General features: G+C 73.9%; 48 protein-coding genes (2 of these 48 only partly in view). 23 read left to right on the top strand and 25 right to left on the bottom strand.

What is annotated here, in order from left to right; all coding sequences use genetic code 11:
- The 4 genes from ACIG3E_RS07365 to ACIG3E_RS07350 form a co-directional block, all read right to left on the bottom strand.
- On the bottom strand, positions 1-290 hold the 5' portion of the coding sequence (locus ACIG3E_RS07365) for a transcriptional repressor (RefSeq protein ID WP_172386325.1). Its footprint begins 124 nt before the window's first position; the window shows 290 of its 414 coding nt (coding positions 1-290); it begins with the start codon at positions 288-290; its stop codon lies beyond the left edge, outside the window.
- A 159-nt stretch (positions 291-449) separates the two neighbouring features.
- Entirely contained in the window at positions 450-1,343 is an 894-nt protein-coding gene (locus ACIG3E_RS07360; protein ID WP_399612411.1) for a metal ABC transporter permease, read from the bottom strand.
- Between the two features lie 10 nt (positions 1,344-1,353).
- Complete coding sequence (locus ACIG3E_RS07355; protein WP_399612409.1) at positions 1,354-2,139, bottom strand: metal ABC transporter ATP-binding protein; 786 nt, start codon at positions 2,137-2,139, stop codon at positions 1,354-1,356.
- A gap of 41 nt (positions 2,140-2,180) precedes the next feature.
- The gene (locus ACIG3E_RS07350; protein ID WP_399612407.1) at positions 2,181-3,179 is read right to left on the bottom strand and encodes a metal ABC transporter substrate-binding protein; all 999 of its coding nucleotides are present in this window, start codon (positions 3,177-3,179) and stop codon (positions 2,181-2,183) included.
- A 480-nt stretch (positions 3,180-3,659) separates the two neighbouring features.
- On the opposite strand from ACIG3E_RS07350, the gene ACIG3E_RS07345 reads away from it, so the two are divergent.
- Together ACIG3E_RS07345 and ACIG3E_RS07340 are read left to right on the top strand one after the other, a co-directional pair.
- Entirely contained in the window at positions 3,660-5,042 is a 1,383-nt protein-coding gene (locus tag ACIG3E_RS07345) for a glycine--tRNA ligase (protein WP_399612404.1), read from the top strand.
- 75 nt (positions 5,043-5,117) lie between these two features.
- Positions 5,118-5,327 carry a hypothetical protein gene (locus ACIG3E_RS07340; RefSeq protein ID WP_399612401.1) on the top strand — a complete coding sequence of 70 codons (210 nt, stop codon included), beginning with the start codon at positions 5,118-5,120 and terminating at the stop codon, positions 5,325-5,327.
- Between the two features lie 268 nt (positions 5,328-5,595).
- Here ACIG3E_RS07340 and ACIG3E_RS07335 read toward each other — a convergent pair whose 3' ends face one another.
- The 5 genes from ACIG3E_RS07335 to ACIG3E_RS07315 form a co-directional block, all read right to left on the bottom strand.
- Positions 5,596-7,134, bottom strand: a complete 1,539-nt coding sequence (locus ACIG3E_RS07335; RefSeq protein WP_399612399.1) for a GMC family oxidoreductase — start codon at positions 7,132-7,134, stop codon at positions 5,596-5,598.
- Positions 7,135-7,225: 91 nt separating this feature from the next.
- The gene (locus ACIG3E_RS07330; protein WP_399612396.1) at positions 7,226-7,819 is read right to left on the bottom strand and encodes a TetR family transcriptional regulator; all 594 of its coding nucleotides are present in this window, start codon (positions 7,817-7,819) and stop codon (positions 7,226-7,228) included.
- Between the two features lie 35 nt (positions 7,820-7,854).
- Positions 7,855-8,871 (bottom strand): aldo/keto reductase, encoded by a 1,017-nt coding sequence (locus ACIG3E_RS07325; protein ID WP_399612392.1) that lies wholly within the window; start codon positions 8,869-8,871, stop codon positions 7,855-7,857.
- A 114-nt stretch (positions 8,872-8,985) separates the two neighbouring features.
- Positions 8,986-10,440 (bottom strand): MFS transporter, encoded by a 1,455-nt coding sequence (locus tag ACIG3E_RS07320; RefSeq protein ID WP_399612390.1) that lies wholly within the window; start codon positions 10,438-10,440, stop codon positions 8,986-8,988.
- Between the two features lie 68 nt (positions 10,441-10,508).
- Positions 10,509-11,969, bottom strand: a complete 1,461-nt coding sequence (locus tag ACIG3E_RS07315; protein ID WP_399612387.1) for an MFS transporter — start codon at positions 11,967-11,969, stop codon at positions 10,509-10,511.
- A gap of 107 nt (positions 11,970-12,076) precedes the next feature.
- Between ACIG3E_RS07315 and ACIG3E_RS07310 the strand changes: the two genes are divergently transcribed.
- The gene (locus tag ACIG3E_RS07310; protein ID WP_399612385.1) at positions 12,077-12,967 is read left to right on the top strand and encodes a helix-turn-helix transcriptional regulator; all 891 of its coding nucleotides are present in this window, start codon (positions 12,077-12,079) and stop codon (positions 12,965-12,967) included.
- Positions 12,968-13,029: 62 nt separating this feature from the next.
- Positions 13,030-14,181 carry a tRNA dihydrouridine synthase DusB gene (dusB, locus tag ACIG3E_RS07305; protein WP_399612382.1) on the top strand — a complete coding sequence of 384 codons (1,152 nt, stop codon included), beginning with the start codon at positions 13,030-13,032 and terminating at the stop codon, positions 14,179-14,181.
- Positions 14,182-14,420: 239 nt separating this feature from the next.
- On the opposite strand, the gene ACIG3E_RS07300 is transcribed toward dusB, so the two are convergent.
- Together ACIG3E_RS07300 and ACIG3E_RS07295 are read right to left on the bottom strand one after the other, a co-directional pair.
- Positions 14,421-16,448, bottom strand: a complete 2,028-nt coding sequence (locus tag ACIG3E_RS07300) for a glycogen debranching N-terminal domain-containing protein (RefSeq protein ID WP_399612381.1) — start codon at positions 16,446-16,448, stop codon at positions 14,421-14,423.
- Positions 16,441-17,949: an MGH1-like glycoside hydrolase domain-containing protein gene (locus tag ACIG3E_RS07295; protein ID WP_399612379.1), complete on the bottom strand. Its 1,509-nt coding sequence runs from the start codon at positions 17,947-17,949 to the stop codon at positions 16,441-16,443. Before ACIG3E_RS07295 ends, ACIG3E_RS07300 begins: the two co-directional genes overlap by 8 nt.
- Positions 17,950-18,121: 172 nt before the next feature.
- On the opposite strand from ACIG3E_RS07295, the gene ACIG3E_RS07290 reads away from it, so the two are divergent.
- From ACIG3E_RS07290 to ACIG3E_RS07250, 9 genes are all read left to right on the top strand, one after another.
- Positions 18,122-19,372, top strand: coding sequence for an ROK family protein (locus ACIG3E_RS07290; protein ID WP_399612376.1), 1,251 nt, complete (start codon positions 18,122-18,124; stop codon positions 19,370-19,372).
- Between the two features lie 440 nt (positions 19,373-19,812).
- Complete coding sequence (gene ppdK, locus ACIG3E_RS07285) at positions 19,813-22,539, top strand: pyruvate, phosphate dikinase (protein ID WP_399612373.1); 2,727 nt, start codon at positions 19,813-19,815, stop codon at positions 22,537-22,539.
- Positions 22,540-22,813: 274 nt separating this feature from the next.
- Positions 22,814-24,043, top strand: a complete 1,230-nt coding sequence (locus ACIG3E_RS07280; protein ID WP_399612371.1) for a helix-turn-helix domain-containing protein — start codon at positions 22,814-22,816, stop codon at positions 24,041-24,043.
- A 56-nt stretch (positions 24,044-24,099) separates the two neighbouring features.
- Positions 24,100-24,540: a hypothetical protein gene (locus ACIG3E_RS07275; RefSeq protein WP_399612368.1), complete on the top strand. Its 441-nt coding sequence runs from the start codon at positions 24,100-24,102 to the stop codon at positions 24,538-24,540.
- Between the two features lie 148 nt (positions 24,541-24,688).
- Positions 24,689-25,159, top strand: coding sequence for a glycine-rich domain-containing protein (locus tag ACIG3E_RS07270; protein WP_399612366.1), 471 nt, complete (start codon positions 24,689-24,691; stop codon positions 25,157-25,159).
- Positions 25,160-25,254: 95 nt separating this feature from the next.
- Positions 25,255-26,061, top strand: coding sequence for a phosphotransferase (locus tag ACIG3E_RS07265; RefSeq protein ID WP_399612364.1), 807 nt, complete (start codon positions 25,255-25,257; stop codon positions 26,059-26,061).
- Between the two features lie 112 nt (positions 26,062-26,173).
- Positions 26,174-27,433: an ABC transporter substrate-binding protein gene (locus ACIG3E_RS07260; protein WP_399612363.1), complete on the top strand. Its 1,260-nt coding sequence runs from the start codon at positions 26,174-26,176 to the stop codon at positions 27,431-27,433.
- Complete coding sequence (locus tag ACIG3E_RS07255; RefSeq protein WP_399612360.1) at positions 27,430-28,374, top strand: carbohydrate ABC transporter permease; 945 nt, start codon at positions 27,430-27,432, stop codon at positions 28,372-28,374. Before ACIG3E_RS07260 ends, ACIG3E_RS07255 begins: the two co-directional genes overlap by 4 nt.
- A 3-nt stretch (positions 28,375-28,377) precedes the next feature.
- Positions 28,378-29,214, top strand: coding sequence for a carbohydrate ABC transporter permease (locus tag ACIG3E_RS07250; protein ID WP_399612357.1), 837 nt, complete (start codon positions 28,378-28,380; stop codon positions 29,212-29,214).
- Between the two features lie 171 nt (positions 29,215-29,385).
- Here the strand turns inward: ACIG3E_RS07250 and ACIG3E_RS07245 are convergent, their stop codons facing one another.
- Positions 29,386-30,882 carry an alpha/beta hydrolase gene (locus ACIG3E_RS07245; protein ID WP_399613487.1) on the bottom strand — a complete coding sequence of 499 codons (1,497 nt, stop codon included), beginning with the start codon at positions 30,880-30,882 and terminating at the stop codon, positions 29,386-29,388.
- 237 nt (positions 30,883-31,119) lie between these two features.
- Here ACIG3E_RS07245 and ACIG3E_RS07240 point away from each other — a divergent pair, with 237 nt between their 5' ends.
- Both ACIG3E_RS07240 and ACIG3E_RS07235 read left to right on the top strand, forming a co-directional pair.
- Entirely contained in the window at positions 31,120-33,927 is a 2,808-nt protein-coding gene (locus ACIG3E_RS07240) for a BTAD domain-containing putative transcriptional regulator (RefSeq protein WP_399612356.1), read from the top strand.
- Between the two features lie 149 nt (positions 33,928-34,076).
- Entirely contained in the window at positions 34,077-34,826 is a 750-nt protein-coding gene (locus ACIG3E_RS07235; protein ID WP_399612354.1) for a DUF4232 domain-containing protein, read from the top strand.
- A gap of 67 nt (positions 34,827-34,893) precedes the next feature.
- Here the strand turns inward: ACIG3E_RS07235 and ACIG3E_RS07230 are convergent, their stop codons facing one another.
- Positions 34,894-36,753: an APC family permease gene (locus ACIG3E_RS07230; protein WP_399612351.1), complete on the bottom strand. Its 1,860-nt coding sequence runs from the start codon at positions 36,751-36,753 to the stop codon at positions 34,894-34,896.
- Positions 36,754-36,977: 224 nt separating this feature from the next.
- Here ACIG3E_RS07230 and ACIG3E_RS07225 point away from each other — a divergent pair, with 224 nt between their 5' ends.
- Positions 36,978-37,562, top strand: a complete 585-nt coding sequence (locus ACIG3E_RS07225; protein ID WP_399612349.1) for a hypothetical protein — start codon at positions 36,978-36,980, stop codon at positions 37,560-37,562.
- Positions 37,563-37,643: 81 nt separating this feature from the next.
- Here the strand turns inward: ACIG3E_RS07225 and ACIG3E_RS07220 are convergent, their stop codons facing one another.
- The 9 genes from ACIG3E_RS07220 to soxR all read right to left on the bottom strand — a co-directional run bounded on the left by ACIG3E_RS07220 (position 37,644) and on the right by soxR (position 46,773).
- Complete coding sequence (locus ACIG3E_RS07220; protein ID WP_399612346.1) at positions 37,644-38,573, bottom strand: oxidoreductase; 930 nt, start codon at positions 38,571-38,573, stop codon at positions 37,644-37,646.
- Between the two features lie 105 nt (positions 38,574-38,678).
- Complete coding sequence (locus tag ACIG3E_RS07215) at positions 38,679-39,455, bottom strand: SDR family NAD(P)-dependent oxidoreductase (protein WP_399612342.1); 777 nt, start codon at positions 39,453-39,455, stop codon at positions 38,679-38,681.
- 65 nt (positions 39,456-39,520) lie between these two features.
- Complete coding sequence (gene nirD, locus ACIG3E_RS07210; protein WP_399612341.1) at positions 39,521-39,868, bottom strand: nitrite reductase small subunit NirD; 348 nt, start codon at positions 39,866-39,868, stop codon at positions 39,521-39,523.
- Entirely contained in the window at positions 39,865-42,411 is a 2,547-nt protein-coding gene (nirB, locus tag ACIG3E_RS07205) for a nitrite reductase large subunit NirB (protein WP_399612339.1), read from the bottom strand. The genes nirD and nirB overlap by 4 nt, the downstream gene beginning before the upstream one ends.
- A 1-nt stretch (position 42,412) precedes the next feature.
- Entirely contained in the window at positions 42,413-43,636 is a 1,224-nt protein-coding gene (locus ACIG3E_RS07200) for an NAD(P)/FAD-dependent oxidoreductase (protein WP_399612337.1), read from the bottom strand.
- Between the two features lie 205 nt (positions 43,637-43,841).
- Positions 43,842-44,489 carry a class F sortase gene (locus ACIG3E_RS07195; RefSeq protein ID WP_399612335.1) on the bottom strand — a complete coding sequence of 216 codons (648 nt, stop codon included), beginning with the start codon at positions 44,487-44,489 and terminating at the stop codon, positions 43,842-43,844.
- 110 nt (positions 44,490-44,599) lie between these two features.
- Positions 44,600-45,145, bottom strand: coding sequence for a hypothetical protein (locus ACIG3E_RS07190; RefSeq protein ID WP_399612333.1), 546 nt, complete (start codon positions 45,143-45,145; stop codon positions 44,600-44,602).
- Positions 45,146-45,349: 204 nt separating this feature from the next.
- A complete protein-coding gene (locus tag ACIG3E_RS07185) occupies positions 45,350-46,234 on the bottom strand; it encodes an aminotransferase class IV (RefSeq protein WP_399612331.1) in 885 nt (294 codons plus the stop codon).
- A gap of 80 nt (positions 46,235-46,314) precedes the next feature.
- A complete protein-coding gene (soxR, locus tag ACIG3E_RS07180) occupies positions 46,315-46,773 on the bottom strand; it encodes a redox-sensitive transcriptional activator SoxR (RefSeq protein ID WP_399612329.1) in 459 nt (152 codons plus the stop codon).
- A gap of 63 nt (positions 46,774-46,836) precedes the next feature.
- On the opposite strand from soxR, the gene ACIG3E_RS07175 reads away from it, so the two are divergent.
- Positions 46,837-47,472, top strand: a complete 636-nt coding sequence (locus tag ACIG3E_RS07175) for an NADPH-dependent FMN reductase (protein ID WP_399612327.1) — start codon at positions 46,837-46,839, stop codon at positions 47,470-47,472.
- A 13-nt stretch (positions 47,473-47,485) separates the two neighbouring features.
- Here ACIG3E_RS07175 and ACIG3E_RS07170 read toward each other — a convergent pair whose 3' ends face one another.
- Complete coding sequence (locus tag ACIG3E_RS07170) at positions 47,486-48,868, bottom strand: sensor histidine kinase (protein WP_399612325.1); 1,383 nt, start codon at positions 48,866-48,868, stop codon at positions 47,486-47,488.
- The gene (locus ACIG3E_RS07165; RefSeq protein WP_399612323.1) at positions 48,865-49,629 is read right to left on the bottom strand and encodes a hypothetical protein; all 765 of its coding nucleotides are present in this window, start codon (positions 49,627-49,629) and stop codon (positions 48,865-48,867) included. Before ACIG3E_RS07165 ends, ACIG3E_RS07170 begins: the two co-directional genes overlap by 4 nt.
- A gap of 249 nt (positions 49,630-49,878) precedes the next feature.
- Here ACIG3E_RS07165 and cutA point away from each other — a divergent pair, with 249 nt between their 5' ends.
- Both cutA and ACIG3E_RS07155 read left to right on the top strand, forming a co-directional pair.
- Entirely contained in the window at positions 49,879-50,214 is a 336-nt protein-coding gene (cutA, locus tag ACIG3E_RS07160; RefSeq protein WP_399612321.1) for a divalent-cation tolerance protein CutA, read from the top strand.
- Entirely contained in the window at positions 50,211-50,669 is a 459-nt protein-coding gene (locus ACIG3E_RS07155) for a gamma-glutamylcyclotransferase family protein (protein WP_399612319.1), read from the top strand. The genes cutA and ACIG3E_RS07155 overlap by 4 nt, the downstream gene beginning before the upstream one ends.
- On the opposite strand, the gene ACIG3E_RS07150 is transcribed toward ACIG3E_RS07155, so the two are convergent.
- Positions 50,614-52,752 carry a molybdopterin oxidoreductase family protein gene (locus ACIG3E_RS07150; protein WP_399612316.1) on the bottom strand — a complete coding sequence of 713 codons (2,139 nt, stop codon included), beginning with the start codon at positions 52,750-52,752 and terminating at the stop codon, positions 50,614-50,616. The genes ACIG3E_RS07155 and ACIG3E_RS07150 overlap by 56 nt on opposite strands.
- Positions 52,753-53,074: 322 nt before the next feature.
- On the opposite strand from ACIG3E_RS07150, the gene ACIG3E_RS07145 reads away from it, so the two are divergent.
- From ACIG3E_RS07145 to dnaG, 4 genes are all read left to right on the top strand, one after another.
- Positions 53,075-53,845 (top strand): sirohydrochlorin chelatase, encoded by a 771-nt coding sequence (locus tag ACIG3E_RS07145; protein ID WP_399612313.1) that lies wholly within the window; start codon positions 53,075-53,077, stop codon positions 53,843-53,845.
- A gap of 46 nt (positions 53,846-53,891) precedes the next feature.
- Positions 53,892-55,268, top strand: a complete 1,377-nt coding sequence (locus ACIG3E_RS07140; protein WP_399612310.1) for a deoxyguanosinetriphosphate triphosphohydrolase — start codon at positions 53,892-53,894, stop codon at positions 55,266-55,268.
- Between the two features lie 118 nt (positions 55,269-55,386).
- A complete protein-coding gene (locus tag ACIG3E_RS07135) occupies positions 55,387-56,649 on the top strand; it encodes an NAD(P)/FAD-dependent oxidoreductase (RefSeq protein ID WP_399612305.1) in 1,263 nt (420 codons plus the stop codon).
- Between the two features lie 143 nt (positions 56,650-56,792).
- A protein-coding gene (gene dnaG / locus ACIG3E_RS07130) for a DNA primase (RefSeq protein WP_399612302.1) crosses the window boundary here: on the top strand, positions 56,793-57,553 show its 5' portion. 1,138 nt of this gene lie beyond the right edge of the window; the window shows 761 of its 1,899 coding nt (coding positions 1-761); it begins with the start codon at positions 56,793-56,795; its stop codon lies off the right edge, out of view.

Raw genomic sequence — 57,553 nt, 5'->3', positions numbered from 1 at the left:
ACGGCCTTGCCGCAGACGCGGCACACCAGGTGGTGGTGGTGCTCGCCGGTCGAGCAGCGGCGGTAGACCGCCTCGCCGTCGTTGGTCCGCAGGACGTCGACCTCGCCCGCGTCGGCGAGGGACTGGAGCGTGCGGTAGACCGTGGTCAGGCCGACCGAGTCGCCGCGGTGCTTGAGCATGTCGTGGAGGTCCTGCGCGCTGCGGAACTCGTCCACCTCGTCGAGAGCCGCAGCCACCGCGGCTCGTTGCCGTGTGGCCCGGCCTCGCACGGGGGGTCCCGCCGTCGTCACAGATGCCTCCTCAGCGCTCGTCCGCACAGCTGTCCCAGGTCGTCTCTCGCCCCGCCATTGTGCCAGGTCGATACACCACCGTGACCAGAGTGCTCTCGGACAGTGATCCGGCGCGGTCTGGACCATGCCTCCTCGATCACTGCCCCGACGGAAGCCGCCTCAGACCTTGACGCCGTCCGACGTGCCTCGCGCGCCCGGCACGTCCGCCGTGCACGCCGCGTCGCCCCTGGCTGCGGACCGCGCCCTGCTGCGGGCGAGCGGCGCGGCCAGGATCGTCAGGGCGATGAACACCCCGATCGTCAGGAGCACGATCGTCGCGCCGGGCGGCACGTCCTGGTAGTACGAGGTGACCGTGCCGCTGATCGTCACGGTGACGCCGATCGCCACCGCGATCGCGAACGTGGCCGCGAAGCTGCGGGTGAGCTGCTGCGCCGCCGCCACCGGGACCACCATCAGGGCCGACACGAGCAGCAGGCCCACCACGCGCATGGCGACGGTGACGGTGACCGCCGCGGTGACCGCGGTCAGGAGGTTGAGCGCGCGCACCGGCAGGCCCGTGACCCGCGCGAACTCCTCGTCCTGGCTCACCGCGAACAGCTGGCGGCGCAGCCCGACGGTCACCAGGACCACGAACGCGGCGAGCAGGCAGATCGCCGTCACGTCGTCCTGCGAGACGGTGGAGAGCGAGCCGAAGAGATACGAGCTGAGGTTCGCGTTTGAACCGCCCGGCGCGAGGTTGATGAACATGACGCCGCCCGCCATGCCGCCGTAGAACAGCATCGCGAGGGCGATGTCGCCGCGCGTGCGGCCGTACCAGCGGATCAGCTCCATGATCACGGCGCCGACGACGGCGACGGCCGTCGCCATCCACACCGGAGACGTGGAGAGCAGGAAGCCGAGGCCCACGCCCGTCATCGCCACATGGCCGATTCCGTCGCCCATCAGGGCCTGGCGGCGCTGCACCAGATAGATGCCGACGGCCGGGGCCGTGATGCCGACGAGGACGGCCGCGAGCAGCGCCCGCTGCATGAACGCGTAGTTCAGGATTTCCATCGCCGGGTCCTCAGGTCAGCAGGCCGGTGCGGACGGGGGCCGCGTCGGCTTCGTGCGGATGTACGTGGTCGTGGCCGGGCAGCGCGTGCTGGCCCACGGCCTTCGGGGGCGGCCCGTCGTGCAGCACGCAGCCGTCGCGCAGGACCACCGCGCGGTCGATCAGCGGCTCCAGGGGGCCCAGCTCGTGCAGCACGAGCAGGACGGACGTGCCGCGCTCCACCTGGCGGCGCAGGGTGGCCGCGAGGACCTCCTGGCTGGCGAGGTCCACGCCCGCCATCGGCTCGTCCATGATCAGCAGGTCGGGCTCGGAGACCAGGGCGCGGGCGATGAGCACCCGCTGGTGCTGGCCGCCCGACAGGGCGTTCACGGAGTCCTTGGCCCGGTCGGCCATGCCGACCTGCTCCAGGGCGTCGCGCACGGCCTCCCGGTCGGCCCTGCGCAGCACGCCGAAGCGGGCGCGCGAGAGGCGGCCGGAGGCCACGACTTCCGTGACGGTCGCGGGCACGCCGCCCGCGGCCGTGGTGCGCTGCGGTACGTAGCCCACGCGCGACCAGGCGCGGAAGCGGCGGCGCTCCGTGCCGAACAGCTCGATCGCGCCGCCCGTCACCGGCACCTGGCCGATGACCGCGCGCACCGCGGTGGACTTGCCCGAGCCGTTCGCGCCGAGCAGCGCGACGACCTCGCCCGCGCCGACCGTCAGGTCGATGCCGCGCAGGACCGGGCGCGCGCCGAGCTCGGCGGTCACCCGGCGCAGGGATATGACGGGCTCGCCGCCGCCGTTCCCGGCCTCACTCATGTCGTGCCCCTTTCCGGAGGGGGTCCGCCCTCGGCCGGTGGTCACTTGGCGCCCAGCGCCGTGCGCAGGGACTTCAGGTTCGACCGCATCACCTGGACGTAGTCGTCACCCCGGGACTTCTCCGTGATGCCCTCGATCGGGTCGAGTACGTCGGTCTTGAGCCCGGTGTCGTCCGCGAGGGTCTTCGCGGTCTTGTCGCTGACGAGCGTCTCGTAGAACACCGTCGTCACGCCGTCGGCCTTCGCCATCTTCTGGAGCGCCCGCACGCGGTTCGCGCTCGGCTCGCCCTCGGGGTCGAGGCCCGAGATGGCCTCCTCGGTGAGGCCGTAGCGCTCGGCGAGGTAGCCGAAGGCCGCGTGCGTGGTGATGAAGACCTTGGTCTTGGTGTCCTTCAGGCCGTTCTTGAACTCCGTGTCGAGGCCCTTGAGCTTCTTCACCAGGGCCTCGGTGTTCTTCTCGTACGTGGCCCTGTGCTTGGGGTCGGCCTTCGCGAAGGCCTTGCCGACGCCCTCGGCGACCTCGCCGTACCTGACCGGATCCAGCCAGATGTGGGGGTCCGTGCCGCCGTGGTCATGACCGTGGTCGTGGCCCTCGTGGCCGTCCTCGCCCTCTTCGCCCTCTTCGTCGTGCGCCTCGGCGTGGCCGCCCACCTCGTTGCCGTGCTTCTCCAGGCTGGTGAGGGCCGCCGCGTCGATCTTCGTCTTGATGGCGGACTGGCTGATCGCCTCGTCCACGTTCGGCTGGAGGCCCTTCAGATAGAGGGCCGCGTCGGACTCCTCCAGCTGGGCGCGCTGCTTGGCGCTGATCTCCAGGTCGTGCGGCTCCTGGCCGGGCTCGGTGAGGCTGGTGACCTCGACGTGCTTCCCGCCGATCTGCTCCGCGAGGTACTGCATGGGGTAGAACGACGCCACCACGTCGAGCTTGCCCTTGTTGTTCGTGGCCGCGGCGTCGTCGGAGCCGCACGCCGCGAGGGTGGCGAGGGCGAGGGCCGTGGCGGCGGTGAGGGCGGTGCGGGGTATGAGGTGGCGTCGTACGTTCATGACACTCATTTTCAACAATTATGGAAACGATTGTCAACAAACCCCACCCCACTGTGCCGCCCCTCACGCCCCCGGCCCCCTTCCGCCTTGTTTCGTTGACCTGCTCAAACACCGCGCTAACGCGCTTGTCCTCAAACGCCGGACGGGCTGGATGGCTCCGGCCTGGCCCGGTGGATGGGCGCTCCGGGGCGACGGCGTTCAAGCCGCTAGGTCGGGGCTCGGCGGGGTGCTGGGGCGGTACGGGTGGGGGTGGTGGGAGAAACCGCCGCGGTAGCGGCGGGAAGGCGGACGGCGGCGCGCCAGCCGTTGTGGGGAATGGGGCGAAGAGGGAGGAGAGGGGCGGGTGGGTGGGAGGGAATCGGTCGGGGGGAGAACCGATTTGATCCGGGGGGTGCGGGCGCCGGTAACCTGAAGCATTCGCTCCTGGAGCCGCCGCCCACAGGTCGGCCGCTCCGTCGTCGTCGTAATGAAGAGAGCACCGTGGCCGCCGACAAGATCGACACCATCGTCAGCCTGAGCAAGCGCCGAGGCTTCGTCTTCCCCTGCAGCGAGATCTACGGCGGCCAGCGCGCCGCCTGGGACTACGGACCGCTGGGCGTCGAGCTGAAGGAGAACCTCAAGCGCCAGTGGTGGCGCTACATGGTCACCTCGCGGGAAGACGTCGTCGGCATCGACTCGTCCGTGATCCTCGCCACCGAGGTCTGGCAGGCCTCCGGCCACGTCGCCACCTTCACGGACCCGCTGACCGAGTGCACCTCCTGCCACAAGCGCTACCGCGCCGACCACCTGGAGGAGGCGTACGAGGAGAAGAAGGGCCGCGCCCCCGAGAACGGCCTCGCGGACATCAACTGCCCCAACTGCGGCACCAAGGGCCAGTTCACCGAGCCCAAGCAGTTCTCGGGCCTGCTCTCCACGCACCTCGGCCCGACCCAGGACTCCGGCTCGGTCGCGTATCTGCGCCCCGAGACCGCGCAGGGCATCTTCACCAACTTCTCCCAGGTGCAGACGACGTCGCGGCGCAAGCCTCCGTTCGGCATCGCCCAGATGGGCAAGTCGTTCCGCAACGAGATCACGCCCGGCAACTTCATCTTCCGCACCCGCGAGTTCGAGCAGATGGAGATGGAGTTCTTCGTCAAGCCGGGCGAGGACGAGAAGTGGCAGGAGTACTGGATGGAGCAGCGCTGGAACTGGTACACCGGTCTCGGCCTGAGCGAGGAGAACATGCGGTGGTACGAGCACCCGAAGGAGAAGCTCTCCCACTACTCCAAGCGCACCGCTGACATCGAGTACCGCTTCCAGTTCGGCGGCAGCGAGTGGGGCGAGCTTGAGGGCGTCGCCAACCGCACCGACTACGACCTGTCCGCGCACGCCAAGGCCTCCGGCCAGGACCTGTCGTACTTCGACCAGGAAGCCGGCGAGCGCTACACGCCGTACGTCATCGAGCCCGCGGCCGGTGTCGGCCGCACCATGCTCGCCTTCCTGCTCGACTCGTACTTCGAGGACGAGGCGCCCAACGCCAAGGGCAAGCTGGAGAAGCGCACGGTCCTGCGCTTCGACCACCGCATCGCCCCGGTGAAGGCCGCGGTCCTGCCGCTGTCCCGCAACCCGGAGCTGTCCCCGAAGGCCAAGGGCCTGGCCGCCGCGCTCCGGCAGAACTGGAACATCGAGTTCGACGACGCGGGCGCCATCGGCCGCCGCTACCGCCGCCAGGACGAGATCGGCACGCCGTACTGCGTCACCGTCGACTTCGACACCCTCGAGGACAACGCGGTGACCGTGCGCGAGCGCGACACCATGAAGCAGGAGCGGGTCTCCCTCGACCAGATCGAGGGCTATCTCGCCACGCGTCTCGTCGGCTGCTGACGCGACCGCACCCCCGCACCACCGAGCCCCCGGTTCCCGGAACGGAACCGGGGGCTCCGGTGCACACTGAGGCCCATGCGGACGACGGCCACGCGCAAGGTCAGCAGATGGGACCAGCACGGGCGCGGCTACGTCGTGCGCCTGCACCGGGCGGGCGTACGGCGGCAGCTGGTCTGTGACACCTGCGGCTGGCGCGCGCGGGCACGGTTCCTGCCCTGGCTCCAGGCCGAGGAGCACCTGGAGCGCGTCCACCAGGCGACGGTGGATCCGGCGGCCAGGCCCTAGGGCCTGGCCGATGGGTCGGCGCGGCGTCGCGACGCCTGGCACTTCCCCAAGCTCTCGGCTTCGCTCGAGCAGGGGAGGCCCCATTCTCGCCGCGTTGCCGAAATGCCCTAGTAGCTCCTTCCCCAAGCTCTCAGCTGCGTTCGAGCAGGGGAGACCCCACCCGAGGACATTCCGGCGCCTTGCGATCGCACGCACCAGACGCCGCTCCTTGCTCCACGCCGACCCATCGGACAGGCCCTAGCGCCCCGGGCTTCGGGCGGGCCGGGCCTCAGCTTCCGGACCGCACCAGGGCTGCCGCCTTCTCGCCGATCACCAGTGCCGCCGCGTTCGTGTTCACGGACACGATCGACGGCATCACCGACGCGTCCGCCACGCGCAGGCCGCGCAGGCCCCGCACCCGCAGCCGCGGGTCGACCACCGCGTCCGCCCCCGTGCCCATCGCGCAGCTGCCCGCCAGATGGAAGTACGGTCCCGTCGCCGCCGTCAGGAACGCGCGGGCGCGCGCCTGGCCCGGCAGCACCTCCCGCGCTCCCCAGCGGGCGAGCGGCCCGGCGGCCGCGATCTCCCGCGCCACCTCGATGCCGTGCAGCATGCGCCGTACGTCGTCCTCGTCGGTCAGATAGCCCGGGTCGATCAGCGGCGGCGTGTCCGGGTCCGCGTCGGCGATCCGCACCGCGCCGCGGGAGCGCGGCACCGTGGCCACGCCGAGCGTGAAGCAGTTCTCCGGCGCCGCGAGCGTCGGCGGGTGGTACGGGACGTGGACGCACAGCACCTGCATGTCGGGGCCCGGCAGGGACGCCTCGCTGCGCCAGTGCAACGACGCCTCCGACAGGTTCGCCCGGCCCGCCGGGATCGGCGGGTCCACCTCGAAGACCACCCCGCACAGCGGATGGTCCTGGAGCGCGCGGCCCACGCCCGGCAGGTCGTGCCGAGGGTCGACGCCCGCCGCGCGCAGCTCGTCGGCGGGGCCAATGCCCGAGAGCAGCAGCAGGCGGGGCGAGTCGACGGCCCCCGCGCACACGATCACCTCGGCGCGCGCGTGCGCCGTGACCGGGGCGCCGCCGCGGACGAACTCCACGCCCGTGCACCGGTCGCCGCCGTCGCTCTCGAAGAGGAGGCGGCGCGCGCGGGAGTCGGCGGACACGGTGAGGTTCGGCCGGGCGCCGTCCAGGGGGCGCAGATACGCGTCGGCGGCGCTCTGCCGCGCCCCGTCGGCGATCGTCAGGTCGGGCCAGCCGACGCCCTCCTGGGCCGCGCCGTTGAAGTCGCCGGTGTGCGCGTGGCCCGCCGCGACGGCGGCCTCGACGAAGGCCGCGGACAGCGGGTTGGCGTCCTCGGGCCGCACGGGCGCGACCCGCAGCGGGCCCGCGTCCCCGCGGTAGGCCCGGTCGCCGCCGGGCACCGACTCCATCCGCTTGAAGTGGGGGAGCAGGTCGTCGAAGCCCCAGCCCGCGCAGCCCGCCGCCGCCCAGCGGTCGTAGTCCGCGCGGTGCCCGCGCAGGAAAACCATGCCGTTGACGGCGCTCGACCCGCCGAGTGTCCGGCCCCTCGGGCACGGCAGCGAGACCCCGCCGACACCCGGCTGCGGCACCGTCCGGTAGCCGTGGTCGGCGTCGCCGCCCATGAGCGAGGGCCACGCGTACGGCGTCGCGAGGTCCGCCTTGGGGCGCTCGGGGCCCGCTTCGAGGAGCAGCACGGTGCGGTCCCGCTGCTCGCTGAGCCGGGCCGCGACGACACATCCGGCGGACCCGGCCCCCACGACGACGTAGTCGTACTCCGTCGCCAACTCCCTTGCGCCTAAAGCCACTTGGCCCCTCCTGTCTGCCTGGGTGATAAGTGGGGCCAGGCAATCAGGAGCGGCGGCCGGGGCGCAGCGAAACGCCGAAAACGCGGGGGACTCAGGGGCGCAGGGCCGCCAGCGTCAGGTCGACGACCGCCGCGAAGGCCTCGTCGATGCCGGGCGTGAACCACTCGCGGGAGTAGCCCGGGTCGTGGAACCGGCCGGTGGCGTCGAAGACCGCGCGGGCCGTGCGCCCCGCGTCGGCGACGGGCGAGGCCAACTCGCCCCGGGCGACGCCCTCCTCGACGATCACGCGCAGGTGGGCGACCAGGTCGGCGATGTGCGCCTCCACCACACCGCTGTTCTCGCCGAGCAGGACCTCGTACGTCGCGAACAGCTCCGGGTCGTCGCCCGCCTTCTTGCGCTTGGCCGCGAACAGCACCGTGAACCAGCGGCGCAGCCGCTCGTCCGCGGGCGCCGAGCGGTCGTCCACGACGCGCTGGAGCTCGGCCGTCGTCCGGTCGAGCCAGCGCTTGGTGACCGCCTCCCGCAGCGCCGCCTTCGTACGGAAGTGGCGGTACACGGCGGCGTGGCTGACGCCGAGCGCGCGGGCCACGTCCACCACGGTGGCCTTGGCGGCCCCGTGGCGGCGCAGCACGTCCTCGGTGGTGGCGAGGATGCGCTCGGCGGTCAGGGTCTCGGTCGTAGCCATGGCCAAGACGGTACCCGGCGCCGTCCGGGCCCTCGTCAGCGCTCGCTGTCGAGGTGTGCCATCTGCGCCTCGGGGTAGCGGTCGCCCGCGGCCGCGCCCGCGGGCACGGCCTCCTCGACGGCGGCCAGGTCGGCGGCGTCGAAGGAGACGTCCAGGGCGCCGAGGGCCTCGGCGAGGCGGTCCCGGCGGCGGGCGCCGACCAGCGGCACGACGCTCGCGCCGAACCGCGGGCCCTGGGCGAGCACCCAGGCGATCGCGGTCTGCGCGACGCTCACGCCCTTCGCCTGCGCGATGGTGCGCAGGGCGTCGACCAGGTCGAGGTTGCGCTGGAGGTTCTCGCCCTGGAAGCGGGGGCTGACCCCGCGGAAGTCGTCCGCGGCGAGCTTGCGGTCGCGCGCGAAGTGCCCGGAGATCAGGCCGCGCGAGAGCACGCCGTACGCGGTGACGCCGATGCCGAGCTCGGCGGCGGTGGGCAGGATCTCGTCCTCGATGCCGCGCGAGATCAGGGAGTACTCGATCTGGAGGTCCGAGATCGGCGCGACGGCGGCGGCCCGGCGCAGCGTGTCGGCGCCCACCTCGGACAGGCCGATGTGCCGCACGTGGCCCTTCTCGACCAGCTCGGCGATGGCGCCGACGGTCTCCTCGATCGGCACGGTCTCGTCGACGCGGGCGATGCGGTACACGTCGATGTGGTCGACGCCGAGGCGCTGGAGCGAGTACGCGGCGAAGTTCTTCACCGCGGCCGGACGGCCGTCGTAACCGGCCCAGCCGCCGTCCGGGTCGCGAAGGGCGCCGAACTTCACGCTGGTGAGCGCCTTCTCGCGGTGCGCGGCGGGCGCGGTGCGCAGGGCTTCGCCGATGAGCAGCTCGTTGTGGCCCATGGCGTAGAAGTCACCGGTGTCCAGCAGGGTGACGCCCGCGTCGAGCGCGGCGTGGATGGTGGCGATCGACTCGCCCCGGTCCGCCTCGCCGTACAGCGCGGACATCCCCATGCACCCGAGACCGAGAGCGGAGGAGACGGGACCGGTGCTGCCGAGCTTCAGGGTGCGCATGAGGGCTCCTGGGGGTGTGCTGGGTAGGGGGGGCGGCGCGACGGGCCCCGGCGACGGGGCGGGCGAACGCCGTGCCTCCACCATGCACCCTCTGGTTACAGATTTCAAGTTTTGTTATCTGTAACCTGTCACTTGATCCTGGAGTTCGGGTGTCCGCAGCCGTTCCGCCGTGTGCTGTGCCGTCTTCCGGGCCCAGCTGCCGCTCGTCAGCGCGCCCACGCACAGGACCGCCGCGCCGCAGCCCGTGATGATCCACCAGGCCGGGCGGCTCGCCTGGGTGAAGTCCTCGGCGTAGGACGACGTGACGCCGGAGGCCAGGACCGCGCCGATCACCGCGACGCCGAGGGTCTGGCCGATCTGGCGGCTGGTGGAGGCCACGGCGGCGGCCACACCGGCCTGGGCGCGGGGCATCCCGGCCACGGCGGTGTTGGTGATGGGCGCGTTCACGACGCCGAAGCCGATGCCGAAGACGACGTAGGCGAGGAGGCGGGTGGCGGGTTCGTGCGCCGCGTCGAAGGCGGCGAAGAGGACGCCGGACGCCGTCATGGCCACGCCCGCGATCAGGAGGGACAGGCGGGGGCCGCGGGCGCCGACCAGGCGGCCGGAGAGCGGGGCGCACACCAGGGTCATCGCCGCCATGGGCAGCATCCACAGGCCCGCGTGCAGCGCGTCCAGGCCGCGTACGTCCTGGAGGTAGAGGGTGGAGAGGAACAGGAAGCCGCCCAGCGCGGCGAACGCGCTGATCGCGATGACCGTGGCCCCGCTGAACGGCGCCGAGCGGAAGAACCGCAGGTCGATAAGGGGCTCCGCGCGGCGCGGCTCGTACAGGAGCAGCCCCGCGAGCGCCGCGGCCGCGGTGCCCGCGCACAGCATGATCAGCGGCGAGGTCCAGCCCGCCGTGGGCGCCTCGATGATCGCGTACGTGAGGGCGCCGAGCAGCAGCATCACCAGGACCTGCCCGACCGGGTCGGCGCGGCGCGGCTTCGGCGCGCGGGACTCCGGGACGTACCGGGTGGTGAGGAAGAGGGCCGCGAGGCCCACCGGCAGGTTCACCCAGAAGATCGCGCGCCAGCCCACCGCGTCCACGAGCAGGCCGCCCACCAGCGGGCCCGCCGCCATGGAGATGCCGACGACCCCGCCCCACACCCCGATGGCGCGGGCCCGCTCGCGCGGCTCGGTGAAGGTGTTCGTGATGATCGACATGGCGACGGGGTTGAGCATGGAGCCGCCCACCGCCTGGACCATGCGGAAGGCGACGAGCGACTCCAGGTTCGGGGCGAGGGAGCACAGCACCGAGCCGAGGGTGAAGACGGCGAGCCCCGCCTGGAACACCCGGCGGCGCCCGACGCGGTCCCCCGTCGAGCCCGCCAGCATCAGGAGCGAGGCGAGGACGAGGGTGTACGCGTCGATCGTCCACTGCATGCCCGAGATGCTGGTGTCGAACTCCCTGGCCATGGTGGGCAGGGCGACGTTCAGGATGGTGTTGTCCAGGCTCACGATCAGCAGGCTCATGCAGCAGATGGCGAGCACCAGTTGGCGGAGCCGGGGGCTCAGTTCGGACTCGGGCATACAGCCGACGGTATCCCCGGGGCGGGTGCCGTGCCCCGGGCGGCCCGGGGCGCGCGGCAGCCGGAGGCTCAGCCCAGGTCACGCGGCAGCCTGAGGCTCAGCGCGGCCAGGCCGAGCAGGCCCGCGAGCTGCGCGCCCAGCACGATCGCGAACGCGCCGCGCAGGCCGAGGCCCGGCTCCAGGGCCAGGAACAGCGAGCCGAGCGTGGCGACGCCGACGGCCAGGCCCGACTGCTGGGCGGTCGCCGCGAGGCCGCTGCCCGCGCCCGCCCGCGCCGCGGGCACGGCGGCCAGCAGCACGCGGTAGTACAGCGGCAGCTGGATGCCCTGGCCGAGGCCGCACAGGAGCAGGCCGGGGGCGAGCGTCAGCGGGCTGAGCGCGGACCACGGGGCCCACAGGACGGTGGCGGCGAGCACGGCGAGGCCCGCGCCGTGCACCAGGGCGCACAGGGGCAGGGTGCGGCTGCCGAACCGGTTCACCACGCGCGGCAGCAACAGGGACGCGCCGAACTGTGCGAGCCCCATGGGGACCAGCGTCAGGCCCGCCTTCAGGGCGCCGTAGCCGAGCCCCTCCTGGAGCGTCACGGCGCTGACGAACATGAAGCCGCTGAAGCCGATGAAGATCGGGGCGCCGATCAGCAGCCCCCGCACGACCCCCGGCTCGCTCAGCAGCGACAGCGGCAGGAGCGGGCTGCCGCCGGTGCGCTCCGCACGCCGCTCCACGGCGGCGAACGCCCAGATCAGCAGGGGTGCGGCAAGGAGCGTGAGCACCGCCCACAGCGGCCAGCCCGCCGAGCGGCCCTCGGTCAGCGGCAGCAGCAGCGCGAGCAGCGCGGCGGCGAGCAGCACGGTGCCGCCGACATCGCTGCGCCCCGGCTGCCCGGCCCGGCTGTCCGGCACCGACCGCAGCGCGAGCGGCCACGCGAGCGCGACCACCGGCACATTGATCAGGAACGCCATGCGCCAGCCGGTCCCCGCGAGGTCGGCCGACACCAGGACCCCGCCGAGCACCTGCCCGAGCACCATCGCGAGCCCGCTCACCGCCCCGTACAGGGCGACGGCCCGCGCGCGCCGCTCGCCGCGCGTCGTCGCGTGGAGCGTGGCGAGCACCTGCGGAAGCAGCAGCGCGGACGCGGCGCCCTGCGCGGCCCTGAACGCCACGAGCGACCAGGCGTCGGGGGCGACACCGCAGGCCAGCGAGGTCACCCCGAACCCGGCGACGCCCCACAGGAACAGCCTGCGCCGCCCGTACGCGTCCCCGAGGCGGCCGCCGAGGACCAGCAGCACGGCGTACGCGAGGGCGTACCCGGCGGCGACCATCTCCAGGGCGGACGGGGAGGCGCCCAGGTCGCGCTCGATGTCGGGCAGGGCCACGTTGACGACGAAGAAGTCGGTGCTCGGCAGGGAGGTGCCGAGCAGGAGGGCGAAGAGGCCCAGGGCGCTGAGCACGGGGGCCGTGGCGGAGGCAGTGGCGGTAGCGGTCGTAGTCGTGGTCGTGGAGATCGGCGTAGGAGTCGTTGTGCGTGTCACGGATACGACGATGAGCAGTCGCCAAGACGGGTACCAGAGTGTCTTTATCCTGGTAGTAGCCGCACCTGGCAACGGGGCGCGGGCTGCGCGAGGCTGGGAGCGTGACCATGGCCATGACCGCAGAGCCGCTGACGCCCACGGGGCCCGTCGCGGACGACGCCACCCGCAGGCGGGAGCTCGCCGCCTTCCTGCGCAGCCGCCGCGAGCGGATCACGCCCGAGCAGGTGGGCCTGCCACGCGGCACCCGGCGGCGCACGCCCGGCCTGCGCCGCGAGGAGGTCGCGCAGCTCTCCGCGGTGGGCGTCACCTGGTACACGTGGCTGGAGCAGGGGCGGCCCATCCGGGTCTCCGCGCAGGTCCTCGACGCCATCGCCCGCGCGCTGCTCATGGACCAGACCGAGCGCGGCCACCTCTTCGCGCTCGCCTGCGTGGTCGACCCGCGCCCCGAGACCGAGTGCCCGCTCGTGACCGGCACCGCCCTGCGCCTGATGCACCGCATGGCGCCCTATCCGGCGACCCTGCAGAACGCCCGCTACGACGTCCTCGCCCACAACGGCCCCTTCGCGCAGGTCTTCGGCGACCTGACCGAGCTGCCGCCCCGGGAGCGCAACTGCCTGTGGCTGCTCGTCACCAGCAGGCGCTGGCGCGAGACCTTCCTCGACCGGGACGAGATGCTGCGCGACCTGATCGCGAAGTTCCGCGCGGGCATGGCCGAGCACGTGGCCGAGCCCGCCTGGAAGGAGCGGCTCGACGGGCTGCTCCAGGAGTCGGCGGAGTTCCGCGAGCTGTGGCGGCGCCATGAGCTGGGCGCGATGTCGCCGCACGTCAAACGCTATGAGCACCCCCAGGTGGGGCTGCTCAGCCTGGAGCACCGCACCATGTGGCTCGCGCCGGAGTCGCAGGCCTACCGCCTCGTCGCGTACGTGCCCGCCGACGACGGCACCGAGGAGCGCCTGGAGCGGCTCGCGGAGCTGGCGGACGGGGCGCGCGCGGGCTGAGGGACAATGGATGCTTGCCCGCTCCTCATCGAGAGTCCCGTACGTTCCCGGAGAGCCGCCCGATGTCCCAGCCGCAGACCGCACCGTCGACGCTGTCGATCGGTCCCCACCTGGTGCAGCCGCCCGTCGTGCTCGCGCCCATGGCCGGGATCACGAACGCGCCGTTCCGGACCCTGTGCCGGGAGTTCAGCGGCGGCAAGGGCCTCTTCGTCAGCGAGATGATCACGACGCGCGCGCTCGTCGAGCGCAACGAGAAGACCATGCAGCTGATCCACTTCGACGCGAGCGAGAAGCCGCGCTCGATCCAGCTGTACGGCGTCGACCCGGCCACCGTCGGCAAGGCCGTCCGCATGATCGCGGAAGAGGACCTCGCCGACCACATCGACCTCAACTTCGGCTGCCCGGTCCCCAAGGTCACGCGCAAGGGCGGCGGCTCCGCGCTGCCGTACAAGCGCCACCTGCTGCGCGCGATCCTCAAGGAGGCCGTGAGCGGGGCGGGCGACCTGCCCGTCACGATGAAGATGCGCAAGGGCATCGACGACGACCACATCACGTACCTGGACGCGGGGCGCATCGCCGTGGAGGAGGGCGTCACCGCGATCGCCCTGCACGGGCGGACGGCCGCGCAGCACTACGGCGGCACCGCGGACTGGTCCGCGATCGCCCGCCTCAAGGAGCACGTCCCGGAGATCCCCGTCCTCGGCAACGGCGACATCTGGTCGGCGGCGGACGCCGTGCGCATGATGCGCGAGACCGGGTGCGACGGCGTGGTCGTCGGGCGCGGCTGCCTGGGGCGGCCGTGGCTGTTCGGCGACCTCGTGGCCGCGTTCGAGGGTCGTACGGAGGACCTGGCGCGGCCCACGCTGCGGACCGTCGCCGACGTCATGGTCCGGCACGCCGCGCTCCTCGGCGAGTGGATCGGGGACGAGGCGCGGGGCGTCATCGACTTCCGCAAGCACGTGGCCTGGTACCTGAAGGGGTTCTCGGTCGGCTCCGAGATGCGCAAGCGGCTCGCGGTCACGTCGTCGCTCGCGGAGCTCCGGGGCGGGCTCGACGAGCTGGACCTGGACCAGGCGTGGCCCGACGGGGCGGACGGGCCGCGCGGGCGGACCTCCGGCAACAACCGGGTGGTCCTGCCGGACGGGTGGCTCCGCGACCCCTACGACTGCGCGGGCGTCCCCGAGGAAGCCGAACTGGACACCTCGGGCGGCTGACGGCTTTCCCTCCGCCCTCCCTGTGGGCGGCTGGTCCGCCCAGGGGGCGGAACGGGCGGGCACAGGGCGGACCCCGCGCCGCCGGGTTGCGTGCCCCGCCTGAACGCCAGCCCAAGTGGGACGGCCCGGGGCGCCTCGGCGCTGTGCCCACCCTTCCCCAAGCTCTCGGCTTCGCTCGAGCAGGGGAGACCCCACTCGCCCAGCGGGACGATTGCCCACAGCGGGACGGCTGGTACCGGCTAGCCGATGGTGGTGGCTGTCAGGAGGGCCAGGGGGGCGGCCGCTGAGCGGGCGTCCTGGGTGCAGGCGTGGGGGTAGGGAACCGGCTCGGGGTAGGCGGTGCGTTCGTAGCCCGCCAGGACCTCGGGGAGCCGCCCGCAGGCCGTGGCCGCGGCGTCCACCAGGGCCCGGGCCACCACCCGGGCCTCGTCGTGCAGCCCGTACCGCGAGAGCCCGAGCGTGATGAGCGCGTTGTCGTGGGGCCACACCGACCCGCGGTGGTAGGAGAGCGGGTGGTACGCCCCCTGCCCGGCGGCCAGCGTGCGCACGCCCCAGCCGGAGAAGAAGTCGGGTTCGAGGAGGCGGCGCCCCACCGCCTCGCCGTACTCCTTGTCGAGGAGCCCGGACCACAGCAGGTGCCCCGCGTCGGAGGCGAGCGCGTCGACCTGCCGCCCCTCCCCGTCGAGGGCCAGCGCGGGAAAGCCGCGCGCGGCCATCCAGAAGTCCCGCTGGAAGCGGTCCCGCAGGTCGGCGGCGGCCTGGGTGAGCAGGTCCGCGTAGACGGGGTCGTCCCAGACGGCCCGGGCGAGCCAGGCCGTGCGCCGCAGCGCGTCGTACGCGTAGCCCTGGGCGCCCGCGGCCATGACGGGCCCGGTCGGCCGGTCCCCGTCGGCGCCGCAGATCGCGCCGGGGGAGTCCTTCCAGTTCTGGTTGGCGAGCCCGCCCTCGTCGGCGCGGTAGACGAGGTAGCCGCGCGCGGTGAGCCCGCCGTGGTCGAGCATCCAGCCGACGGCGGCGCGTGCGTGCGCCTGCAACCGGCGGGCGAGCGCCGTGTCACCGGTCTGCTCGGTGTACGCGCCGAGCAGGACGAGGAAGAGCGGGGTGGCGTCCACGGAGCCGTAGTAGCGCCCGTACGGGACCTGGTCGAAGTGGGCGAGCTCGCCGTGCCGCACCTCGTGCACGATCTTGCCGGGCTGCGCGGCCCGCCCGCGCGTGGCCTCGGTGGCCTGGGTCGCGGCCAGCGCGGGCAGTGTCGCGGCGGCCAGGCGCGGCAGATACGGCAGCGCGAAGAGCGAGGTCAGGAGCGCGTCACGGCCGAGCAGGGTGAGGAACCAGGGGACCCCGGCACCGGGCACCCGCAGCTCCTCGCCGTCGGGCCCGCGCGCGGGCACCTGGAGCGCGGCGAGGTCGAAGAGCCCGCGCGTACACGCGGCCGTGAGCTCGGGCCAGGCCGCGGGCAGCGCCACGTCGGCGGTGAACTCCCGCTGTACATCGGCCAGTTGGGAGATGGCGGCGCTCGGCGACGCGGGCGGGGGCGGCAGCGGCGGCGCGCCGTGCGGCGCCGCGGCGACGGTCAGGGCGAGCTCGGCGGAGGCGTGCGCGGCCAGTTCGAGCGCCCACACGAGCCGCCGGGCCCCGGTGCCGGTCTCCTCGACGGCGTCCGGCGCGGGCTCGGCGGTGACGGTGGTGCGGGCCAGCCAGTCCCCGCGGCGGTAGGCGAACTCGATGCCGCCCGGGCCCCGTTCGTCCGCGTCGCCCGGGGCCTCCAGGACCCGCCGGGAGCGGACCGCGCCCGGCTTCGCGTACGTACGGTGGTCCGCGCGCAGCTCGAACTGGTCGGTGAAGTCGGCGTCGGCGGTCAGCGCGAGCCGCAGCGTCGTCGGCACCGGGCGGTTGCTGGTGATCCGCACGGCCTCGACCAGCGTGCCGTCGGTGACGGCCTGCTCGCGGAAGAGCGTGTAGGCGGGCGGCTCCTGACGGCCGCCGCGCGGCACGAGCACGCAGCGCGCCACGTCCGCGCCCACGCCCCTGCCGCCGGTCCCGGGGGCGGGCCCGCCGGTCCCGGTCTGTCCGCCCCCGGCGGGGCTCAGGACCTCGGGGACGGCGCCGTCCACGGTCAGCTGCCAGCGGCTCAGGTGCCGCGCGTCGCGCACGAAGAGGCCGTCGGGCGAGCCGCCGCCCGGAACGCCGCGGATGTCGCCGCCCGGGCCGACGGCCGCGAACGTCGTACCGCGTACGAGCAGGTGGTGGTCGTGCCGGTCAGTCATGTCGGGCCCTCTCGCTCCTGCCAGCCCCCGCTGTGTGGTGGGCGGACGCGTGGTCCGCGTCCAGGTGCAGATCCAGTGCCAGTGCCGCGCTCCAGCTGAAGCCGCGGGTGCCGCAGCCGCGCCCCGTATACGGATCGACGTACTCGGCGAAGCCGGAGGCCGCGGCCACGTCAAGGAGCGCCGCGCGCAGGGCGTCGGCCCGCGCCCGCTCGCCGTGCAGCCGCAGACCGCGCTCGACCAGCCAGTTGGTGTTGATCCAGGCGGGCCCGCGCCAGTAGCGGCGGGCGTCGAAGGCCGGGCTCAGCAGGTCGTGGCTGGGGACGAGCCGGGCCCGGCTGCCGAGCGCGAAGTGCGGCCCGCACACCGTGTCCACCAGGGCGGTGACGACCTCGCCCGGCAGGCCCGGCAGCAGCAGCGGGACGAGCCCGGTGACCCCGCGCTCCGCCACCAGCGCGCCCCCGTCGGGCCCGGCCCGCAGGTCGCGGCAGCGGAAGATCCCGGACGCCGGGTCCCACAGCCGCTCCACCAGGGCCCGGGTGAGCCGCTCCGCGCGCTCGTGCCGGGCCGTCGCGGCGACGCCGAGCTCGCCGGTGATGCGGGCGAGGGCGTGCTCGGAGGCGATCAGGAGGGCGTTGAAGGCCGGGTCCTCGACGGCGAAGTCGCCCTGTTGTTCGGCGGGCCCGGGGTCGGCGGCGCCGTACCCGCGGTCGCGGTAGTCCGTCGCGAGCCGTACGTACCGTCCGTAGTCGAGGTCCGTCGGCCGGTCGCGCGGGCAGCCGTGGTCCAGGTCGGCGCGGCGGAAGGTGCGCGGCAGCGCGGGGGAGACCCGGCTCAGCGGGCCGTCCCAGCACGGGCTGTTGTCCATGCCCTGCTCCCAGGGGTGCACGACGGCGGCGAGCCCCGCGCCGCCGAGGTCGCGCCGGTGCAGCAGGAAGCGGTGCCAGGCCGCCAGGCGCGGGTGGACGCGCGCGAGGAAGGAGCGGGCCCGGGACAGACCGGGGTCGGCGAGGTGCACCAGCCAGACGGCGAGGGCGTGCACCGGCGGCTGCACGATGCCGGAGGTCTGCACCCCGCCCGGCGCGCCCGCCGCGCGCCCGGCGGTGGCGGAGCGCCAGAAGTCGGGGCTGGGGAAGTACGCGTCAAGGGGCACGGAGGGGTTGAACACGATGTGCGGGACGCGGCCGTCGCCCCACTGCGCGCCGAGCAGCGTCTCCAGCTCCAGCTGGGCGCGCAGCGGCGACAGATGGCGCAGCCCGATCGCGATGAACGCGGAGTCCCAGGACCACTGGTGGGGGTACAGCTCGCGGGACGGGACGGTGGAGGTGCCGGTCCAGTTGCCGTGCAGCACCCGGGCGGCGGCCGTGCGTAAGGGGTCGCCCCGCGCGCCCGCTCCGGCCGTGCTCTTGGGCGCGCTCGCGCCGCTCGTCACCCCGTCGGCCAGGACCGCGGCCGCCGGGGAGGACGGCGCCGTCACCGCGGCGCCCGTGGTGGTGCGGTCCACGCGTCTCTCCCTCAGCCCGGCAGCGCGCTTCCCGTGCCGACAGGCTGTCAGTTCGGCTGTTTCCACCCTAGGGTTACGTCTACTTAACACGCAAAACCCAATATGTAACGTCGAGTTGACGCGCGCAAGGGGAGATGTGGGTAGGCAAGGGAGCAGGGGACGAGGAGTGGCCATGAGGAACGGGACCTCGGTGCGTGGGACCGCCCAGGCGAGCGCGGGCGACCTGCTGCACCTCGTGCGCAGCGGCCGCGCCACCACACGCGGCGCCCTCCAGCAGGTCACGGGCCTGTCCCGGGCCACGGTCGGCCAGCGCCTGGACCGCCTCTTCCGCGCGGGCTGGCTGCGCGAGGGCTCCGCGACGGTGGCGGGTTCCCCGCTCGGCGGCCGCCCCGCGGCCCGCCTTGAGTTCGACGACGGACACGCCGTGGTCCTCGCCGCGGGCCTGGAGACCCGGCACGCCCGCGCGGCCCTGCTCACCCTCACCGGGGACGTCCTCGCCGAGCACACCGGGCCCTTGCGGGTGGACGAGGGCCCGGAGCGGGTCCTGGACGAGCTGGGGGTCCGCTTCGCCGCGCTGCTGCGCGAGGGCGGCCGGGCCGCGCGCGCGGTGTGCGGCATCGGGCTCGCCGTGCCGGGCCCGGTCGACAGCGAGACGGGCCGCGTGGTGCAGCCGCCGATCATGCCGGGCTGGGACGGCTACGACATAAGAGCACGCCTGCGCCGCTCCTTCGCCGCGCGGGCGGGCGGCTCCGCCCGGGTGCCGGTCCTCGTCGACAACGACGCCAACCTCATGGCGTACGGGGAGCAGCGCGCCGCCTACCCCGACTGCTCGGCCTTCGCCCTGGTCAAGGTCTCCACCGGCATCGGCGCGGGCGTCGTCGTGGACGGCTCCGTGTACCGGGGCGTGGACGGCGGCGCGGGCGACATCGGGCACATACGGGTGCCGTGGGTGCCCGGGAGCGGGTCCGCCCTGTGCCGCTGCGGCTCGTACGGCTGTCTGGCGGCGGTGGCCAGCGGGCGCGCGCTCGCCCGGCGGCTCGCGGCGGCGGGCGTGCCCGCGCCCTGTGGCGCGGACGTGACCTCCGGCTCCGACGTGGCGCAGCTGCTCGCGGCCGGGCACCCGGAGGCGGTGCGCCTCGCGCGCGAGGCGGGGCAGCGGGTCGGCGAGGTGCTCGCCACGGTCGTGACGCTCCTCAATCCGGGCGTTCTGATGATCGCGGGAGATCTGGCCGGAACGCCCTTCCTGACAGGCGTGCGGGAGCTGCTCTACCAGCGGGCGCTGCCGCGCTCCACCGCTCATCTGGAGATCGTCACCTCGCGGCTCGGCGAGCGCGCGGCCGTGGCCGGGGCGGGGGCCCTGGTGGTGGAGCACCTGTACGCGCCGCAGCGTGCGGAGGAACGGCTCGCGGCCCTCGGCTTCTGAGCCGGGCACGGGGTGCCCCGAGCTTCGCCCCACCCCTCCGGCCGCCTCTCGGGTGAGCCGAGGGGCGCTCAGATGCCAAAACTCTGGCAAGTCAGGGCGTGATTCTCGCCACCCCTGATAACCCCTACGCTCAGATGAGCGGATCTTGCCCCGCTGCACCTTTCCAAGGGGTGGCACTGAGTGCCACGCGTTGACACTTCAAATGATCGATCGCATTGCTACGTTCCGTGCTCGATCCGGCGCATGGTTTCACGCTACGCATTCATGTCTTCAAGAGGTGAACTCATGCTCGTCAAGATCATTACTCGCGCGTTACTTTCGATCTGCTGGCACACGGGTGGTTGCGGCCGCATGACCCACAAGTGGACGTACCCAGAAGCCTTCGATCTGGGTATGTTCCTCGCCGTCAGGGCAGCCGCGTCCTCGAGGAGTCGAGACCCGTGTCGGAAAACAAAGATCCCCACGTAGCTCAGGGCGTGAAGTTCGTTTACGACTTCACCGAGGGCAACAAGGACCTCAAGGACCTCCTCGGCGGCAAGGGTGCGAACCTCGCCGAGATGACCAACCTGGGCCTTCCCGTCCCTCCGGGCTTCACCATCACCACCGAGGCCTGCAAGGTCTACCTCGACAGCGGCGAGGAGCCCGTGGCGCTGCGCGACGAGGTGAGCGCGCACCTCGACGCCCTCGAGCAGAAGATGGGCAAGAAGCTCGGCCAGGCCGACGACCCGCTGCTCGTCTCGGTCCGCTCGGGCGCCAAGTTCTCCATGCCCGGCATGATGGACACCGTCCTGAACATCGGGCTCTCCGACACGTCCGTCCAGGGCCTCGCCAAGCAGGCGGGCGACGACCGGTTCGCCTGGGACTCCTACCGCCGGCTCATCCAGATGTTCGGCAAGACCGTCCTCGGCGTCGAGGGCGACCTCTTCGAGGACGCCCTGGAGGCGGCCAAGGACGCCAAGAAGGTCACGGTCGACACCGACCTGGAGGCGGCCGACCTCAAGAAGCTCGTCACCAAGTTCAAGAAGATCGTCAAGGCCGAGGCGGGCCGCGACTTCCCGCAGGACCCGCGCGAGCAGATGGACCTCGCCATCAAGGCGGTCTTCGACTCCTGGAACGGCGACCGGGCCAAGCTCTACCGCCGCCAGGAGCGCATCCCGCACGACCTGGGCACCGCCGTCAACGTCTGCTCGATGGTCTTCGGCAACCTCGGCCCCGACTCGGGCACGGGCGTGGCGTTCACCCGCGACCCCGCCAGCGGCCACCAGGGCGTCTACGGCGACTACCTCCAGAACGCGCAGGGCGAGGACGTCGTCGCGGGCATCCGCAACACCGTCCCGCTCGCCGATCTGGAGCAGATCGACAAGAAGTCGTACGACCAGCTCATGCAGATCATGGAGACCTTGGAGACCCACTACAAGGACCTCTGTGACATCGAGTTCACCATCGAGCGCGGGCAGCTGTGGATGCTCCAGACCCGCGTCGGCAAGCGCACCGCGGGCGCGGCCTTCCGCATCGCGACCCAGCTCGTCGACCAGGGCCTGATCAGCGAGGCCGAGGCTCTCCAGCGCGTCACCGGCGCCCAGCTCGCGCAGCTGATGTTCCCGCGCTTCGACGACGAGGCCAAGGTCGAGCAGCTCGGCCGGGGCATCGCCGCCTCGCCGGGCGCCGCCGTCGGCAAGGCCGTCTTCGACTCCTACACCGCCATCAAGTGGTCGCGCTCCGGCGAGAAGGTCATCCTGATCCGCCGCGAGACCAACCCCGACGACCTGGACGGCATGATCGCCGCCGAGGGCATCCTGACCTCGCGCGGCGGCAAGACCTCGCACGCGGCCGTCGTCGCGCGCGGCATGGGCAAGACCTGTGTCTGCGGCGCCGAGGAGCTTGAGGTCGACACCAAGCGCCGCCGCCTCACGGTCGGCGACACCGTCGTCGAGGAGGGCGACGTCGTCTCCATCGACGGCTCCACGGGCAAGGTCTACCTGGGCGAGGTCCCGGTCGTGCCGTCCCCGGTCGTCGAGTACTTCGAGGGCCGCATGCACGCCGGTGCCGACGACGCCGACGAGCTCGTCCAGGCCGTGCACCGCATCATGGCCTTCGCCGACGGCAAGCGCCGCCTTCGGGTGCGCGCCAACGCCGACAACGCCGAGGACGCGCTGCGCGCCCGCCGGTTCGGCGCGCAGGGCATCGGCCTGTGCCGCACCGAGCACATGTTCCTCGGCGAGCGCCGCGAGATGGTCGAGAAGCTGATCCTCGCCGACACCGACGGGGAGCGCGAGGAGGCCCTCAAGGCCCTGCTCCCGCAGCAGAAGCAGGACTTCGTCGAGCTCTTCGAGGCGATGGATGGCCTTCCGGTCACCGTCCGCCTGCTCGACCCGCCGCTGCACGAGTTCCTGCCCGACATCACCGAGCTGTCGGTCCGCGTCGCGCTCGCCGAGTCCCGCAAGGACGCCAACGAGAACGACCTGCGCCTGCTCCAGGCCGTGCACCGGCTGCACGAGCAGAACCCGATGCTGGGCCTGCGCGGCGTCCGCCTCGGCCTGGTCATCCCCGGCCTGTTCACCATGCAGGTCCGCGCGATCGCGGAGGCCGCCGCCGAGCGCAAGAACGCCAAGGGCGACCCGCGCGCCGAGATCATGATCCCGCTGGTCGGCACCGTCCAGGAGCTGGAGATCGTCCGCGACGAGGCCGACCGGGTCATCGCCGAGGTCCAGGCCGCCACCGGCACCGATCTGAAGCTCTCCATCGGCACCATGATCGAGCTGCCCCGCGCCGCCGTGACGGCCGGGCAGATCGCCGAGGCCGCCGAGTTCTTCTCCTTCGGCACGAACGACCTCACCCAGACGGTGTGGGGCTTCAGCCGCGACGACGTGGAGGCCTCGTTCTTCACCGCGTACCTGGAGAAGGGCATCTTCGGCGTCAGCCCCTTCGAGACCATCGACAAGGACGGCGTCGGCGCCCTGGTGCGCGGCGCCGTCGAGGCGGGCCGCGCCACGCGCCCCGACATCAAGCTCGGCGTCTGTGGCGAGCACGGCGGCGACCCGGAGTCGGTGCACTTCTTCCACGAGGTGGGCCTCGACTACGTCTCCTGCTCGCCCTTCCGCATCCCGGTCGCCCGCCTCGAAGCGGGCCGCGCCGCCTCCCAGGCCCAGGGCAGCGACCACCGGTAGAGCCCCGGGCGGCGCCCCCCGCCCGAAGAGACCCCGGGTCCGTCGCCGTGTCCCCGACCCTCAACCGATGCGGCGACGGGCCCGGTCCACGAGAATGGGGCGGCACCCTGTGCGGGGGTGCCGCCCCTTCGCCTCGGGAGCGCGAAGACTGTGCTTCCCCGCTCCGTGGTGGGCACGGGTACCTTGCTGGAGGACAGGCCCGAACGGATGGTGCCCCGACGCCCTGCCGACGGCATGAGCGCGGTGGGCCCGCCGCAGTCTGGAGGGTGCGCTGGTGCTGGAGGAAGCCGAGGAGATCGGCCGTCGCGTACGCCGGGCGCGCCTGCGCCTGGGGATGCCGCAGGCGGACCTCGCCGCCGCTCTGGGGAAGACCCAGGGATGGGTGTCCAAGATGGAGCGCGGGCAGATCGAACTCGATCGCGTGGGGCTGCTCAACGCGATCGCCGCCGAACTGCACGTGCATCCCAACGACCTGATCGGACGGCCGTACACGAGCAGTCCCGCCGAGAACCAGTGGCAGGTTGCCGCAGCATCGATCATGCGGGAGCTGCGCCGCTACGACCTTGCCCCGGTATTCGACGGCACCCCTCGGCCGTCCGGCGAGCTGTGGCGGGACATGACTCGCCTGCACCGCTTGCGGGACGCGGCGGCCAACGTCGCCATCCTGCGTGTCTTGCCCGACTTGCTGCGCGAGGCCCGTGCGCTCGCCGAGGTCGCCACGGGGCACGAGCGTGAGGAGGCGTACGCGGTCTACGCGGTCGCCTGCAAGTTCGCCCACACCGCCGCGCACGCCCTCGGTCATGCCGAACTGATCGCCATGGCCGCCGAGCGCGCCGCGTGGTCCGCTCGCCTCTCCGGAGACCCCGTCATGCCCTCGCTCGCCGACTGGATGCGGGTCTGGGACATGTGGGCAACGGCGGACTGGGCCGACTCCCTCGCCCTGTCCGACAAGGCACTCGCCAGCCTCCAGGAGGATTACGACCGGGGCACCCCGCTCGCCCTGCGCATGTGGGGCTCGCTCCAGCTCCGGGCCGCCGTATCGGCGGCGCGGGCGGGACGGCCGTCCGAGGCCGACGACCGCATCGGCCACGCGCGCGCTGCCGCCGACCGCATGCGCGACTACCAGGGGCCACCGGTCTACGACCGCCACTCGGTCACCTTCTCGCCCGGCAACGTGCAGATTCACGCGATCAGCGTGGCCCTGGAGGCAGGGGAGCAGGCCAAGGCGCTCGCCATAGACCGCCGTACCAGTCCTGAGCTTGTCGCGGCACTGCCCAACTCCCGCCAAGGGCACCACCACATGGACCTTGCCCGGGCGTGGCTGTGGGACGGCAATCGGGACACGGCGCTCGCCGAGCTGGAGACCGCCGAGCGGATCGCGCCGCAGCTCGTACGCAACCACCCCATTGCCCGCTCCACGCTCCGGAGCATCGTCTACGCCGAGCGGGCCGCCACGCGCGAGAAGCTACGGCGCATGTCCGACCGCTTCCACCTGGACGGATGAGGGTCGTATTCCTCGCCCTCATATTGGGCCCCTGACGCGCTCCTAGCGTCAGGGGCATGACGCCACGACCAACACCTCATCTCCCTGCCCAGGGTGGGGAGTTAGGCACAGCGGCCCCCTTCCTGCCACGACTCGGCGACCTTGCTCGGGACACTGCCCGCGACGGACGGATCGGCGTCGTCGTCGCCCTGCCCGACGAGGAACGGCGCACCTACCACCTGCGCCCGCCGGGCGGCGGCAACGACTGGTCCGCCCCCGCCGACGGCACGACCCTGCGCCCCGTCCCCGCCCGGGTCACCCACGTCACGCCGATACGGCGAGACGCGGTCTACGACCCGCGCGCACAACAAGGCTCCCTGCCTGTTCAAGTCCACTACGAGGACGGCGGGGCCGACGAGGCCACGCTCATCCTCACCCCTGATCAGATGGAGGTCTGTGCCTACCAGGTCGGGCGCCTCATCGATCAGCGCAACGGGAGGCACGGGGCCGAGCAGTGACCGCGCACCGCGCGCCCGCACGCGTACGGCTTCGTGCGGATCCCTTGGAGCGTGCCATTGCGACGCGCGGTCCGTGCCACGACACCTGGCCGCAGTCGCGAATCACCCATCTCGTCCGTTGCACCACCAACTCAAGGAGGCAAGGAACGTGACCACCACCATTCAAGAGCGCGCCACCGTCGACGCGCGTCGGCTCATCAGCAGCGAGCTGAGGGCGACCCTCGTAGCCGCCGTGCGAGGCAAGTCTCCGGTCCTGACTGAGGAGAAGGCGGAACGGGGCGTCGGGCAGATGCTCGCGTTCGTCGCGGCCAGTGCTCGAAGCGACAAGACGCTCAGCCCCTCGCCCTTGGTGGACGACTTCTGGCACGCCTTCCTGCTGCACACCAAGGCGTACCAGGACTTCTGCGAGCAGACATTCGGCAGGTTCGTGCATCACCAACCGGGCTTCCTGGACAAGAGCGAGCACGGCGGCAAGGCGCTGCGCGAGCGCACCGTGGACGTGATCACGCTCGCCGGGTACGAACTCGACATGGAGTTCTGGCCTGAGCTGAACCTCGCGGACTGCACGCAGTGTCACGCGGGATGCAGCGACAGTCCCAACGGTCCGAAGACGGTCTGAGTCGGCACGCCCCGCGCCGGTCTCTGGTCTGTGCCACGCTGTGGCCGGACCGGAGACCGGTCTCGCTTGTCCGACGTGACCGAGGAGAACCCAGGGTGGACCGCGTCTCATGGCATGATCTGCCGGGCGCCGTGCGTCGTGCCGCCGAGCGTCACGCGGGGCAGGTCGAGCGGGCCGAGACGGCCAGTCACGGGGTGATGTCACGCCTCGCCTGCACGGTGCACGCCCGCGCTGGACGACTGTTCGTGAAGGGCACGCTGCTCGACGACCCGTCGGCGTGGGTGTACCGGCACGAGGCGCAGGTGACGCGGCACGCCCCGTTCGCTCCGCGCGTGCTCTGGGACGTCGAGACCGCCGGATGGCTGCTCGTCGGATACGAGTACGTCGACGGCCGACACCCGGACCTCTCACCCGGTTCGCCCGACGTCAGCTCGCTCGTCCGTACGCTCACCGCCGTGTCCGAGGCGTCGTGGCCCGAGACCTCGCGGAAGAAGCCGATGCACGCACGGTGGGCCGACTTCCTGCCCGACGGCGTTCCGGCCGGGCTGCAAGGGCGTTCCCTCGGCCATACGGACATGTCCCCGTTGAACATGCTGGTGACTGCCGACGGCCGTCTGAGGATGCTCGACTGGGCACTCGCCTGCCCTGCGCCCGCGTGGGCCGACACGGCGTTCGCCGTCCTGCGGCTCATCTCCTCCGGCCACGCCCCCGAACAGGCCGAGGCCGTCGCCCGGCAAGTGCCCGCGTACCGACACGCCGACCCCGTCGATGTCGGAACGTTCGCGCACACCGTGCTCGCCGCGTGGGAAGGCATGGAGCGCGCGGACCCGCTGCCGCACCGAGCCGCGCTCACAGCAGCCGCTCGGGAGTGGGCCTCCCACCGCGGGCCGATCGGGGCCTGAGCAGGAGTGGGCCGGGGCAAACACACGGCCGCAATACGCCTGTCGTAATCCCCCTGCATGGTTGATCGTTGGGCCCGGCACGTACCCGTCGATCCACGCAGGGGGACACGTCATGACCATCAACCGCAGGACACTGCTCGGCTCGGCCGCCGCGCTCGGGACGCTCACCGCGTGCGGGTCCAACACCGGGCGCGGCGGCGGCGGTTCGGGCGGCAAGGGGCCGCGGCTCTCGCACTGGTACCACCAGTACGGCGAGGCGGGCACCGAGCAGGCCGTCAAGCGGTACGCGGCCGCGTACGGGAAGGCGGACGTCGCGGTCCAGTGGCGTCCCGGCAACTACGACGAGCAGACCGCCGCCGCCCTGCTCACGAAGTCGGGGCCCGACGTCTTCGAGGTCAACGGGCCCAGCCTGGACCAGATCCGGGGCGGCCAGGTCGTGGACGTCACGGACCTGCTCGACGGGGTGAAGGACGACTTCAACCCGGTGGTGCTCGCGCCCAAGACGTACGACGGCCGGATCTGGGCGATCCCGCAGGTCGTCGACATGCAGCTGCTGTACTACCGCAAGAGCCTCCTGGCCGACGCGGGCGTCGAGCCGCCGCGCACGCTCGACGCGCTCGTCGACGCGGCGAAGGAGCTGACCGACAAGAAGACCAAGGGGCTCTTCCTCGGCAACGACGGCGGCGCGGGCGTCCTCGGCGGCACCCCCCTGTACGCGGCGGGCCTCACCCTCGTCACCGACGACGGCAAGGTCGGCTTCGACGACCCGGCCGCCGCCCGCGCGCTCGCCAAGGTGCGCGAGCTGTACCGGGCGAAGGCGCTGCTGCTCGGCGCGCCCTCCGACTGGTCGGACCCGTCGGCGTTCGTGCAGGGCCTCACCGCCATGCAGTGGTCGGGCCTGTGGGCGCTGCCCGCGGTGAAGAAGGCGCTCGGGGACGACTTCGGGGTGCTCGCGTTCCCCGCGGACGGCCCCGGCGGCAAGCCCGCCGTGCCGGTGGGCGCGTACGGCGCGGCCGTCAGCGCCCGTACGAAGCACAAGGACGCGGCCAAGGAGTACGTGAAGTGGCTGTGGGTCGACAAGACCGAGTACCAGCGGGACTTCGCGCTCGGCTACGGCTTCCACATCCCCGCCCGGCTCTCGCTTGCGAAGAAGGCCGACGCGCTCGCCAAGGGCCCCGCGGCGGACGCCGTGCGCTTCTCCACCGAGAACGGCCACGCCGAGCCGCTCCTGTGGACGCCCGCGAGCCGCGTCGCCTACCAGGACGCGCTCAGCCGCATCATCAAGTCCGGCGCGAATCCGGAGAGCGAACTGAGGTCGGTGGTGCGCAAGGTGTCGGCGGAGCTCACCCGCGTGCGGAAGAAGTCCGCGTGAGCGGCGGCCGCCCCGGCCTGGCGCGGCGGCTCGCCGGGCCGCAGAACCGCAATCTGTGGTTCTGGGTGTTCGTCGGCCCCTTCGCGCTCGGCCTGTTCGTCTTCACGTACGTCCCGCTCGGCTGGAGCGTCTACCTCAGCTTCTTCGACGCCCACAACACCGTCTCGCCCACGGAGTTCGTCGGCCTCGACAACTACACGGCGATGCTGCGGAACGACGCGTTCACCGACAGCCTGTGGACGTTCGCCGTGTTCACGGCCTTCATCGTGCCGACGACGTTCGTCCTGTCCCTGTCGCTCGCCCTGATGGTGAACCGGCTGCGCCGCGCCCAGGCGTTCTTCCGCTCGGTGTTCTTCCTTCCGGCGGCGTGCAGCTATGTCGTGGCCGCCCTGATCTGGAAGATGTCGATCTTCAACGGGGTGCGGTTCGGGCTCGCGAACACCGTGCTCGGCTGGTTCGGCGCCGACCAGACGGCCTGGCTCTCGACCACGGACCCGCCCTGGTACTGGCTGGTGATCGTCACCGTACGCCTGTGGCTCCAGGCCGGTTTCTACATGGTCCTCTTCCTCGCCGGGCTCCAGCGGATCCCGCCCACCCTGTACGAGGCGGCCGCCGTGGACGGCGCCCGGCCCGGCTGGCAGGTGCTCCGCCACATCACGCTGCCGCAGCTGCGCGCCACGTCCGTCGCCGTGGCGCTGCTCCTGGTCATCAACGCCTTCCAGGCCTTCGACGAGTTCTACAACCTGCTCTCCGACGCCCGCGGCTACCCGCCGTACGCCCGGCCGCCGCTGGTCTACCTCTACTACACGGCGCTCGGCCAGGGGCAGAACCTCGGCCTCGGCAGCGCGGGCGCGGTGCTCCTCGCCCTGATCATCGCGGTGGTGACGGTCGGGCAGGCGCGCTGGTTCGGGCTCGGCCGCAGCGACGAGAAGGGAGCCTGAGCCATGCACGACGCGTGGGTGCGCGTGGGCCGGGCGCTGCGGCTCGCCCTGCTGATCGCCCTTGCCCTGCTCTTCCTGGTCCCGTTCTACCTCCTGGTGCGCAACGGCCTCGCGTCCGAGGCCGACATCACCTCGCCGGACTGGACGTTCTTCCCGTCCACGCTGCACTTCTCGAACGTCACCGAGCTGTTCAGGGACTCGACGGTGCCCATGGCCCGCTCCCTGTTCAACTCGGCGCTCATCGCGGTCCTGACGACCCTCGGGACGCTGCTGCTCGCCTCGCTCGCGGGCTACGGCCTGGCCCGCATCCCGTACCGCTACGCCAACCACGTGTTCTACGCGATCCTCGCCACGCTGATGGTCCCGGCCGCCGTCACCTTCGTGCCGAGCTTCGTGCTCGTGTCCTCGCTCGGCTGGGTCTCCACCCTGCGCGGCCTGATCGTGCCGACGCTGTTCTCGGCCTTCGCCTGCTTCGTCTTCCGCCAGTACTTCCTGGGCTTTCCCCGGGAGCTGGAGGACGCGGCGCGCGTGGACGGGCTCGGCTACTGGCGCACGTACTGGCGCGTGGTCGTGCCGAACACGCGGCCGGTGTTCGCGGCGGTCGGGACCATCGTGTTCATCGGCGCCTGGAACTCCTTCCTGTGGCCGCTGGTGATCGGCCAGGACCGGCAGGCCTGGACGGTCCAGGTGGCGCTCGCCTCGTTCACGACCTCGCAGGTGATCCGGCTGCACGAGCTGTTCGTCGCGGCCGCGGTGTCGATCCTGCCGCTGCTCGTGGTGTTCCTGTTCTTCCAGCGGTGGATCGTGGCGGGGGTGGAGCGCTCGGGCATCGACGACTGACGCCCCGCCCCCGCCGGGGCGCTAAGCGCGTTGCTGGACGTGCCGCGCCATGACGTCGGGTGTCCGCGGCCTCGTCGTGGCTGGTCGCGCCCACGCGGCGGAGCGCATATCGACACAGCCCCGCGCCCCTACGGGGCGCTCCCCTACCGCAGCGGACTTCACCGTGCCTGCCTAGAAGGCGTTCGGCGTGGCCCCGGCGCGGCGCTGGCCGGGCGTGACGTGGCACGTCACGTCCTTGGCCGGGAGCTTGCCGGTGGCCAGGTAGCGCATGGACGGGTTCTCCGCGCACGGGTAGCGGTGGTCGCCGAAGAGGACGCCGTGGCCCTCACCCTCGTCAACGGTGATCATCCGCGAGCCCTTGAGGGCGCGGTGCATGTTCCGCGCGCCCACGAGCGGGGTCTGCGAGTCCCACTCGTTCTGCACGAGGAGCAGCGGGACGTCGTTGTCCACCTCGGTCGCGGGCTCGGCGCCCCGCGGCCAGAACGCGCACGGCACGATGCCGGAGGTGAAGTCCCCGTACAGCGGGTAGCGGGCGGTGTCGCGCACCGTGTCGCGGTAGTACGTCTCCGGGTCGCGGGGCCAGGCCGCGTCGGCGCACACCACGGCGAACTGGGAGGCGAGCTCGTTGTCCGTCACCGGCTCCTGCGGCGGGGCGGGCACGGTGGCGCCCCCGGCGGCGCGCTTCAGCTCCCGCACCAGCTCGGCCCCGCCGCGGACGCTGAAGAACTCGGGCCGGGCGATGTTCCGCACGTCGGCGCCGTCGAGCTTCTCGCCGCCGACGACGATCGGCTCGCGGTCGGCCCGCTCCACGATCTTCCAGAAGGTCCGCTGGACCTTCGCCGGGGAGGTGCCGAGGTGGTAGGTGGCGTCGCGCTCGGCGGTCCACTTCGACCAGCGCTCGAAGGCCGGTCCCACCTCCTCCGCCCAGATGCGGAACATCCCCCGCCACATCCGCTCCGGGTCGACGGCGCTGTCGATGAGCACGCGGTCCGCGCGCTTCGGGAACAGCTGGGTGTAGACGGCGCCGAGCGCGGTGCCGTAGGAGACGCCGTAGTAGGAGAGCTTCTTCTCACCCACGGCCGCGCGCAGGACGTCCATGTCGCGCGCGGTGTTGCGGGTGTTGATGTACGGCAGCACGCCGCGGTTCTTCGTCCGGCACTTGTCCGCGACCGTCCTGGCCCACTTCACGTTCCGGTCGAACTCGGCGCGCGAGCGGGTGGCGCGCGGGAAGCGCTGCTCGGCGCCGGTGAGCCCGCAGGTCAGCGGCGAGCTCTTGCCGACCCCGCGCGGGTCGAAGCCGATCAGGTCGTACTTCTCCAGGACGGCCTTCGGCAGCCCCTCGGACGCCTCCAGGGGCAGGTCGAGCCCGGGCCCGCCGGGCCCGCCCGGGTTGAAGGTCAGGACGCCGTGGCGCTTGCCGGGCTTGCTCGTCTTCACCCGGGAGACCGCGACCTTGAGGGTCTTGCCCTTCGGCGCGCTGTAGTCGAGCGGCACTGTGAGCGTCGCGCACTGGAACTTCGCGGGCTTGTCGGCCGCGCATCTCTTCCAGGTGAGCTTCTGCTGGGTGTACCGCGTGAGGTCGCGCGCCCCGGCGTCGTCGGGCGCGGCCGCCGCCGGGCCCGCGGCCAGGGAGGGCGCGAGGGTCGCCGTCAGGCCGAGCGCGAGCAGCGGCACGACGAGTCGTCTCGGTGCGGAGTGGGCCACGTGGAGCTCCCTTCGGTTCGTGTGGACGTACCGCACTGTGGGACGCGAACGCGGGCACATCGCCTCCGCCCGCCACGCCCGGAACGCGCCAAAGGTGGCGTGAACGCGGCCAACCGGTGCGGGTAAGCGGTCAACCGGTGCGGGAAAGCGGCGGCGGGCCCTCCGATAAGCTGTCCGCTTTCCCCCTGGAAGGGTGCGCACGTGGAGTTCCGGCTGCTCGGAGCGGTGTCCGTCGGCACCGAGGCCGGTGAGCTGCACCTCGGTCCCGCCAAGCGGCGCAGCCTCCTCGCCGCCCTGCTGCTGCGGCCCAACCGCCCCGTTCCGGTGGAGCAGCTGACCGCCACGCTGTGGGAGGACGAGCCGCCGCCGCGCGCCCGCAGCGTCATCCAGGGCCATGTGTCGCGGCTGCGGAGCCTGCTGGCCGACGCGGGCGCCGAGGTGTTCGGGGTCGAGCTGGTCACGCGGGGCGCGGCGTACCTCCTGCGGATGCCGGAGTCACTGCTCGACGCCCACCGCTTCGAGGAGCTGGTGACGCTGGCCCGCGAGCAGCGCGCGCCCGGCGACGCCGTGGCCATGTACGAGGAGGCCCTGTCCCTGTGGCAGGGGCCCGCGCTGACCGGCGCCTACCCGAGCCCGCCGCTGCTCGCCGCCGCGCACGCCCTGGAGGAGCTCCGGCTCGCCTCCGTGGAACTGCTCGCCGCGGCCTACGCGCGCCAGGGCGAGCACCACCGGGCGGCGGCCGTCCTTCGCGCGGAGGCCGAGGCCCATCCGCTGCGCGAGTCCCTCGCGGCCGCGCTGATGCGGGCGCTCCAGCGGGCGGGGCGGCGCTCGGAGGCGCTCGACTGGTTCCACCGCACCCGGCGGCTGCTCGCGGACGAACTGGGCGTGGACCCGGGCCGGGAGCTCGCGGACGCGTACGCGGCGGCGCTGCGCGGCGCGGACGACGAGGCGGACGCCCCGGCCGCAGGGGCCACCCCGGTCGCGGAAGCCGCCCCGGCCGCGGGGGCCACCCCAGCCGCAGGAGCCGCCCCGGCCGCGCCCGTCGCCGCCGCCCCGCTTCCCGCCCCGCTCGCGCCCACGCCTCCTAGGCCCGCCGCCACCGTCGACCTGCTGCCCCGGATGCCCCGCGGCTTCCACGGGCGCGCCGCCGAACTCACCGCGCTGTCCCGCGCCGCCGCGGGCGAGGCGCCCGTGTGCCTGGTGACCGGGCCCGCGGGCGTGGGCAAGACGGCGCTCGCCGTGCACTGGGCACACCGCGAGCGCGCCGCCTTCCCCGGCGGTCTGCTCTACGCCGACCTGCGCGGCTTCAGCGACACGGGCGATCTGGACCACCTGGAGGTGCTGCGCGAGTTCCTGCTCGCGCTCGGGGTCGGGCCGCGCCGGATACCGGAGTCGGCGGGCGGCGCCTCCGCCCTGTACCGCTCGCTCGCCGCCGACCGGCAGCTCCTCGTCGTCCTCGACAACGCGCGCGACTCCGCCCAGGTCAGGGAGTTGCTGCCGGGAGGCGCCCGGTGCGTCACGGTGGTCACGAGCCGGTACCGCCTGCGCGGCCTGATCGCCTCGGACGCGGCCCGGCCCGTGCCGGTGGACGTCCTCGAACCGGACGACGGCACGGCCCTGCTCGCCGCGGTCCTCGGCGAGGAGCGGGTGCGCGCCGAGGCGGTGGCCGCCCGGCGCCTCGCCGAGCTGTGCGGCGGACTCCCGCTCGCGCTGCGGGTGGCCGCGGCGCGCCTCGCGGACCAGCCGGACTGGTCGCTCGGCGCGATGAGCGCCGAACTGTCCGACGAGTCGCGCCGTCTTTCCCTGCTCGACGTGGAGGACACGGGCGTACGGGCGGCCCTTCGGCTCACCGTGCGCCGCCTGCCCGCGGACGTCGCGCACCACTTCGCCCATCTGGGCCGCCACCCGGGCACGCACGTCGACCGGTTCACGGCCGCCGCCCTCGCGGGCACCGACCCACAGGCGGCCGAGGCCGCCCTGGAGCGGCTCGCCGCGGCCCACCTCGTCACCCGCTCCGCGCCGGGGCGCTGGTCGCTGCACGACCTCGTGCGCCTCTACGCGCGCGGCCTGGACGCCGGGCCCGACGCGGTGCCCCGGGTGCTCGACCACCACATCGCCACCGCCCTCGCCGCGATCGCCGCGGCCGAGCCCGGCGAGGAGGCCTGCTTCGATCTGCCCGAGGACTTCCACCGGCCGCCCGCCGTAAGGGAGTTCGGCAGCCGCGAGGAGGCCATGGCCTGGTACGCGGCCGAGCGCGACGATCTGACCCTGGCGGTGGGCGCGGCCCGCGCCGCCGCCCTGCACGGCAGGACCTGGCGGCTCGTGCTCGCGCTGTGGCCGCACATCGTGTGGCGGCACCGGGACGGCTGGGCACCGCTCCTCCAGACCGCGCTCGACGCCGCCCGGGCCGACGCGGACGTGCGGGCCGAGGCGCGGGTGCGGGCCCTGCTCGGCTGGGTCCTCGCCGAGGAGGGCCGCACCGGCGACGCCCTGGCCCATCTGGAGGCCGCGACCGAGCTGGCCGCGCGCGCCGAGGACGTGCCCGGGGAGGCGACGGCACTCATCAACCTGTCCCTCGTCCAGGCCGCCCTCGGCGACCCCGAGGAGGCGGCGGAGGGCTGTCTGCGGGCCGTCGCCCTCGCGCGCCAGGCCGCCGACCGGCACACCGAACGGCTCGCCCTGCACCACCTGGCCCGGCACCGCCTGGTCCTCCAGGAGTGGCGGGCGGCCCTCGACACGGCCACCGCCGCGCTCGCCGTCGACCTCTCCCCGCAGACGTCGGCGGCGTCCCGGGTGCTGCTCCTCACCACGGCGGGGGAGGCCCTGATCGGCCTCGGCGACGAGGGCGAGGGGGTGAGCCGCCTGGAGACCGCGGCCCACGAAGCGGAAGCGTCCGGTTTCGACGAGGGCGCGGTCGGGGCGCTCGGCGCGCTGCTGCGCGTCTCCGCGGACGTGGGCCTGAGGGCCCGCTACGACACAGCGGTGATGCGGCTCAGAGCGCAGCCCTGAGGACGGCACGGCGGCTGCGGGCGGCACGTCAGCGGGACATCAGCCGGGCGTAAGCGGAACGCCAGCGGAGGCGGCGAGAGTAGGGCTCACAGCGGGGGCGACCCCGCAAGGACCGCACCGACCAGCACCACCGCACAGGGGGACCTTCCATGCGTACGTCGCGCATCCGCACCACCGCTCTCGCCGCCACGGCCACCGCCGCTCTGGCCCTGACCCTGACCGCCTGCGGCAGCTCCGACGACAACGGCGCCGCGAAGAACCGGGTGAGCACGGTCGGCAAGACCGCGGACACGTCCGGCAAGTCCGAGGGCACGTCCGGCAAGTCCGGGGGCACGGACGCGGCGGGCACGGACGCGAAGACCGGCGGGCAGGCCGCGGCGGGCGGCGGGCAGGCCGGTCCTTCCGGCACCGCGTCGGCTTCGGTCGCGAAGGGCTCCGGCGCCGCCGTCGGCGCCGCGCGCTCCGCCTCCGTGCGGCAGTGCGACGGCACCGAGATGTCGTACTCCGTGCTCCACCGCTTCGCGAAGCAGCGCGGCGAGCACCTGCTGATCACCGCCGTGAACGCCGACAGCAAGCCGTGCTGGGTCACCTCGTACCCGTCGGTGATGCTCGGGAACACCGTGAACGTCCTCGGCCACTCCGCCAAGGACGCCCCCGGCGGCACCGCCCGCGTCACGGTCAAGCCCGGCGGCAAGGTCTACTCCGCCGTGAACCTCTTCGCCGACGGCCCGCGGTCCCACACCTCGTCGAGCCTGTCCCTGGCGCTGCGCGACGGCAGCGGCGACACCGGCCCCGGCACCGGCCAGGAGGCCTTCGACGCCAAGGGCGTGCCGTCGAAGTTCACCTGGTCCAGCGCGGACGTCACCAACTGGAACACGACCAAGCCGTACGGCTTCTGAGACCTGCCCGGACACCCCCCAGTCCCGGGCGGCCCGGTAGGGCGGCACCCTCCTACAGGGTGCCGCCCTACTTGCGTGCCGCCAGGCGGAAGCGGAGGCGGCAGATGACCGCGTCCGTGTCGCGGCGGACGGCGTGGGCGAGGACGGCGCCGCGCTGGTTCTGGAGCAGCCGCTGCCACAGGTGCGCGGGCTCGACCTCGGGGATGAGGACGGTGACCCGGGTGCCGGGGTGGTACTGGTACACCCTGCGGACGTAACTGGCGACGGGCCGCCCGACCGTGCGCGCGGCCGAGGGGAGTTCGACCAGGTCGACGCCCGGGTTCCACAGCTCCCAGTCGCGCCGCAGCGCCGCCGTGGCCGCGCGGTCCTCGGGGTCGTCGTGCGTGACGGTGACGGCGCGGACCTCGTCGCCCAGGGACACGGCGGCGTTGAGCGCCTCGCAGGTGAGCCGGGACAGGCCGGACACGGGCACGATCACCAGGGAGTGGTCACGGTGCGGCGGCTCGGGGACGCGGCCGAGGCCGAGGTCCTCGCCGATGCGCCCGTACGCCCGGTGCACGACCTCGAAGCCGCACACGATCGCGGGCAGCGCGAGCACGATCAGCCAGGCGCCCTCGGTGAACTTGGTGGCGGTCACGACGACCGCGGAGACGCCGGTGAGGACCGCGCCGAAGCCGTTCAGGAACGCCTTGGCGGGCTTGCCCGCCGCGCGCCAGTGGAGCACCATGCCGGTCTGGCAGAGCGTGAAGCCGACGAAGACGCCGATGGCGAAGAGCGGCACGAGGGTGTTGGTGTCGCCGCCGGAGAAGACCAGGAGGGCCGCGCCCGCGACGGCGAGCGCGAGCACGCCGTGGCGGTGGACCTGCCGGTCGGCCTTGAGGGCGAACACGTGCGGCAGGTAGTTGTCCCTGGCCAGCAGGCTCATCAGGACGGGCAGGCCGCCGAAGGAGGTGTTCGCGGACAGGGCGAGCAGGATCATGGTGGCGAACTGCACCACGTAGAAGGCCCAGTTGTGCCCGAGGGACGCGTCCGTGAGCTGCGCGAGCACGGTGACGCCCTCGACGGGCTGGAGCCCGAAGCGGGAGATCAGGACGGACAGGCCGATCAGCATCACGCCGAGGAGCGCGCCGAGCGCGACCTCCGCGTGCTGGGCCCGCTTGACGCGCGGGGAGCGGAAGGACGGCACCGCGTTGGCTATCGCCTCGACGCCGGTGAGGGCGGAGCAGCCGGACGCGAAGGCCTTGAGCAGGAGCAGCGCGCCGACCGTGGTGGCGTTGTCGGCGAGGGCGGAGGCGTGGCCCGCGGCCGCCTCGGTGGAGACCGGCCCGTCGCGGAACAGGCCGACGGCGACCATGGTGAGGATCGCGCCCACGAACACGGCGGTCGGCACGATGAACACCCGCGCCGAGTCGACGATGCCGCGCAGGTTCACCGCGGTGATCAGGACGAGGACGCCCAGGCACAGCCACAGCCGCTCGCCGTACAGGCCGGGGAAGGCGGAGGTCAGGGCGGCCACACCGGCGGTCACGGCCACGGCCACGTTCAGGACGTAGTCGAGGACGAGGGACGCGGCCGCGACCAGGCCCGCGCGGCGGCCCAGATGGGTCTTCGCGGCCGCGTAGGAGCCGCCGCCGTCGGGGAAGGCGGCGATGACCTGCCGGTAGGAGGCGACGAGGACGGCGAGCAGAGCGGCGATCGCGCACGTCACGGGCAGCGTGAAGCCGAGGCCGTAGCCCCCGGCGGCGGCGAGGACGAGCACGATGGCCTCGGGCCCGTAGGCCACGGAGGCCATGGCGTCCAGGGAGAGGGCGGCGAGGCCCTGGAGCGCGGTGAGACGGTGACGGTCGCCCGGGTCCGGGACGCCGGAACCGGTATCGGGGGGCTCCTCGATGGCCGGGGCGCCGGGGCGCTCGGAGACGGTCGTCATGGTGTGTGCCTTTCGAACGGGGTGGCCAAGAACGCGGCTGAGCTCAGCGTCAGCGCGCCGACCTGCCCCGGCGCCTCTTCTTGGCGGCTCCTTTGCGGAGGCGAGCGGCTTCTTGACGACTTGTTAAGGAGGGCTGTCAGCTTCGCGTCAAGGTGTGGCATGAATGTGTATGCGGTCCGTCAACAGCAGGTCCGGGCCCATGGGGCCGCTCTACGGTGCGGCTCATGGGACTTGACTGGAGGGCGCGGGCCGCGGCGCACCGCGGCGCCGTCCGCGGGGGGACGCGCGAGCACCGGATGCCGACCCGCGACGAGGTGGTGACCGACCGGCGCTGGGGAGCCGACCTGCGGGCCGCCGTCTTCTGTTCGCTGGCCCTGCTCGCCCTGATCGTCCTCGTCGACCTGGCCGCGGGCACGCTGAGCGCGCTCCGCCTCGCCCTGTGGGCGCTGCTCGCGGTGCTCCTGTACGTGATCCTGCACCCGGCGCGGGTCACGGCGGGCCCCGGCTGGCTCGCGGTGCGCGGCCCGCTGCGGCAGCGGCACGTGTGCACGAACCTGCTGACCAGCGTCCACGTCAGCCGGACCGTCGCCGCGCGGCTCGTCCTGTGCGATTCGCTCGGCCACCGCGTGGAGTTCGACCCGAGGGTCCTGGCCGAGAACCCGCTGCTGCTGCACCGCCTGGATGCGGGGGCTCATACCGCCAGGGCCTGCGGACTGCTGCGCTGCGGCGCGGCCGAACTCGACCGGCTCGTGGCGGGCTTGGACGGCGGGCGCGCGAAGGCGGTGTTCAAGGCGTCCGGGATGTGTTGACGCGTCGGCGGGGTGCGGTGTCTTGTCTGTGGCTGGTCGCGCCCGCGCGGCGGAGCCGCTTGTCGACACAGCCCCGCGCCCCTACGGGGCGCTGGCGTACCGCACGCCGGTCAGTTCCTCCGACGCCTGCCACAGGCGTACGGCGGCCCGGTCGTCGCGGGTCCACTTCGCGCGCAGGGACGGCGCGGGGGAGCCGCGCCAGTTGAGCAGGCGGGGCCCGGTGAAGGAGTCCGGGCGCACGCCGGGCGCCGTGGCCGCGTACAGGATGGGGAGCGCCCCGGCCTCCGCGGGCTGGGCGATCAAGCGGTTGCCGAGCGCCATGACCGCTTCCACGCCCTTGCGGCCCTCCATCCTCGCCCCGGCGGCCTGGAGGTTCGTCGCCGCGTAGCCGGGGTGGGCGGCGGCCGCGACGACGTCCGCGCCCGCGCTTCGCAGGCGGCGGGCCAGCTCGTGCGTGAACAGCAGGTTCGCGGATTTGGAGCGCGCGTACACGAGCCACCGGCGGTAGTGGTGCTCGCTGTTGAGGTCGCGCGGGTCCACGGTGGCGAGCAGGTGGAGCATGCTGGACACGGTGACGACCCGGGCGCCCGGGGTGGCGAGGAGCGCGGGCAGGAGCAGCCCGGTCAGCGCGAAGTGCCCCAGGTGGTTGACGCCGAACTGCGTCTCGAACCCGTCGGCGGTGCGGCGCTGCGGCAGGGCCATCACGCCCGCGTTGTTGACGAGCAGGTCGAGCCGCCCGCCGCGCTCGCGGTCGTGGCGCCGCGCGAACTCCCGTACGGAGCCGAGGTCCCCGAGGTCGAGCGGCCACACCTCCGCGGCGGCGGACGGCACCTCGGCGGCGAGCCGCTCCAGAGCGGCCGCACCGCGCGCCTCGCTCCGGCACGCGAACACCACCCGGGCACCACGCCGCGCCAACTCCCGCGCCGTGCAGTACCCGAGCCCACTGTTGGCCCCAGTGACCACGACGTCGCGCCCACTCAGCTCAGGCATGTCGGCAACGGTCCATCCCATGACCGCGAGCGTACGCGCGAACACGAGAACGGACGAGGGCAATCAAGCCCGTCCGGCGTTTGAGGACGAGGCCGAAGGCCGATGGACCCGCACAGGACGCCCACGTCAGGAAGAGGCTCCGCCGTCCACGACAAGATCCGCGCCCACCACCGACGCCGCGTCATCCGACGCGAGGTACAGCACGGCGGCAGCGATCTCCGCGGTGTCCACGACACGCCCGAGCGGCGACTCGCCGCGCATGCGCGCAGCGCGCCCCGCCTCGGTCTCGCCGGGCCGCAGCGACATGGAGGTCGCGGACGCGCCGGGCGACACGGCGTTGATGCGCACCCCGTCCTGGATGTGGTCCAGGGCGGCCGCGCGCGTCAGCGCGGACACCGCGGCCTTGGAGGCGACGTACCCGGCGATGCCCGGGCGGCGCTTGTGGGCGCCGAGGTTGGAGGCGATGTTCACGATGGCGCCGCCGCCCGCCTGGGCGCGCATCTGGCGCACCTGGGCCTGGAGGGCGAACAGCACGCCGCTGACGTTGACGTCGAGCAGCGTGCGCCAGTCGTCCTCGGAGAGCTCGGCGACGGGGGCGCCGCCCTTGAAGACGCCCGCGTTGTTCACCGCCACGTCGAGCGAGCCGAAGCGGTCGACGGCGGCCCGCACCAGGGCCTGGACCTCGGCGGCGCGCGTGACGTCGGCGACGTGCGCGAGCCCCGTGCCGCCCGCCTCCTCGATGAGCGCGACCGTCTCCTTGAGCGGGGCCTCGGAGCGCCCGGCGACGACGACGTTCGCGCCCTCGGCGGCGAGGGCGAGCGCGACGGCGCGGCCGAGTCCGGAGCCGCCGCCGGTGACGAGGGCGGTGCGGCCGGTGAAGCGGTTGCGGGGGGTGACGGGCATGGCGGACTCCTACGGAAGGCGGGCGCGGCGGGCCCGGCCCCCATTCTGGACCGAGCGATCCAATACTAGGCTCCGAGCCGCGCCGCGTACACCCCCACCCGGACGTCGTCATCGTCCAGGCACTGCCCCGTCGCCAGGTCGAAGCGCTGCTTCAGCAGGGGCGAGGCCACATAGACCCGGCCGTCCGCCGAGCCGAGCAGGCCGCGCGAGAGCACGGCCGCGCCGGAGAACGGGTCGCGGTTGTCGATGGCGTACACGCGGCCGTACCGGTCGAGGAACACCGCAGCCTGCCGCCGCCCGTCGGGCAGCAGGACGGCCACCCCGCGCCCGGGCGTGAGGAGGGACGCGGCGCACACGGTCAGCCACCCCTCGTCGAACCGCAGTTGGACGCTCGTACCGGTTGCCGTCGTCACGCGGAGGTTCCTTCCAGGTCGGTGGCCCGGCGGGTGCCGATGGCCAGCAGGGGCAGGTCCGGCTTGATCTGCTCGCGCTCCGGGACGAAGGCCACCGTCGGGTCGGGGGCCCCGGGCGCGTTCACGAACGACACGAAGCGCGCGAGGCGTTCGGGGTCGTCGAGGGTCGCCGCCCACTCGTCGCGGTAGTGGCCCACGTGCTCGGCCATCAGCGCCTCCAGCTCCGCGCCCAGGCCGAGCGAGTCGTGGACGACGACGTCCCGTACGTGCTCGACGCCGCCCTCGATCCGCTCCAGCCACGTCGAGGTGCGCTCCAGGCGGTCCGCCGTACGGATGTAGAACATCAGGAACCGGTCGATCAGGCGCACCAGTTCGCCGTCGTCCAGGTCCTGGGCGAGCAGGTCGCCGTGGCGCGGGGTCGCGCCGCCGTTCCCGCCGACGTACAGGTTCCAGCCGCCCGACGTGGCGATCACGCCGAAGTCCTTCGAGCGGGCCTCCGCGCACTCGCGCGCGCAGCCCGACACGGCCGACTTCAGCTTGTGCGGCGCGCGCAGGCCCCGGTAGCGCAGCTCCAGGTCGACGGCCATGCGCACCGAGTCCTGCACGCCGTAGCGGCACCAGGTCCAGCCGACGCAGGACTTCACCGTGCGCAGCGCCTTGCCGTACGCGTGCCCGGACTCGAAGCCCGCCGCCACGAGCCGCGCCCAGATCGGCGGCAGCTGCTCGACGCGCGCCCCGAACAGATCGATGCGCTGCCCGCCCGTGATCTTCGTGTAGAGGCCGAAGTCCCGGGCCACCTCGCCGATCACGATGAGCTTCTCCGGGCTGATCTCACCGCCGGGCACGCGCGGCACGACCGAGTAGGAGCCGTTCTTCTGGAGGTTGGCGAGGAAGTGGTCGTTGGTGTCCTGGAGCGCCGCCTGCTCGCCGTCCAGGACGTAGCCGTCCGCGCCGATCGCGGGCGCGAGCGAGGCGATGATCGAGCCGACGGCGGGCTTGCACGTCTCGCAGCCCTCGCCGCCGCGCGCGCCCTCCCGGCCGTGGGTGTCGAGCAGCTCCGCGTACGACGTCACGCGGCGGACCCGGACGATCTCGTACAGCTCGGCGCGGGTGTGCGGGAAGCAGCCGCACAGCCCCTCGTCGCCCGACTCCGGCAGGAGCTGCCCGACGAGCTTCACGCAACTGCCGCAGCCTGTACCGGCCTTGGTGCACTTCTTCACCTCCGGCAGCGTCGCGCAGGCCTGGATCGCGGCCTTCGTGACGTTGTGGCAGGTGCAGATCACCGCGTCGCCGGGCAGCGCCTCGGGGCCGAGCGCCTTCGCCGCGCCCGCGCCCGCGGGAAGCACCAGCTGCTCGGCGGGGACCGGCGGCACCTGCCCGGTCAGCGCCCGCAGCGTGCCGTACGCCGCCGCGTCGCCGACGAGGACGCCGCCGAGCAGCTCCCCGCCCGCGCCGACGACCAGCTTCTTGTACGTGCCCGAGCGCGAGTCGGAGTAGACGACGTCGAGGCAGCCGTCGGCGGCCCCGTGCGCGTCGCCGAACGACGCGACGTCCACGCCGAGCAGCTTCAGCTTCGTGGACAGGTCGGCGCCGGTGAACGCCTGCCCCGTGCCGGAGGCGATGGCCTCCGCGGCCGTGCGCGCCATCTCGTAGCCGGGCGCGACCAGGCCGTACACGCGCCCGTCGACGGCCTGCGCGCACTCGCCGATCGCGTACACCGCCGGGTCGCCGGTGCGGCACTGGCCGTCGACGGTGACCCCGCCGCGCTCGCCCACCGGCAGGCCGCAGTCGCGGGCCAGCTGGTCGCGGGGGCGGACGCCCGCGGAGAACACCACCATCTCGGTGGCGAGCTGAGAGCCGTCGGACAGGCGCATCGCCGCCACGGCGCCCTCCTCGGAGGCGACGATCTCCTGCGTGCCGACGCCCGTGTGCACGCTCAGGCCGCGCCCGGTCAGGGTGCGCAGGAGCGCGGCGCCGCCGCCCTCGTCCACCTGGGCGGGCATCAGGCGGGGCGCGAACTCCACGATGTGCGTGGCGAGTCCGAGCCCTTGCAGCGCGCCCGCCGCCTCCAGGCCGAGCAGGCCGCCGCCGACCACCGCGCCCGTCGTGGCGTGCTTCGTCGCGTACTCCTCGATGGCGAGGACGTCCTCGATGGTGCGGTAGACGAAACAGCCCGTGGCGTCCCTGCCGGGCACCGGCGGCACGAACGGGTACGAGCCGGTGGCCAGCACGAGCGTGTCGTACGCGACCGTGAACCCGGAGCGCGCGGTGACCGTGCGCGCCTGCCGGTCGATCCGCTCGACCGGGTCGTCCACGCGCAGCTCGATGCCGTGCCGGGTGAGGAACTCCTGGTCGGTGAGGGAGAGTTCGTCGGGCGTGCGGCCCTCGAAGTACGAGGTGAGCCGGACGCGGTCGTAGGCGGGGCGCGGCTCCTCGCACAGGACGACCACGCGGTGCGTGGCGGTGGCCCCGCGCTCGGCCAGCTCCTCCAGGAAGCGCTGGCCGACCATGCCGTGGCCGACGAGGACAAGGGTGGGCGGCATGTCAGTGACCTCCGTCGTGGGTGAGCAGATGCAGCGGCGGGGCGCCGTCGTCCGGCAGGGGCTCGTCCGCCTCCCAGGCGCGGGCGAGCGCGCCGACCGCCGCGAGATCGCCGAGCAGGACGCCGCCGACGAGCCGGTCGCCGCGCACCACGACCTTGCGGTACGTGCCGCGGGTGGCGTCCGCGAGGCGCAGGACGTCGTCGTCGGGGCGGGCCTCGGGCTCCCCGAACGCGGCGACGTCCAGGGGGCGTTCGGCGTCCGGGAGCGTGAGGCGGGTCAGCGAGCGGGTGCCCGCGTACGGCCGCGCCGACTCCGGCGCGGTCAGGGCCGCGGCGAGGGCGTCGGCCTGGTCGAGCGCGGGCGCGGCCAGGCAGGGGGCGCGGCCCGCGTGCTCGGCGCAGTCGCCGATGGCGTGCACGCGGGGGTCGTCGGTGCGCAGCGCGTCGTCGACGACGATGCCCCGGCGCACCGCGAGGCCCGCGTCGCGGGCGAGCCCCACGCGGGGGGCGACGCCGCAGGCGAGGACGGTCAGCTCGGTGTCGAGCACGAACCCGTCCGCGAGCTCGACGGACGTCACGGCGTCCCCGTCCCCGGCGCGGCGCACGCCCCGCACCCGGCACTGCGTGTGCACCTCCACGCCGAGCCGCGTCAGATGCGCCCGCACCAGGTCCGCGGCGGCCGGGTCGAGCTGGCGCTCCATCAGATGGTCGCCCTGCTGGGCGAGGACGACCCGGGCGCCCCGGTCGGCGAGCGCGCGGGCCGCGCAGACGCCGAGCAGGCCGCCGCCGATGACCACGGCACGGCAGCCGGGCGTCACGGCGGCCGACAGCGCCAGGCAGTCGTCGAGGGTGCGGAACGCGTGCACGCCGCCGGGCAGGTCCGTGGCGCCCGGCGGGAACAGGCCGCGCAGCGGGGGCAGGACCGGGTTCGCGCCGGTGGCCAGCACCAGGGTCTCGTACGCCACCAGGGAGCCATCCGCGCACCGGACCGTCCGCTCCGCGCGGTCGACGCGCACCGCCCGGGCGCGCAGGTGCCGGGCCGGGGCGGGCAGCGCGATCACCTCGGGGGTGAGCCGTCCCGCGAGTACGTCCGCGAGCAGGACGCGGTTGTACGGGGCGTACGGTTCCTCCCCGATCAGCAGGGCGTCCGGGCCGAGCCGCGCGGCGAGCCGGGCTCCGGCGAGCCCGGCCCCCACCACGACGGTCCGCGCGCAGTGACTGGTCATGCCCCGCAGCCTGCGGCCCGGGTGTTACCCGACGGCCACCGCGGTGTTTCCCCCGGGGAACGCTGCCCTCCGCCCTTGGCCGGGGGCGCTGTGAGGGCCCGGGGCAGCTCTGGGCTGTGCCCACCCTTCCCCAAGCTCTCGGCTTCGCTCGAGCAGGGGATGCCCCACTCGCCCCCTGGGCGGACCAGCTGCCCACAGCGGGAAGCTAAGGCCGGGTGCCCGTCAGGTGGGCGAAGACGACGACGTTGCCCTGGTAGCCCGTGCGCTTCGAGTACGCCCCGCCGCAGGTGATCACCCGCAGCTCGGCCCGCGCCGCGGCCCCGTACACCTTCTCGTCCGGGAAGGACTTCGCGTCGTAGACCTCCACCGCGTCCACCGCGAAGAGCGCGACCGTGCCGTCGCGCCGCTCCACCTCGATGACCTGCCCCTTCTTGAGGGCTCCGAGGCGGTAGAAGACCGCGGGCCCGTCGGCGTTGTCGACGTGTCCGGCGACGATGGCCGTGCCGCGTTCGCCGGGCGTGGTGCCCGCCTCGTACCACCCGGCGAGGTTGTCGTGCCGCGGCGGCGGCACGTCGAGGCTGCCCTGGCGGGTCAGGCCGAGTCCCATCAGCGGCGCGTCCACGCCGATGGCGGGGACGCGGACGCGGTCGGGCGGCGAGGGCGGCAGCGGCGCGGCGCCGGGCGCGGAGCGCGTCCCCGGCGAGGCGGCCTGCGCGGCGGAGGGCTGCGGCGGCGGATGCCCGGCCGTGCCGCTGTGCAGCAGCCACGCGCCGGAGCACAGGGCGAGCGCGGTGACGGTCCCTATGAGCGCGGTCCCGGCCCTGCCGCGGCCCGCGCGCGAGCGGTCTGCCATGGCGTCCCCTCGTCGGTTCGGGGCCCCTCCCCGCCGCCGCGGCCGCGAGGGACACGGCGGCCCGGCGGGGGGAGGGGACGGTGGTACCTGCGGACTGCGGAGGGCGTCCGTCAGATCCTGTCGCCTCTCGCCCGGCGATGCAGGAGCCAGGTACCGCCCGCGGCGGCGACGGCGAGAGCGGCCACGCCCGCCGCGGTCTGCGCGGGGTCGGGCCCGAGCGCGCCGCCGACCCCCGTCCTCACGTGCCCCCTGGGATGCGCGGGCGCCCGCTCGCGCGCGGCCGCCGTGGAGGTGAGCGTCACCGTCAGGTCGCCGGTGACCGTCCGGCCGCGGGCGGCGGACCCGGAGCAGCGGGCCACGATCTCGTACGTGCCGGGCTGCGCGGACGGCGGCACCCGGAACCGCCCGGTCGCCTCGGCCGCGCCCGTGGCGGAGGCCAGGGCGAACGTGCCCGCCCCCACCGCGCTCGCGTCACCCGCGGCGGTGCCGTCCGCGCCGCAGGCCGCCGTGCGCACCGTGACGGTGGTGCCGGGCGTCACCGGCGACGGCGCGATGCCGAGGCCGCCCGTGCCCGCCGCCGACGCGGGGCCTGCCAGCAGGCCCGCCGAGGCGACGGCGAGCGCGGCGGTGGTCGTCAGGTGGCGGGCGGTGCGCATGGGGCGTGCTCCTGTCGGGCCGCGTACGGGACACACCTCCGAGGTAACGCGCCCTCCGCCCCGCACGCCTGCTGATGCCCCATCAGAAACGCTGCCCCGGTCCGCGCCCCGGCGCTGCCGCCGCCGCGTTCCAGCAGGTCACCGGCGTACCGATGGAAAGACTCCGAAGGCGTGGCGCGGCCCCTGTGAATGGGTGACCCGGCCTCAGATCACGTCCCCGGGCACGCCCTCGTACAGGTCGGAGACCGTCGCCATGAGCTTCTCGTCGACGGGGAAGTCGTGGTCGTCGACGCGCCGGACGGGGGAGACTCCCCAGGAGTTCGTGACGAAGGCGGCCCGGTAGGAGGGCAGGTCCCGCAGGAACACCGGACCCCGCCGGGTGGGGAGCCCGGCGTCCGCGAGCCGGGGTTCGAGCAGCCCCATGGTGATGCCGCGCAGGTGCGGCGCCTCGGGCCAGACGACCTCGCGCCCGTCGAAGAAGGCCACGTTCGTCACCGCGCCCTCGCTGACCGCGCCGTCCGGGCCGGTGAGCAGCGCCTCGTCGTAGCCGAGCCGCTCCGCCTCGCGCCGGTGGTACGTCTGCCCGAAGCCGCCCAGGTGCTTGAGGTGCGCGACGGGCCGTACGTAGGGGACGGACTTCAGGGACTGCGCCCGCTCGGCCATCGCGGCGGGCAGCTCGACGGGCGGGCGGACGGTGACCATCAGGGAGGGCTCGCCGTCCGGGGCGTGCACGTAGACGCGCACGGCGGCGTTCAGGAGCGCCCCACCGGCCATCCCGCCGCCCGCGCCACCGGCCGTCCCGCCACCCGCGCCGCCGCCCGTTCCGCCGTTCGCGGAGCCGTCCCCGGCGAGCGCGTGCCGGATCGCCGCGCGGACCCGGTCGCCGTCCAGGCCCTGGTCGAAGAGCTCGCGGCTCGCCGCGTCGAGCCGCTCCAGGTGGAGCGAGAGGCCGCGCACCGTGCCGCCCCTGACCTGCATCGCGGTGAAGTGCCCGAAGCCGTCGAGGGCGCGGGCGCGCAGCTGCTCGACGGTGGCCGGGGCCCCGTCGATCTCCAGGCGGTCGGGGGCGGAGGGGTTCGAAGTCGTCATGGGGACCACCGTACGGACGTGCTCACCGGCGCGGCCGGGCGGGCGCCGCCCCGGGGCCCGGGCCGGGGCGGGCCCTCGGGTCAGTCCTCCAGCAGGCGGCGCGGCCCCGGCCCGTGCGCGGCCAGCTCGTCCCACGGGTTCGACAGGGCGCACCTGTCGAGCGAGAGGCAGCCGCAGCCGATGCAGTCCGTGAGGTTGTCGCGCAGTCGCCGCAGGGTGCGGATGCGCCGGTCGAGGTCGTCCCGCCAGCACTCGGATATCCGGGCCCAGTCCTCGCGGGTGGGCGTGCGGTCCTCCGGCAGCAGGGTGAGCACCTCGCGGATCGTGGCCAGCGGGATGCCGAGCCGCTGCGAGGTGCGGATGAAGGCGACGCGGCGCAGCGTGTCCCGGCTGTAGCGGCGCTGGTTGCCGGTGGTGCGGCGGCTGGTGATGAGCCCTTCCCGCTCGTAGAAGCGCAAGGCGGAAGGCGCCACTCCGCTGCGCTCGGCGAGCTCGCCGACGGTGGCCTCCTTGGCGTCCGGTGCGAGGTGCGCGGTCATGCCGACAGATTAGTCACCGAAGCTGCTTGACCTGAACCAAGGTTTAACTAAGAGGCTTGCCGCATGAACACCACCACCGACGTCTCCCCGTCCCCCGCCGCCGCCCTGTCCGCCACGGCCGCGCAGCCCGTGAAGGTCGCCGTCGTCGTCGGCAGCAACCGCGAGGGCCGCTTCGGCCCGGTCGTCGCCGAGTGGCTGCTGCGCCACGTGCGCGAGCACCAGGGCTTCGAGGTCGACGTCATCGACCTCGCCGAGGTCGACCTGCCGACCTCCCTCTCGCACCGCCCTGACGCCGCGACCCGCGCCGAGCTCGCCAAGGTCTCCCCGAAGCTGGCCGCCGCCGACGCGTTCGTCGTCCTCACCCCCGAGTACAACCACTCCTACCCCGCGTCCCTGAAGAGCCTGATCGACTGGCACCGCCCCGAGTGGCAGGCCAAGCCCATCGCGTTCGTCTCCTACGGCGGGCTCTCCGGCGGCCTGCGCTCGGTCGAGCACCTGCGCCCGGTCTTCGCCGAGCTGCACGCCGTCACCATCCGCGACACCGTCTCCTTCCACAACGCGGGCGCCCTCTTCGACGACGAGGGCAACCACAAGGAGCCCGCGGCCGCCGACGCCGCCGCGAAGGCGATGCTGGACCAGCTCGCGTGGTGGGCGTGGGCGCTGCGCGCGGCCAAGGAGGTCCGGCCGTACGGGAGCTGACCCCGTGCGCCGCTCACGCCTGAGGCAGCCGGACGACCGCGACCGCCCCGCCGCCTCGCGCGTTGGCCAGCTCCACCCGGGCCCCGACGACCGCGGCCTGGCCGAGCACGATGGTCAGGCCGAGCCCGGTGCCCTGGCCGCGCTCGCGGGCGCCGGTCTCGAACCGCCGCGGGCCCTCGCGCAGCAGGTGCTCGGGGAAGCCGGGCCCGTGGTCGCGCACGGTCACCACGGCCCCGTCGACGCTGAGGTCGACGGGGTCGCCGCCGTGCCGCCGCGCGTTGCCGACGAGGTTCGCCAGGATCCGCTCCAGGCGGCGGGCGTCGGTCCGTACGAGCCGCTCCCCGGCGCAGTGGAACCGTACGCCCCGGTCCGTGGACTGCCCCGCGAAGAGCCCCCGTTGGACCATCCCCTCGACGAGCGCGCCGAGCGGGTGCACGTCCAGGTCGGGCCGCTCCACGTCCGCGTCGAGCCGCGCCACCTCAAGCAGGTCCTCCGTCAGCGCGCGCAGCGCGCACACCCGGTCGCGCACCAGCTCCGTCGGACGGCTCGGCGGAAGCAGCTCGGCGGCGGTGTGCAGTCCGGTCAGCGGGGTGCGCAGCTCGTGCGCCACGTCCGCGGTGAACCGCTGCTCGGCCTCCAGGCGCCGCTGGAGCGTCGCGGCCATGGTGTCGACGGCCGTCGCCAGGTCGGCGACCTCGTTCCTGCCGTGCCGGAAGCCGGGCGGCAGCGGATGGCCGATGCGGGCGTCCAGGTCGCCCTGGCTGATGCGGCGGGCGATGGCGGCCGCGGCCCGCAGATCGCGGCTGAGCCTGCTGGCGAGCGCGGCGCCCCCGAGCGCGGCGAGCGCGACGACGACGGCACCGGACACCAGGAGCTGCTGGTCGAACTCGGCCATCTCCCCGGCCTGTTCGCGCAGCGGAAGGCGTACGGACAGGACCCGGTCGCCGACCGGGCGCGCCGCCCACACCGCCGGGTCGCCGGACTCCATGTCGAGGTACGTACTGCGCCGCCCGGCGAGCGCGGCCGCGCGCAGCGGCTCCGGCAGTCCGGGCGCGTCGAGGGCGGCCTGCGTGCCGTCCCGGGTGCCGTCCTGGTCGACCTGGCCCGTCAGCTCGTACAGCTGCCGCACCCGCACCAGCTGCGCGGTCGCCCCGGAGCGCGCGCTCGCGCCGACCTGGTCGAGCCGCGCCTGGTGGATGAGGAGCCCGATCGCCACGGCCACGACCGCGCAGCCCGCGGCGAGCAGCGCGGCGATCTTCCAGCGCAGGCCGAGGGTGTTGAGCGGGGCGAGCACGCGGCGCGGGGCGCGCACGAGCCACCGGGCGCGGCCCTTCTCGGCGGCGAGGCTCACGGCAGCGGCGCCGCTCTCCGTGCCGTTGGCCTGTCCGGGCGTCACGAGCGGGTTCCCGGGCGGGCGGAGGGCGTGGACGACGGCGTGGACGGAGGCACGGACGACGGCTCGGACGACGGTGTGGACGACGGCCTTGGCGACGGGGAGTCGCCGCCGTGGCCGGGGGAGCGGTCCGGCTTCCGATAGCTCTTGGTGTCGCTGACCGTCGACATCCGCTTGCCGTCCCAGTGGTAGCGCACGGCCTGCTCGCCGCCGTCGGCGCACGGGCTGCGCACCAGGAGATCGGTGCCGAGCACCTCCACGGCGATCCGCTTGCCCGCGGTGAAGAGCACCGGGTACACCTTGCCGCCGCGCTCGGCGTAGACGACGACCGCGCTGCGCCCGCTCTCCAGGTCGATCGCGAGCAGCAGCTCGGGCCTGCCGTCCCCGGACAGGTCGACGAGCACCGGCGGCCGGATGCCGGAGCGCCCCGGCTTGTCGATCATCGGCCGGTCCGCGAGCGTCCTGAGGCGCGGGTCCGCGCGCAGCAGCTCGCGCACGTCGAGCCTGGCGAGGCCGCCGGGCCCGAGCTCGCCGAGGCCGTCGAGCGGCTCGGGCGGCGGCAGCTTCGTCGCGGTCTCGGCGCCCGGCGCCGACGGCGTCGTACCGGACCAGCCGGGCCACAGCGGCTTCGGGCTCGGCTGCACCGACACCGGCGGCGCGGGCTCACCCGCGTCGAGGCCGCCGCTCGCCCCGCAGGCGCAGAGCACGACGACGGTCAGGACGGCCAGGGGCACGCCCAGGAGGAGACGGAGGCGCAGAGTCATGAGGGGACCGATGGACGACGGAGGCTGGGCGGCGGCCCGCCCGGGACACGCACCGGGGTGCGGCACGGGACCGGCCACCTGGGGTCGACGCTAGGAAGGACGCATCACGGAAACCGGGAGGTTGTGTAACAGCCACCGCCAAAGCTGGGAAAACGCCCAGCTCGGGACCTTCGGCCAGGCCGGTAGCCTCCCCAGCGCACCGGCCCTTCCCCGCGCGCGGGGCCTTCCCGTACGAAAGGAACACACGCCGTGACGGAACCGAGCACGCCCGCCTTCCTGCTGGTCCTGACCACCACGGACACCGCCGACAAGGCGGACACCCTGGCACGCGCCGCGGTCGAGGCCCGCCTCGCCGCCTGCGCCCAGATCAACGGCCCCGTCACCTCCGTCTACCGCTGGGACGGCGCCGTGGAGAGCGCCCGCGAGTGGCAGGTGTTCCTGAAGACGACACAGGAGCGGTACGCCGCCCTGGAGTCCTGGCTGCTCCAGACCCACGACTACGAGACCCCGGAGATCATCGCCACCCCCGTGACCCGCGGCAGCGCGGCCTATCTGGGCTGGGTCGCGGAGGAGACCGCCGAGTGACCGAGCGGCTGCCGTTCTTCGTGTACGGAACGCTGCGCCCGGGCGGGCGCAACCACGCCTTCCTGTTCGGACGCGTCCTGGACTGCGCGCCCGCCCTGCTCCCCGACGCCGTCCTCTACGCCGGACCCGGCTACCCGTACGCGGTGCGGGCCCCCGGCGCGGGCCTCGTCCACGGCGACCTCGTGACCGCGCGCCCCGAGGCGTACGGACGGCTGCTCGCCGACCTCGACCACCTGGAGGAGTACGTCCCCGGCGACCCGCGCAGCCTCTACCTCCGCGAGGCCCTTCCCGTCCTCCGCGAGGACGGCACGACGGCGCGGGCCTGGGTGTACGTGGCGCCCCCGCCCCTGGCGGCACGCCTGAGGGCCACGGCGGAGCCGCTGCGCGGCGGCTCCTGGATCACCCCGGCCCCACCGGCGCCTGAAGCACCTCCAGGCGGACCGCGCACACCTTGAACTCCGGCATCCGCGACACCGGGTCGAGCGCGGGGTGGGTCAGGACGTTGGCCCGCCCCTCGCCGGGCCAGTGGAAGGGCATGAACACCGTGTCGGGCCGGATGTCCGGGGTGACCCGCGCGGGCGCGACGGCCCGGCCGCGCCGCGACACCACGGCGACCGGCTCCCCGTCGGCCACCCCGACCCGTGCCGCGAGCCGCGGATGGAGCTCCACGAAGGGCCCCGGCGCGGCGGCGTTCAGCTCGGCCACGCGCCGCGTCTGCGCCCCCGACTGGTACTGGGCGAGCACCCGCCCCGTGGTGAGGACCACGGGGTACTCCGCGTCCGGCTCCTCGGCGGCCGCCCGGTGCGACACCGCCACGAACCGGGCCCGCCCGTCCTCGGTGGCGAACCGCTCCAGGAACAGCCGGGGCGTCCCGGCGTCCGGGGCCCCACCCGCACCCTCTGGGCAAGGCCAGAACACCCCCTCGCCGTCCCCCTCCGCGAGGCGTGCGTACGTGATGCCCGAGTAGTCCGCGAGGCCGCCCGCGCTCGCGCGGCGCAGCTCGTCGAAGACCTCCTCCGGCTCGGTCGGGAAGCCCTTGCCGTGGCCGAGGCGGTCCGCGAGGCCGTGGAGCACGTCGAGGTCGCCGCGCACCCCGGCCGGGGGGTCCACCGCCTTGCGCCGCAGCAGCACCCGGCCCTCCAGGTTCGTCACCGTGCCCGTCTCCTCGGCCCACTGCGTCACCGGCAGGACGACGTCGGCGAGCGCGGCGGTCTCCGAGAGCACCACGTCCGCGACCGCCAGGAAGTCCAGGGACCTGATCCGCTCCTCCACGTGCGCGGCCCGGGGCGCCGACACCACCGGGTTGGAGCCCATGAGCAGCAGCGCCCGCACGTCCCCGCCGAGCGCGTCGAGCAGTTCGTACGCCGAACGCCCGGGCCCCGGCAGCGCGTCCGGGTCCACGCCCCACACCGCCGCCACGTGCGCCCGCGCCGCGGGGTCCGTCAGCTTGCGGTAGCCCGGCAGCTGGTCGAACTTCTGGCCGTGCTCACGGCCGCCCTGTCCGTTGCCCTGCCCGGTCAGGCAGCCGTACCCGGACAGCGGCCGCCCCGGCCTGCCCGTCGCCAGGCACAGATTGATCCACGCGGCCACCGTGTCCGTGCCCTTCGCCTGCTGCTCGGGGCCGCGCGCGGTGAGCACCATGGCGTGCTCGGCCGCGCAGAACCGCCGTACGACCTCCCGCAGTTGGGGCACCGGCACGCCCGTGACCCGCTCCACGTGCTCCGGCCAGTGCGCCATCGCCGCCGCCCGCGCCTGCTCCCAGCCGCTGGTGCGCGCGGCCACGTACTCCTCGTCGACGCGCCCCTCGGCCACCACCAGGTGCAGCAGGCCGAGGGCGAGCGCCAGATCCGTGCCGGGGCGCGGCGCCAGGTGCAGATCGGCCTGCTCGGCGGTGCGGGTGCGGCGCGGGTCGACGACGACCAGCGTGCCACCGTTGCTGCGCATCTCCGTGAGATAGCGCAGCGCGGGCGGCATCGTCTCCGCCAGGTTCGAGCCGACGAGGAGCACGCACCCGGTGCGGGCCACGTCCGCCAGCGGGAACGGCAGCCCCCGGTCCAGGCCGAACGCCCGCTGCCCCGCCGCCGCGGCGGACGACATGCAGAACCGCCCGTTGTAGTCGATCTGCGAGGTCCCGAGCACCACCCGCGCGAACTTGCCGAGCGCGTACGCCTTCTCGTTGGTGAGCCCGCCGCCGCCGAACACCCCGCACGCGTCCGCGCCGTACGCCGCGCGCGTCCGGGCGAGCCCCTCGGCCACGCGGTCCAGGGCCTCCTCCCAGGTGGCCGGTACGAGCCTGCCCGTGGCATGGGATCGGACGAGGGGCTCGGTCAGGCGCACCCGGGAGGAGAGCACCTCGGGTGCCGTACGGCCCTTGCCGCACAGCGCGCCTCCGTTGACGGGGAACGCGGGCCGCTCCACAACCTTCACGCCTTCGCCCGCACGCGCAAGCCCCATGCCGCACTGGAGAGCGCAGTACGGACAGTGGGTGGGCGTGACGGCGCCTCGCGCGGCGGCCTGGGCGGGGTGGGAGGGCTGCATGCCCCCACCCTTCACCGCACGTGTTTCCCGCCCCGCCCCACAGGGTTACGCCCACGGTACGCGGAGCTCCGCGGGGCGCTCCGGCGTTTGTGAGTTAGGGCCGGTCCGGCGAAGCCGGGGAGCAACGGGTGGGCGGGTGGGAGAATCCCGCCGCGGTAGCGGCGGGCACGCCGAGGACCCAGCGGCAGCGCGGAAGCGTCGGGGCCGGACGGTCGAAGCCGGGGAGCCACGGGTGGGCGGGAGGGAGGGCCCCCGCAAAAGGCGCCCCCGCCAGAAACGGCCCTGCAACAGCAAGGCAACCCGCCCCCGCCACCCTCACCCCATGACCCCACCCCACCCCACCGAGACCCAGGCCCCAGCCCTGATAGCCGTGGCGCACGGCAGCCGCGACCCCCGCGCCCTGGCCACCGCCACCGCGCTGCTCGCCGCGACCCGGGCCCACCGCCCCGGCCTGGACGTCCGCCTCGCCCACATCGAGCTCACCCGCCCCCTCCTGAGCGACACCCTCCCCTCCCTGGGGCCCCGGCCCGCCGTCCTCGTACCGCTCCTCCTCAGTCACGGTCACCACGCCCGGCACGACATCCCCGCCGCGGCGGCCCCGCACCCGCGCTGGCGGGTGGCCGCCCCGCTGGGCCCGCACCCGCTGCTCACGGAGGTCCTGCACACCCGGCTCCTGGAGGCGGGCTGGCCCACGGCCACCGCGGCCGCGGAGGACCACGGCGTCGTCCTCGCCGCCGCGGGCTCCCGCGACCCCGCGTACGCCGCCGACACGCGCCGCGCCGCGGCCCTGCTCGCCCGCCGCCTCGGCGTGCCCGTCGTCCCCGGCTACGCCGCGCCCACCCCCGCGACCCCCACCGGCGTGGCCGCCGCCGTGCGCGGCCTCACCGCCGCCGGGGCCCGCCGCGTCGCCGTCGCCTCGTACTTCACCGCGCCCGGCCGCTTCGCCACCGAGGCGGCCGCCGCCACGCCGTGGCTCGCCGCCACCCCGCTGGGCGCGCACCCGGCCCTCGCCGCGCTTCTGCTGCACCGCTACGACCAGGCGCGTTGCGCCGATCCCGCCCCGGCGCCACCGCGGTGCCCGGCGCCCGCCTGACGGGGCCGCGGCGCGCCCCGTCGGCGCCTGCGTCTACTGTCGGGGCATGGCAGGCACCGCACCGCACGCCCGGACCGAGTACACGGCGGACCCCTCCGCCTATGACGAAGCCGCCGCCGAGCGCTGGGCCGCCGAGCCCGACAAACGGCCGGGGCGCACCGCCTTCCAGCGGGACCGCGCACGCGTCCTGCACTCCGCGGCGCTGCGCCGCCTCGCCGGAAAAACCCAGGTGGTCACGCCCGGCACCATTCCCCAAGTTCTCGGCTTCGCTCGAACAGGGGAGACCCCATCCCAGGCCTGGGACGCCAGCGCCCGTACCCGCCTCACCCACTCCCTGGAGTGCGCCCAGGTCGGCCGCGAGCTGGGCGCCGCCCTCGGCTGCGACCCGGACCTGGTGGAGACCGCCTGCCTCTCCCACGACCTCGGCCACCCGCCCTTCGGGCACAACGGCGAACAGGCGCTGAACGACCTCGCCCAGGACTGCGGCGGCTTCGAGGGCAACGCCCAGTCCCTGCGCCTGCTCACCCGCATCGAGCCCAAGCGCTTCGTCAGCTCGGACACCGGCGACCTGGTCAGCGTCGGGCTCAACCTCACCAGGGCCGCCCTCGACGCCGCCACCAAGTACCCCTGGCCGCGCGGCGCCCACCCCACCGAGCCGGACTCCGTGAAGTTCGGCGTCTACGAGGACGACCGGCCCGTCTTCGACTGGGTCCGCAAGGACGCCCCCGGCCACCGCACCTGCTTCGAGGCGCAGATCATGGACTGGTCGGACGACGTCGCGTACTCGGTGCACGACGTGGAGGACGGCCTGCACGCGGGCCACATCGACCCGAACGCGCTGCACGCCGAACCCGAGCGCCGGGACGTCTACGCGGTCGCCATCGGCCGCTACGTCCCCGCGGACACCGACCCCGAAGAGCTCGCCGCGGCCCTCGACCGCCTCCAGGACCAGGAGTGGTGGCCGCACGGCTACGACGGGTCCGCCGTCGCCCAGGCCCGCCTCAAGGACGCCACCAGCCAGCTCATCGGCCGCTTCTGCCTCGCCGCCGAGACCGCGACCCGCGCCCGGTACGGCACGGGCCGCCTCACGCGCTACGCCGCCGAGCTCGTCGTCCCGCGCGAGGCGCGCCTGGAGTGCGCGGTCCTCAAGGCCGTCGCCGACCGCTATGTGATGCAGCGCCCCGCCCAGACCCGGCTCCGCGCCGACCAGCGCGTCTGCGTCGCCGAGCTCGCCGACGCGCTCACCGCCCGCGCCCCCGAGGGCCTCGACCCCCAGTTCCGCGCCCTGTACGACGCGGCGCCCGACGACCGCGCCGCCCAGCGCGTGGTCATCGACCAGATCGCGTCCCTCACGGACGCCGCCGCCCGTTCCCTGCACGCCCGGCTCACCGGACCGTCCCGGAACGCGCACAGTGGCGAGTGACCGGGAAGGTGACCACAGGATGTGACGGAAAGTGGCCGGATTGGGGTACAACCCCTTCCGCCCTCACGCTGCGTGCGGGACTCTCCCAGTGGACTCAAAGGTTTCGAGGAGGCATCAAGTGGTCGACGCGGATCAGACGTTCGTCATCGTCGGAGGAGGTCTCGCGGGTGCGAAAGCGGCGGAGACGCTCCGCGCCGAGGGCTTCACCGGCCGGGTGATCCTCATCGGGGACGAGCGCGACCACCCGTACGAACGCCCACCGCTCTCGAAGGGCTACCTCCTCGGCAAGGAGGAGCGCGACAGCGTCTTCGTCCACGAGCCCGCGTGGTACGCGCAGGCGGACGTCGAGCTGCACCTCGGCCAGACCGTCGTCGCCATAGACCGTGCCGCGCACACCGTCCGGCTCGGCGACGGCGCCGTCATCCGCTACGACAAGCTGCTCCTCGCCACCGGCGCCGAGCCCCGCCGCCTCGACGTGCCGGGCACCGGGCTCGCGGGCGTGCACCACCTGCGCCGCCTCGCCCACGCCGACCGGCTCCGCCACGTCCTGGCCGCGCTCGGCCGCGACAACGGCCACCTGGTGATCGCGGGCGCCGGCTGGATCGGCCTCGAAGTCGCCGCGGCGGCACGGGAGTACGGCGCGGAGGTCACCGTCGTCGAGCCCGAGCCGACCCCGCTGCACTCCGTCCTCGGCCCCGAGGTCGGCCAGATGTTCGCCGACCTGCACGCCGAGCACGGCGTCCGCTTCCACTTCGGGGCCCGCCTCACCGAGATCACCGGGCAGGACGGCATGGTCCTGGCCGCCCGCACGGACGACGGCGAGGAGCACCCGGCGCACGACGTGCTCGCCGCGATCGGCGCCGCCCCGCGCACCGCCCTGGCGGAGTCCGCGGGCCTCGCCCTCGTCGACCGCGCGGACGGCGGCGGCATCGCCGTGGACACCAGCCTGCGCACCTCCGACCCGGACATCTACGCCGCCGGGGACGTGGCCGCCGTCCGGCACCCGCTCTTCGACACCCGCCTGCGCGTCGAGCACTGGGCCAACGCCCTCAACGGCGGCCCGGCCGCCGCCCGCGCCATGCTCGGCAAGGAGGTCACCTACGACCGCGTGCCGTACTTCTTCTCCGACCAGTACGACGTCGGCCTGGAGTACTCGGGCTGGGCGCCCCCGGGCACGTACGACCAGGTGGTGATCCGCGGAGACGCGGGCAAGCGCGAGTTCATCGCCTTCTGGCTGAGCGAGGGCCAGGTCCTCGCCGGAATGAACGTCAATGTGTGGGACGTCACGGAGACCATCCAGAAACTCATCCGCGCGAGCGCTCACCCCGACCCCGACGCCCTGGCGGACCCGTCCCGCCCCTTGACGACCCTGCTCGACTGACAGCCGAACGCCGGAGGGGCTGGGGGTCCAGCCCCTCCGGCGTTTGAGGAGCGGGGTCTGGGGCGGAGCCCCAGTTCGGGAAGGGGCGGGCCCGGGGCGCACCGCGAGGTCGAGGTACCCGCACCGAGCCGTAGAATCTGGGCGTGGCTGGGCGGATCAATGACGAGGATGTGAAGGCGGTTCGGGACGCGGTCCCGATCGACGCCGTGGTGTCCGAGTACCTCCAGCTGCGCAACGCGGGCGGCGGAAACCTCAAGGGCCTGTGCCCCTTCCACGACGAGAAGTCCCCGTCGTTCCAGGTCAGCCCCAGCAAGGGCCTCTTCCACTGCTTCGGCTGCCAGGAGGGCGGCGACACCCTCACCTTCGTGATGAAGGTCGACCACCTGACCTTCTCCGAGGCGGTGGAGCGCCTCGCGGCCAAGGCGGGCATCACCCTGCGCTACGAGGAGGGCGGGTACAACCCCTCCCACCAGCGCGGCGAGCGCATCCGCCTGGTCGAGGCGCACAAGGCGGCCGCCGAGTTCTACACGGCCCAGCTGGAGTCCCCCGAGGCGGAGATCGGCCGCAAGTTCCTCGCCGAGCGCGGCTTCGACCAGGCCGCGGCCGCGCACTTCGGCGTCGGCTACAGCCCGGCGGGCTGGGACCACCTCACCCGCTTCCTGCGCGGCAAGGGCTTCACCGACAAGGAGCTGACCCTCTCCGGCCTCTCCCAGGAGGGCAGGCGCGGCCCCATCGACCGCTTCCGGGGCCGCCTGATGTGGCCGATCCGGGACATCGGCGGCGAGGTCGTCGGCTTCGGCGCCCGCAAGCTCCGCGACGACGACAACGGCCCGAAGTACCTGAACACGCCCGAGACCCCGATCTACAAGAAGTCCCAGGTCCTGTACGGCATCGACCTCGCCAA

The sequence above is a fragment of the Streptomyces sp. NPDC053474 genome, assembly GCF_044544845.1.
Taxonomy (GTDB): Bacteria; Actinomycetota; Actinomycetes; order Streptomycetales; family Streptomycetaceae; genus Streptomyces.
Note: the sequence above shows the minus strand (reverse complement) of the source record. Positions and strands in the feature narration are given on the sequence as shown.

What these genes read in the sequence shown, in the direction of transcription:
- ACIG3E_RS07360 (WP_399612411.1), bottom strand. Translation starts at nt 1,343, where the DNA reads ATGGAAATCCTGAACTACGCGTTCATGCAGCGGGCGCTGCTCGCGGCC.
- ACIG3E_RS07355 (WP_399612409.1), bottom strand. Translation starts at nt 2,139, where the DNA reads ATGAGTGAGGCCGGGAACGGCGGCGGCGAGCCCGTCATATCCCTGCGC.
- ACIG3E_RS07350 (WP_399612407.1), bottom strand. Translation starts at nt 3,179, where the DNA reads ATGAACGTACGACGCCACCTCATACCCCGCACCGCCCTCACCGCCGCC.
- ACIG3E_RS07340 (WP_399612401.1), top strand. Translation starts at nt 5,118, where the DNA reads ATGCGGACGACGGCCACGCGCAAGGTCAGCAGATGGGACCAGCACGGG.
- ACIG3E_RS07330 (WP_399612396.1), bottom strand. Translation starts at nt 7,819, where the DNA reads ATGGCTACGACCGAGACCCTGACCGCCGAGCGCATCCTCGCCACCACC.
- ACIG3E_RS07325 (WP_399612392.1), bottom strand. Translation starts at nt 8,871, where the DNA reads ATGCGCACCCTGAAGCTCGGCAGCACCGGTCCCGTCTCCTCCGCTCTC.
- ACIG3E_RS07320 (WP_399612390.1), bottom strand. Translation starts at nt 10,440, where the DNA reads ATGCCCGAGTCCGAACTGAGCCCCCGGCTCCGCCAACTGGTGCTCGCC.
- ACIG3E_RS07310 (WP_399612385.1), top strand. Translation starts at nt 12,077, where the DNA reads ATGGCCATGACCGCAGAGCCGCTGACGCCCACGGGGCCCGTCGCGGAC.
- dusB (WP_399612382.1), top strand. Translation starts at nt 13,030, where the DNA reads ATGTCCCAGCCGCAGACCGCACCGTCGACGCTGTCGATCGGTCCCCAC.
- ACIG3E_RS07300 (WP_399612381.1), bottom strand. Translation starts at nt 16,448, where the DNA reads ATGACTGACCGGCACGACCACCACCTGCTCGTACGCGGTACGACGTTC.
- ACIG3E_RS07290 (WP_399612376.1), top strand. Translation starts at nt 18,122, where the DNA reads ATGAGGAACGGGACCTCGGTGCGTGGGACCGCCCAGGCGAGCGCGGGC.
- ACIG3E_RS07275 (WP_399612368.1), top strand. Translation starts at nt 24,100, where the DNA reads ATGACGCCACGACCAACACCTCATCTCCCTGCCCAGGGTGGGGAGTTA.
- ACIG3E_RS07260 (WP_399612363.1), top strand. Translation starts at nt 26,174, where the DNA reads ATGACCATCAACCGCAGGACACTGCTCGGCTCGGCCGCCGCGCTCGGG.
- ACIG3E_RS07250 (WP_399612357.1), top strand. Translation starts at nt 28,378, where the DNA reads ATGCACGACGCGTGGGTGCGCGTGGGCCGGGCGCTGCGGCTCGCCCTG.
- ACIG3E_RS07235 (WP_399612354.1), top strand. Translation starts at nt 34,077, where the DNA reads ATGCGTACGTCGCGCATCCGCACCACCGCTCTCGCCGCCACGGCCACC.
- ACIG3E_RS07230 (WP_399612351.1), bottom strand. Translation starts at nt 36,753, where the DNA reads ATGACGACCGTCTCCGAGCGCCCCGGCGCCCCGGCCATCGAGGAGCCC.
- ACIG3E_RS07225 (WP_399612349.1), top strand. Translation starts at nt 36,978, where the DNA reads ATGGGACTTGACTGGAGGGCGCGGGCCGCGGCGCACCGCGGCGCCGTC.
- ACIG3E_RS07220 (WP_399612346.1), bottom strand. Translation starts at nt 38,573, where the DNA reads ATGGGATGGACCGTTGCCGACATGCCTGAGCTGAGTGGGCGCGACGTC.
- ACIG3E_RS07215 (WP_399612342.1), bottom strand. Translation starts at nt 39,455, where the DNA reads ATGCCCGTCACCCCCCGCAACCGCTTCACCGGCCGCACCGCCCTCGTC.
- nirB (WP_399612339.1), bottom strand. Translation starts at nt 42,411, where the DNA reads ATGCCGCCCACCCTTGTCCTCGTCGGCCACGGCATGGTCGGCCAGCGC.
- ACIG3E_RS07200 (WP_399612337.1), bottom strand. Translation starts at nt 43,636, where the DNA reads ATGACCAGTCACTGCGCGCGGACCGTCGTGGTGGGGGCCGGGCTCGCC.
- ACIG3E_RS07195 (WP_399612335.1), bottom strand. Translation starts at nt 44,489, where the DNA reads ATGGCAGACCGCTCGCGCGCGGGCCGCGGCAGGGCCGGGACCGCGCTC.
- ACIG3E_RS07190 (WP_399612333.1), bottom strand. Translation starts at nt 45,145, where the DNA reads ATGCGCACCGCCCGCCACCTGACGACCACCGCCGCGCTCGCCGTCGCC.
- ACIG3E_RS07185 (WP_399612331.1), bottom strand. Translation starts at nt 46,234, where the DNA reads ATGACGACTTCGAACCCCTCCGCCCCCGACCGCCTGGAGATCGACGGG.
- soxR (WP_399612329.1), bottom strand. Translation starts at nt 46,773, where the DNA reads ATGACCGCGCACCTCGCACCGGACGCCAAGGAGGCCACCGTCGGCGAG.
- ACIG3E_RS07175 (WP_399612327.1), top strand. Translation starts at nt 46,837, where the DNA reads ATGAACACCACCACCGACGTCTCCCCGTCCCCCGCCGCCGCCCTGTCC.
- ACIG3E_RS07165 (WP_399612323.1), bottom strand. Translation starts at nt 49,629, where the DNA reads ATGACTCTGCGCCTCCGTCTCCTCCTGGGCGTGCCCCTGGCCGTCCTG.
- ACIG3E_RS07150 (WP_399612316.1), bottom strand. Translation starts at nt 52,752, where the DNA reads ATGCAGCCCTCCCACCCCGCCCAGGCCGCCGCGCGAGGCGCCGTCACG.
- ACIG3E_RS07145 (WP_399612313.1), top strand. Translation starts at nt 53,075, where the DNA reads ATGACCCCACCCCACCCCACCGAGACCCAGGCCCCAGCCCTGATAGCC.
- ACIG3E_RS07140 (WP_399612310.1), top strand. Translation starts at nt 53,892, where the DNA reads ATGGCAGGCACCGCACCGCACGCCCGGACCGAGTACACGGCGGACCCC.